This window comes from Paenibacillus sp. J22P165 (genome assembly GCF_059692015.1).
In genome coordinates this window covers 1-57,671 of record NZ_JCAUAP010000018.1, presented here as the reverse complement: position 1 = coordinate 57,671, position 57,671 = coordinate 1, and the positions used below count along the sequence as shown (strand labels likewise).

The 57,671-nt window shown below is 45.3% G+C and carries 46 protein-coding genes (1 of these 46 running past the window's edge); 35 read left to right on the top strand and 11 right to left on the bottom strand.

Annotated elements, in window-relative coordinates:
• From AC58QM_RS31685 to AC58QM_RS31645, 9 genes are all read left to right on the top strand, one after another.
• Nucleotides 1–1,198 carry the 3' portion of a ribulokinase gene (locus AC58QM_RS31685; RefSeq protein ID WP_497288780.1) on the top strand. The gene continues 491 nt to the left of window position 1, outside the view, so 1,198 of the gene's 1,689 nt are visible here — the last part of the coding sequence; its start codon lies off the left edge, out of view; it ends in the stop codon at nt 1,196–1,198.
• The gene (locus AC58QM_RS31680; protein WP_497288741.1) at nt 1,195–1,824 is read left to right on the top strand and encodes a D-sedoheptulose-7-phosphate isomerase; all 630 of its coding nucleotides are present in this window, start codon (nt 1,195–1,197) and stop codon (nt 1,822–1,824) included. The genes AC58QM_RS31685 and AC58QM_RS31680 overlap by 4 nt, the downstream gene beginning before the upstream one ends.
• Nucleotides 1,821–2,801 carry an ROK family protein gene (locus AC58QM_RS31675; RefSeq protein WP_497288740.1) on the top strand — a complete coding sequence of 327 codons (981 nt, stop codon included), beginning with the start codon at nt 1,821–1,823 and terminating at the stop codon, nt 2,799–2,801. The genes AC58QM_RS31680 and AC58QM_RS31675 overlap by 4 nt, the downstream gene beginning before the upstream one ends.
• 215 nt (nt 2,802–3,016) lie before the next feature.
• Complete coding sequence (locus tag AC58QM_RS31670; RefSeq protein WP_497288739.1) at nt 3,017–4,633, top strand: response regulator; 1,617 nt, start codon at nt 3,017–3,019, stop codon at nt 4,631–4,633.
• A gap of 37 nt (nt 4,634–4,670) precedes the next feature.
• A complete protein-coding gene (locus AC58QM_RS31665) occupies nt 4,671–6,473 on the top strand; it encodes a sensor histidine kinase (protein WP_497288738.1) in 1,803 nt (600 codons plus the stop codon).
• A gap of 91 nt (nt 6,474–6,564) precedes the next feature.
• Nucleotides 6,565–7,530 carry an ABC transporter permease gene (locus AC58QM_RS31660; RefSeq protein WP_497288737.1) on the top strand — a complete coding sequence of 322 codons (966 nt, stop codon included), beginning with the start codon at nt 6,565–6,567 and terminating at the stop codon, nt 7,528–7,530.
• 11 nt (nt 7,531–7,541) lie between these two features.
• A complete protein-coding gene (locus tag AC58QM_RS31655) occupies nt 7,542–8,423 on the top strand; it encodes a carbohydrate ABC transporter permease (protein ID WP_497288736.1) in 882 nt (293 codons plus the stop codon).
• Between the two features lie 73 nt (nt 8,424–8,496).
• On the top strand, nt 8,497–10,035 hold the full coding sequence (locus tag AC58QM_RS31650; RefSeq protein ID WP_497288735.1) for an extracellular solute-binding protein: 1,539 nt from the start codon (nt 8,497–8,499) through the stop codon (nt 10,033–10,035).
• An 82-nt stretch (nt 10,036–10,117) separates the two neighbouring features.
• On the top strand, nt 10,118–10,735 hold the full coding sequence (locus tag AC58QM_RS31645; RefSeq protein ID WP_497288734.1) for a polysaccharide deacetylase family protein: 618 nt from the start codon (nt 10,118–10,120) through the stop codon (nt 10,733–10,735).
• A 48-nt stretch (nt 10,736–10,783) separates the two neighbouring features.
• Here AC58QM_RS31645 and AC58QM_RS31640 read toward each other — a convergent pair whose 3' ends face one another.
• Complete coding sequence (locus AC58QM_RS31640) at nt 10,784–12,340, bottom strand: diguanylate cyclase domain-containing protein (protein WP_497288733.1); 1,557 nt, start codon at nt 12,338–12,340, stop codon at nt 10,784–10,786.
• Nucleotides 12,341–12,557: 217 nt separating this feature from the next.
• Between AC58QM_RS31640 and AC58QM_RS31635 the strand changes: the two genes are divergently transcribed.
• The 3 genes from AC58QM_RS31635 to AC58QM_RS31625 all read left to right on the top strand — a co-directional run bounded on the left by AC58QM_RS31635 (nt 12,558) and on the right by AC58QM_RS31625 (nt 15,208).
• Nucleotides 12,558–13,304 carry a phytanoyl-CoA dioxygenase family protein gene (locus AC58QM_RS31635; protein WP_497288732.1) on the top strand — a complete coding sequence of 249 codons (747 nt, stop codon included), beginning with the start codon at nt 12,558–12,560 and terminating at the stop codon, nt 13,302–13,304.
• Between the two features lie 4 nt (nt 13,305–13,308).
• Nucleotides 13,309–14,286 (top strand): aldo/keto reductase, encoded by a 978-nt coding sequence (locus tag AC58QM_RS31630; RefSeq protein ID WP_497288731.1) that lies wholly within the window; start codon nt 13,309–13,311, stop codon nt 14,284–14,286.
• A 73-nt stretch (nt 14,287–14,359) separates the two neighbouring features.
• Nucleotides 14,360–15,208, top strand: a complete 849-nt coding sequence (locus tag AC58QM_RS31625; protein ID WP_497288730.1) for a helix-turn-helix domain-containing protein — start codon at nt 14,360–14,362, stop codon at nt 15,206–15,208.
• A 31-nt stretch (nt 15,209–15,239) separates the two neighbouring features.
• On the opposite strand, the gene AC58QM_RS31620 is transcribed toward AC58QM_RS31625, so the two are convergent.
• The 7 genes from AC58QM_RS31620 to AC58QM_RS31590 all read right to left on the bottom strand — a co-directional run bounded on the left by AC58QM_RS31620 (nt 15,240) and on the right by AC58QM_RS31590 (nt 22,044).
• Nucleotides 15,240–16,097, bottom strand: coding sequence for an SDR family oxidoreductase (locus tag AC58QM_RS31620; RefSeq protein ID WP_497288729.1), 858 nt, complete (start codon nt 16,095–16,097; stop codon nt 15,240–15,242).
• A 472-nt stretch (nt 16,098–16,569) separates the two neighbouring features.
• On the bottom strand, nt 16,570–17,421 hold the full coding sequence (locus tag AC58QM_RS31615; RefSeq protein WP_497288728.1) for a creatininase family protein: 852 nt from the start codon (nt 17,419–17,421) through the stop codon (nt 16,570–16,572).
• Between the two features lie 4 nt (nt 17,422–17,425).
• Nucleotides 17,426–18,406, bottom strand: a complete 981-nt coding sequence (locus tag AC58QM_RS31610) for an aldo/keto reductase (protein WP_497288727.1) — start codon at nt 18,404–18,406, stop codon at nt 17,426–17,428.
• A 7-nt stretch (nt 18,407–18,413) separates the two neighbouring features.
• A complete protein-coding gene (locus tag AC58QM_RS31605; protein ID WP_497288726.1) occupies nt 18,414–19,358 on the bottom strand; it encodes an aldose epimerase family protein in 945 nt (314 codons plus the stop codon).
• Between the two features lies 1 nt (nt 19,359).
• A complete protein-coding gene (locus AC58QM_RS31600) occupies nt 19,360–20,583 on the bottom strand; it encodes an NAD(P)/FAD-dependent oxidoreductase (RefSeq protein WP_497288779.1) in 1,224 nt (407 codons plus the stop codon).
• Nucleotides 20,584–20,611: 28 nt separating this feature from the next.
• The gene (locus AC58QM_RS31595) at nt 20,612–20,935 is read right to left on the bottom strand and encodes a MocE family 2Fe-2S type ferredoxin (RefSeq protein ID WP_497288725.1); all 324 of its coding nucleotides are present in this window, start codon (nt 20,933–20,935) and stop codon (nt 20,612–20,614) included.
• Entirely contained in the window at nt 20,935–22,044 is a 1,110-nt protein-coding gene (locus AC58QM_RS31590; RefSeq protein ID WP_497288724.1) for a fatty acid desaturase family protein, read from the bottom strand. The genes AC58QM_RS31595 and AC58QM_RS31590 overlap by 1 nt, the downstream gene beginning before the upstream one ends.
• Nucleotides 22,045–22,209: 165 nt before the next feature.
• On the opposite strand from AC58QM_RS31590, the gene AC58QM_RS31585 reads away from it, so the two are divergent.
• The 17 genes from AC58QM_RS31585 to AC58QM_RS31505 all read left to right on the top strand — a co-directional run bounded on the left by AC58QM_RS31585 (nt 22,210) and on the right by AC58QM_RS31505 (nt 45,138).
• A complete protein-coding gene (locus tag AC58QM_RS31585; RefSeq protein WP_497288723.1) occupies nt 22,210–23,091 on the top strand; it encodes an AraC family transcriptional regulator in 882 nt (293 codons plus the stop codon).
• Nucleotides 23,092–23,285: 194 nt separating this feature from the next.
• Entirely contained in the window at nt 23,286–24,119 is an 834-nt protein-coding gene (locus AC58QM_RS31580; RefSeq protein WP_497288722.1) for a class I fructose-bisphosphate aldolase, read from the top strand.
• Between the two features lie 30 nt (nt 24,120–24,149).
• Nucleotides 24,150–25,307: a Gfo/Idh/MocA family protein gene (locus AC58QM_RS31575; protein ID WP_497288721.1), complete on the top strand. Its 1,158-nt coding sequence runs from the start codon at nt 24,150–24,152 to the stop codon at nt 25,305–25,307.
• 2 nt (nt 25,308–25,309) lie between these two features.
• Nucleotides 25,310–26,536 (top strand): carbohydrate kinase family protein, encoded by a 1,227-nt coding sequence (locus tag AC58QM_RS31570; RefSeq protein WP_497288720.1) that lies wholly within the window; start codon nt 25,310–25,312, stop codon nt 26,534–26,536.
• Complete coding sequence (locus tag AC58QM_RS31565) at nt 26,533–27,081, top strand: D-lyxose/D-mannose family sugar isomerase (protein ID WP_497288719.1); 549 nt, start codon at nt 26,533–26,535, stop codon at nt 27,079–27,081. The genes AC58QM_RS31570 and AC58QM_RS31565 overlap by 4 nt, the downstream gene beginning before the upstream one ends.
• 10 nt (nt 27,082–27,091) lie before the next feature.
• Nucleotides 27,092–28,114 carry an aldose 1-epimerase family protein gene (locus tag AC58QM_RS31560; RefSeq protein WP_497288718.1) on the top strand — a complete coding sequence of 341 codons (1,023 nt, stop codon included), beginning with the start codon at nt 27,092–27,094 and terminating at the stop codon, nt 28,112–28,114.
• Nucleotides 28,115–28,160: 46 nt separating this feature from the next.
• On the top strand, nt 28,161–28,922 hold the full coding sequence (locus AC58QM_RS31555; protein WP_497288717.1) for a DeoR/GlpR family DNA-binding transcription regulator: 762 nt from the start codon (nt 28,161–28,163) through the stop codon (nt 28,920–28,922).
• A 301-nt stretch (nt 28,923–29,223) separates the two neighbouring features.
• Nucleotides 29,224–30,387 (top strand): DUF4317 domain-containing protein, encoded by a 1,164-nt coding sequence (locus tag AC58QM_RS31550; RefSeq protein ID WP_497288716.1) that lies wholly within the window; start codon nt 29,224–29,226, stop codon nt 30,385–30,387.
• A 122-nt stretch (nt 30,388–30,509) separates the two neighbouring features.
• Complete coding sequence (locus AC58QM_RS31545) at nt 30,510–31,343, top strand: helix-turn-helix domain-containing protein (protein ID WP_497288715.1); 834 nt, start codon at nt 30,510–30,512, stop codon at nt 31,341–31,343.
• Nucleotides 31,344–31,471: 128 nt separating this feature from the next.
• Nucleotides 31,472–32,344: a phytanoyl-CoA dioxygenase family protein gene (locus AC58QM_RS31540; RefSeq protein WP_497288714.1), complete on the top strand. Its 873-nt coding sequence runs from the start codon at nt 31,472–31,474 to the stop codon at nt 32,342–32,344.
• Nucleotides 32,345–32,585: 241 nt separating this feature from the next.
• A complete protein-coding gene (locus AC58QM_RS31535) occupies nt 32,586–34,508 on the top strand; it encodes a sensor histidine kinase (protein ID WP_497288713.1) in 1,923 nt (640 codons plus the stop codon).
• A 41-nt stretch (nt 34,509–34,549) separates the two neighbouring features.
• Nucleotides 34,550–36,097, top strand: a complete 1,548-nt coding sequence (locus AC58QM_RS31530; RefSeq protein ID WP_497288712.1) for a response regulator transcription factor — start codon at nt 34,550–34,552, stop codon at nt 36,095–36,097.
• Between the two features lie 115 nt (nt 36,098–36,212).
• Nucleotides 36,213–37,556, top strand: coding sequence for an ABC transporter substrate-binding protein (locus AC58QM_RS31525; RefSeq protein ID WP_497288711.1), 1,344 nt, complete (start codon nt 36,213–36,215; stop codon nt 37,554–37,556).
• A 78-nt stretch (nt 37,557–37,634) separates the two neighbouring features.
• A complete protein-coding gene (locus tag AC58QM_RS31520) occupies nt 37,635–38,519 on the top strand; it encodes a carbohydrate ABC transporter permease (protein WP_497288710.1) in 885 nt (294 codons plus the stop codon).
• Nucleotides 38,519–39,349, top strand: a complete 831-nt coding sequence (locus tag AC58QM_RS31515; RefSeq protein WP_497288709.1) for a carbohydrate ABC transporter permease — start codon at nt 38,519–38,521, stop codon at nt 39,347–39,349. The genes AC58QM_RS31520 and AC58QM_RS31515 overlap by 1 nt, the downstream gene beginning before the upstream one ends.
• Nucleotides 39,350–39,490: 141 nt before the next feature.
• Entirely contained in the window at nt 39,491–41,944 is a 2,454-nt protein-coding gene (locus AC58QM_RS31510; RefSeq protein WP_497288708.1) for a family 43 glycosylhydrolase, read from the top strand.
• Between the two features lie 74 nt (nt 41,945–42,018).
• Complete coding sequence (locus tag AC58QM_RS31505) at nt 42,019–45,138, top strand: glycosyl hydrolase (RefSeq protein ID WP_497288707.1); 3,120 nt, start codon at nt 42,019–42,021, stop codon at nt 45,136–45,138.
• A gap of 89 nt (nt 45,139–45,227) precedes the next feature.
• On the opposite strand, the gene AC58QM_RS31500 is transcribed toward AC58QM_RS31505, so the two are convergent.
• Together AC58QM_RS31500 and AC58QM_RS31495 are read right to left on the bottom strand one after the other, a co-directional pair.
• On the bottom strand, nt 45,228–47,078 hold the full coding sequence (locus tag AC58QM_RS31500) for a heparinase II/III domain-containing protein (RefSeq protein ID WP_497288706.1): 1,851 nt from the start codon (nt 47,076–47,078) through the stop codon (nt 45,228–45,230).
• Between the two features lie 31 nt (nt 47,079–47,109).
• Nucleotides 47,110–48,483, bottom strand: a complete 1,374-nt coding sequence (locus AC58QM_RS31495) for a DUF455 family protein (RefSeq protein ID WP_497288705.1) — start codon at nt 48,481–48,483, stop codon at nt 47,110–47,112.
• Nucleotides 48,484–48,604: 121 nt separating this feature from the next.
• On the opposite strand from AC58QM_RS31495, the gene AC58QM_RS31490 reads away from it, so the two are divergent.
• From AC58QM_RS31490 to AC58QM_RS31480, 3 genes are all read left to right on the top strand, one after another.
• The gene (locus AC58QM_RS31490; protein ID WP_497288704.1) at nt 48,605–49,459 is read left to right on the top strand and encodes a helix-turn-helix transcriptional regulator; all 855 of its coding nucleotides are present in this window, start codon (nt 48,605–48,607) and stop codon (nt 49,457–49,459) included.
• A 126-nt stretch (nt 49,460–49,585) separates the two neighbouring features.
• Complete coding sequence (locus AC58QM_RS31485; RefSeq protein WP_497288703.1) at nt 49,586–50,314, top strand: phytanoyl-CoA dioxygenase family protein; 729 nt, start codon at nt 49,586–49,588, stop codon at nt 50,312–50,314.
• Between the two features lie 67 nt (nt 50,315–50,381).
• Nucleotides 50,382–51,212 carry a helix-turn-helix transcriptional regulator gene (locus tag AC58QM_RS31480; protein ID WP_497288702.1) on the top strand — a complete coding sequence of 277 codons (831 nt, stop codon included), beginning with the start codon at nt 50,382–50,384 and terminating at the stop codon, nt 51,210–51,212.
• 155 nt (nt 51,213–51,367) lie between these two features.
• On the opposite strand, the gene AC58QM_RS31475 is transcribed toward AC58QM_RS31480, so the two are convergent.
• Nucleotides 51,368–54,061, bottom strand: a complete 2,694-nt coding sequence (locus tag AC58QM_RS31475) for an MGH1-like glycoside hydrolase domain-containing protein (protein WP_497288701.1) — start codon at nt 54,059–54,061, stop codon at nt 51,368–51,370.
• Between the two features lie 151 nt (nt 54,062–54,212).
• Between AC58QM_RS31475 and AC58QM_RS31470 the strand changes: the two genes are divergently transcribed.
• The 3 genes from AC58QM_RS31470 (at nt 54,213) to AC58QM_RS31460 (ending at nt 57,192) form a co-directional block, all read left to right on the top strand.
• Nucleotides 54,213–55,109, top strand: coding sequence for a helix-turn-helix domain-containing protein (locus AC58QM_RS31470; protein WP_497288700.1), 897 nt, complete (start codon nt 54,213–54,215; stop codon nt 55,107–55,109).
• Between the two features lie 188 nt (nt 55,110–55,297).
• The gene (locus AC58QM_RS31465; protein ID WP_497288699.1) at nt 55,298–56,182 is read left to right on the top strand and encodes a type I phosphomannose isomerase catalytic subunit; all 885 of its coding nucleotides are present in this window, start codon (nt 55,298–55,300) and stop codon (nt 56,180–56,182) included.
• 71 nt (nt 56,183–56,253) lie between these two features.
• The gene (locus tag AC58QM_RS31460) at nt 56,254–57,192 is read left to right on the top strand and encodes a 6-bladed beta-propeller (RefSeq protein WP_497288778.1); all 939 of its coding nucleotides are present in this window, start codon (nt 56,254–56,256) and stop codon (nt 57,190–57,192) included.
• The last annotated feature ends 479 nt before the right edge of the window (nt 57,193–57,671 follow it).

The following is a 57,671-nucleotide window of genomic DNA, read 5'->3' as shown; positions in this document are numbered from 1 at the left end:
GATGGTGGCTAAGGCGTGGCAGATGCTGAATGAAGCGCCTTCGATTTATGAACAGACACATCGTTTCATAGAAGCAGCGGATTGGGTTGTTCTACAGATGACATCGAATGCCATTCGAAGCAGCTGTTGTGCGGGTTATAAGGCATTTTGGCATAAAACAGAGGGATATCCGTCAAAGGATTTCTTCCGCTCACTAGATCCAAGGCTTGAAACATTCGTGGAAACCAAACTTCAGGGAGACGTTACATTACTTGGTTCAAAAGCGGGTGAACTGACGGCTGAAGCCGCTTCGATGATGGGTCTTCAGCCTGGAACAGCGGTAGCTGTTGGTATTATTGACGCACATGCAGGTGTTGCTGGCGCCGGGGCTGTGCATGCTGGGCAAATGGTCATGGCCATGGGAACATCCTTGTGTCACATGCTGCTGAGTGATAAAGAAATACATGCAGAGGGCATTTGCGGTGTCGTAGAGGATGGAATTATTCCTGGGTTGTATGGCTACGAAGCGGGACAACCGGCCGTCGGCGATCTATTTGGTTGGTTTGTTGAGCAGGGTGTACCAGGCTATGTGAGGGATGAAGCTGCGAACGAAGGCATTAGCATACATGCTTATTTGGAGAGATTGGCAAGGGAGTTGCAACCTGGACAGACAGGTTTACTTGCATTAGATTGGTGGAACGGCAATCGATCAGTGCTGGTCGACGCGGATTTGAGTGGCCTCATCGTTGGGTTGACCTTGCAGACGAGGCCGGAAGACATCTACCGTTGTCTTCTGGAAGCCGCAGCATTTGGAACGCGGAAAATCATTGAAACGTTTGAGCAAGCTGGCGTTAAGGTAAGTGAATTGATTGCTTGCGGTGGTCTACCTCAGCGGAATCAGCTGCTTATGCAAATATTTGCTGACGTGACCCGCCGTGAGATCAAGGTAGCCGATTCTACACAAACTACTGCACTCGGTGCTGCTGTTTTTGGAGCAGTTGCAGCAGGTAAGGAAAGTGGCGGTTATGCGAGTATAGTGGAAGCAGCATCTCGAATGACCCGTGTACGTGAAGAAAGTTTTATGCCGATCGATGAAAATAGCCTTATATATGATGAGTTATTCCTCGAATATAACCGTCTGCATGAGCTATTCGGCCGTGGAGGCTACAATGTGATGAAGACCCTAAAGCGGATTCAGCTAGGAGGGACTGTAGAGTGAATGCGATATTGCAACAAATGATAACACGCTATCCAGAGCTAAGCGATTGTGTACCAGATATTGAAAGGGGATATGAGCTTCTTACTAAATCCTTTCATCAAGGTGGCAAGTTGCTTTTATGTGGAAATGGCGGAAGTGCCGCAGATTGCGACCATGTTGTTGGCGAACTGATGAAGGGATTCATGTCCAAACGACCGCTATCTGCTTTGCAAAACGAGCAATTTGAGCGTGAATTCCCGGGAGAAGGTATTGCGGAAAAGCTACAAGGCGCGTTACCCGCGATTTCACTCATGAGTCACACAGCTTTGATCAGCGCGTATGCCAATGATGTTGCTCCAGACATGATCTTTGCTCAGCAAGTCTACGGCTATGGACGTCTAGGTGATGTAGTAATGGCGTTTAGTACATCAGGTAACTCAATGAATGTACTCCGAGCCTTGCAAATAGCCAAGGTGCAAGGGTTGAAAACCATTGGTTTCACCGGTATTGGTGGAGGCAAAATGAAGTCGCTTTGCGATGTAACCATCTGTGTACCTTGGGAACATACACCGGATATTCAAGAAAGACATCTGCCTATCTATCATGCCTTATGCCGTATGCTGGAGGAGGCGTTCTTTCCCTCATGACCATATTAGCAGCGATCGATATTGGAGGAACCAAATGTGCAGTGAGTTTGGGGGCGGTGGAGCAAGATCGCATTGTTATTTTGGAGAAAATAAGCTTCCCAACGCCATCTAAGCCGAAAGTGGCAATAGATGAAATCACAGCAGCCCTGGAGACTGTATTATCTAGATATGCTGAGAAGAAACCTGCGGCTCTTGGAATCAGTTGTGGGGGTCCATTAAACAGCCAGGCTGGACTCATTCTCTCACCTCCTAATCTGCCAGGTTGGGATAAGATCGACGTGATTACTCCTTTTCGCACGCATTTCGGTATTCCGGTTGGCTTACAGAATGATGCGAATGCTTGTGCTTTAGCCGAGTGGCGTTTTGGCGCGGGGAAAGGCTGTCGAAACATGATCTTTCTTACCTTCGGTACGGGTATGGGGGCAGGCCTTATTCTTAACGGGCAGCTTTATAGTGGAACGAATGACATGGCCGGTGAAGTTGGACATGTTCGTTTAACAGCTGAAGGGCCAGTGGGATATGGAAAGGAAGGCTCGTTTGAAGGTTTCTGTAGCGGTGGAGGTATTGCGAAGCTCGCGCAAATTATGGCGATAAAAGCTATTCAAGAAGGTAAAGAACCTTCCTTCTGTAAAAATATGAACGATTTGGTCGGTTTGACTGCGGAAGCGGTTGGAAAGGCTGCGCAAGTAGGAAATCCCGTGGCACTGCAAGTATACAATCTGGTAGGTCGCCGATTAGGACAGGGACTTGCTATGTTAGTAGATGTGCTCAATCCGGAAAAAATCGTTATCGGTAGTATCTATGGGCGTCAGCAAGAGTTGCTTGAGCCAATTGTCATGACCACATTGAGGGAGGAAGCCTTGTTTTTATCCATGGAAGTATGTAAGATTGTGCCCGCTGGGTTAGGCGAACAAGTTGGTGATTACGCAGGTTTATCTGTAGCTATGGAAGTGATTGAAAAAGCTCAGGGCAAATAATACAAAACAAAAACGGAGCGCCGCGGGTTTGCGGGCTCCGTTTTATATTTATTTAAGAAACAACACAACAGTCACATCAGACCAGAAATAGTAGGATCCCCCCTGCAGCATTTTACCAAATACTCTTATAATAGAAGATATGGGCAACAATCGTAGGTAATTTGTGTATTTGTACTTATTATCATCCTTCAATTTCTAATAAGGAGACTGGCATTATGTATAAATTGGTCATTGTTGACGATGAGCCTGCAGTCCGGGGAGGGCTCAGCAAATTCGTTGAGTGGAGCAACTATGGGATTGTTCTTGCCGGAACAGCAGATGATGGAGATACGGGATTAGAGTTGATCGAGCGTGTGAAGCCAGATATCGTTCTGACGGATGTGATGATGCCAGTCATGGACGGGATTCGAATGTCGAGGGAGATTCGAGAGCGGCTCCCTGAGACGAAAATCGTATTTATCAGTGGCCACAATGAAGCGAAACTTTTGCGTTCGGCTTTGCAGGTTCATGCTGCCGATTATATTTTCAAACCAGTCAAACGAACTGAGCTGCAAAAGGTGATTGAAGGTGTCGTGCGAGACTTGCGTTCCGAAGAGATGGAGAGGCAACGCCTTAAAGATATGGAGGTCAAATTGACCCAGAGTATGCCACTGCTTAGGGAGAAATTTTTGATGGCATTGATTCAAGATGGGGATGCCAAGCCAGAGGTGCTGCGGGAAAGAGCTGCGTTTCTCAATCTGCAACTGCCGCTAGAAACGCCATATCTTGTACTCGTTATTACCATTGATGATGCGAGGGAGATTCTAAGTAGTCGCTCGGAGAGGGATAAGCAGTTGTTGTCGTACTCCCTCTTGAACGTCGTTCAAGAACTGATTGATCAGTACCTGCTAGGGTATGCATTCGAGAACAGAGCGGCTGAATTCGTTGGACTGTTAGTGCTTGATGATCCCATGAAAGACCCGGAAGCAACGCTGCTTTTGCTGGCAGAGGAGATTCGCGACAATCTGAAGCGATGGCTAAATATCAGCGTTACGATTGGTGTAGGCGAACGTGCCGATAATATCTGGATGCTTCCAGCATCTTTTCGGCATGCACGCGATGCGGCGGACCAAAAGTGGTACATGGGCAAGAATCAAGTGATTACCATGGACAGTTTAGAAGTTGGAGCTGCCAGTCCAATTCGGTTCGATAGCTCTCAGAGTGAGCGACTGGTATCCGTGCTTAAATCGGGGGAAAAGCAACAATTAGAGTCGGAAATGGAAAGCATTCTCGAGCCGCTGGCGCAAATTCGCAAGGACGGCTTTAAGTACGGTCGGCAGGTAGGACTGCAAATGATCGCTCTCGCCGGCAGGTTGCTGCTTGACCTTAATTTACTAACCCGTGAGAAAGAAGAAGAGGAAGCGTGGGCGCTCGATCGACTCCTAAAGCTGGAAACAATGGCCGAGTTAAAAACCTTTGTAAGCGATTACCTATTTAACATATGCTGCTGGATTCAAGAGAAGCGGAGCGGAAGATCGAGTAATGTGATTGAACAGATTCAGAAGTTTATTTCCGAGAATTACGCCAAGAACTTGGCCATCGCGGAGATCGCCGCTTACGTTTATCTCAGTCAAACTTACGTCAGCTTACTGTTCAAGCAGGAGACTGGCGAAACGATTTACGAATATTTGATGAAAGTCCGTATTGCAAAAGCGAAGGAACTGCTGGCAGATCCTCGCATTAAGTTCTACGAAGTGTGCGAGCTAGTCGGCTATACGGATCCAAGCTATTTCAGCAAGTTGTTCAAGAAAATGACGGGACTTACGCCAAGCGCTTATCGGGACCAACAATAGGAGAAGTAGGGTGTAGCATTCAAAAGGAGTTGATCCAGTGAGAGGGTTTTTGCAAAAAAGAAGGATTCGTCCCTCTAATTTGTGGGAAGGCGTTGTAGCGGCTAGGAGGTGGATGCTCGCTTACGGTCTCATGATTTTCCTGCCAGTATGTGTGATGTTGTTCGTGTATTATGAACAGTCCTCCCGGATTTTGCAGGAGGAGGTGACCCAGACCATGCAGCAGACGCTCAAACAGGCAGGTATTAATTTAAGCTCGCGGCTTAACTATGTGCAGAATTCATCCAATTCTCTATTTATGAATAATAAACTGTATGAAAATTTGGATCCTGCTTCTCCAATTATCGAGCGCATCGCTCAGTCAAAGGAGCTGCGCAATTTGCTCGAATCGGTTCAATCGGCACCAGACATTGTCAGGGCGCGTGTTTTTACCGATCCGGGGAATTTATACGGATTCGATTTATTGAATCTTTTTCCGCTAGATAGCTTGAACGATCGCCCATGGAATAATGAGGTCAAGAACGCTGGAGGCAGTATCGTGTGGACGGGCATCTACGAAGAAAACTATCTGGACTCGGGACCTGCACGTATTCTTTCCTGTGCTCGATTGCTGAGACATCCGCGAAATTTTGCTCAGAGTCTTGGTGTGCTTATGCTTGACGTTCCCGAGAAGATGCTAGCAGAAATTATTTCTGAACTTAATTTTCCAGCTCAAAGTCGTGTATATATCGTGGATCGCAGTGGGACTATCATTTACAGCGCGGAGCAATCGGTGATCGGCACAAAGACTGCCCTCGCAAGTGCATCTGATGAAGGAATCATCAAACGGTCTGAAAACGGTGTAGACGTGTTTGAAGTGCTTGCACCTATCCGAGCTGCGGATTGGCGTCTCGTGTTGGAGGTGCCCAAGACGGGCTTGACGCATCGCACAACCACGTTAAGTCAGTGGTCCGGCATCGCGACGGTCGTTGGCATGACGATCATGTTTTTGATCCTCGTGTTCATGTTGTTGGCGTTCGTAATTAACGGGATGAATCGGCGAATCAAATCCGTCGTCAAGACGATCCGCACGGAAGGTGTCGAAGGGCTGGAGGAGCCGGGAGGCGACTTTCGGTTGCTTGAGCGAGTTGTCGATCATTTGGTGCATCGCGTGAAGGATTTGATGGAGGAGGCCTACCGTTCAAAAATGCTGGAGCGAGAGGCAGAACTTCGTGCGCTGCAAGCTCAGATCAATCCTCATTTTCTTTATAATACGTTGGATACGATTAATTGGTTGGCGATCTCTCGCGAAGCCGATGATATCTCCCACATGATTGAGAGTTTATCTGATTATTTTCGGCTTAGCCTGAATAAAGGGAAGGATCATGTCTGCGTAGTGGATGAGCTCGAGCTCGCCAGAGTCTATTTGGAGATTCAACAAAACCGCTTCCCTTCCACATTTGAATTCGTCATTGAAGCAGATTCGGAAGCGAGTCGGTGTGTCATCCCGAAGCTGACGCTGCAACCCATCGTTGAGAATGCGCTGCTGCACGGTATACGCAAAAATAAGGGCAAAATCGGGATCATTAACATTCACGCGAAGCGGATTGGGGACGTGCTCGAGATTGCCATCACAGATAATGGGATCGGCATGGACGAGCAGCTAGCTTCCAGTCTGTTGTCAACTTCGCGCCCTTCGCTGCATGCAGAAGGAAACGGCAGCTCGTATGGTCTATACAATGTGAACGAGAGAATCAAGCTTATGGCTGGTTCCGATTATGGATTGACGGTCCATTCATTTCTAGGGAAAGGTACTGAGGTAATCGTTCGTCTCAAGGCAATGCAAGAGGAACAAACTAAGTAGGATACGACTAGAAAGTGTCGGATTACCCTCTACATGCCGCATTCTCCTGTAGGTACAATAAAGCCATAAGTGCAGGAGGTGCAATCACAATATGAGCGAAATCATCACACATTTGAATGGGAAGGCAGGGGAGACCAAGTTTTCTCGCAAGCATGAAGGCAGATGGCGAAGGGTATGGCGGAACCTCGATACGTATGTACTGCTGGTGCCTGGGCTGCTTCTACTGTTGCTGTTCAAATACACACCGATGTACGGAGTCTTAATCGCTTTTCAGGACTTCAACATTTTTGACGGGATCAGAGGAAGTCAATGGGTCGGGTTTGAGCAGTTCCAAAAGCTCATGCAATCGGAAGAATTTGTGCAAGTGTTCACGAATACATTGCTCATCAGTATGTACAAAATTGTGTTGCTGTTCCCGATACCCATCCTGATCGCCCTGATGCTGAACGAAATTCGGTTCGCAACGTTCAAACGGACCATCCAGACGATTATCTACATGCCTCACTTCTTGTCCTGGGTCATTATCTCTGGCTTGTTCATGACGATCTTGTCCCCCTCTGACGGACTTGTCAATACCGTCATCCGATGGTTCGGCGGCGAATCTATACGATTTTTTATGGACAACCACGTATTTAGAAGTGTCGTCGTGTTCACAGCAGGCTGGAAGGAGATCGGCTGGAACGCGATCATCTTCATCGCTGCCTTAGCGAGTGTCGAACAGGAGCAGTACGAGGCGGCTTCCATCGACGGAGCGAATCGCCTGCAGCAGATGTGGCATATTTCGCTTCCAGGCATTGTGCCGACGATTATTCTGATGCTCATTCTCCGCCTTGGTATGGTGCTGGATGCAGGTACAGAACAGATCCTGACGATGTATAACCCTACTGTTTACGCTTCTGGCGATGTAATCGGTACTTTTGTTTACCGAATAGGTCTCGGAAAGATGGATTACAGCTTCAGTACGGCAGTCGGCCTTTTCAATTCGGTCGTTGGCTTTATTCTCATCATCTCCGGCAACTGGCTCAGCAAAAAAACGCTGAACCGCGGAATATGGTAAGGAGGTCTGACATGCAAATCCGTAAAAGAACATTCAGCGACTGGGTATTAGATAGTTTCGTCTACGGCTTCATGATCGTGTTAGGCCTCCTTACTTTATTGCCGATGATCCACGTGTTCTCCAAATCCGTCAGCTCGGACTGGGCGCTTGTATCTGGACAGGTGAATCTGCTCCCGGTAGGCTTTCAGCTGGATACGCTCGTAAAAGTCGCCACTTCCTACGCATTTGGCCGGGCATTCATCATTTCAGTCATCGTAACCGTAGTTGGGACACTATTGAGCATATTGGTGACCGCAATAACAGCTTATCCGCTATCTAAGCGGCACTTGCCTGGTATCTCAGGAATCATGGTCTTGTTCGTCTTCACGATGCTATTTAACGGAGGACTTATTCCGAATTACTTGTTAATTCGTGAACTGCATCTGCTAAACAATCTATGGTCGCTCATTTTGCCTGCCATGATCAGTGTTTTCAATATGCTGGTCATCAAGAGCTATTATGAAGGTCTTCCCGAAGCACTTGAAGAATCAGCGCGAATGGATGGAGCAAAAACGTATATGATTTTGTTTCGCATCATTCTGCCGCTTAGTATGCCCGTGCTCGCTGCGATTGCCTTATTCTATGCCGTTGGCTTTTGGAACGACTACTTCAGTCCGATGCTGTACATTAGTGATCCATTATTGAAAACGCTTCAACTACATCTGCGTGATATCGTGATGGAGAACGATACGGCGAATGCGCTGAACAAGTCAGCAGACGATCTGATGAATATGTCACCAGAAAGCATCCGTGCCGCTACTGTGGTCGCTTCTACCGTGCCTATCCTTCTCGTATATCCGTTCCTTCAGAAATATTTTATTAAGGGTGTATTGATTGGTTCCGTCAAAGGTTAATGCTGCATTAACGCCGGCGGAATCCACCGCTGCTTAATGATAAATCTCACAACATATATAGGAGGGTTAAAAAATGAAGAAAACGATGAAATGGGCTGCGCTCCCTGTCGCAGTCAGCCTGATGCTTCTTACCGCTTGTGGTGCAAGCAGTGAAGGTGAGAAAAGCAGCTCTCCCACGCCGGCCTCGTCCACACAGCCAGCGACTGCGGGCCCCAAGCCTGAACTGAAAGCGCTTATGCGATTGGCTCCTAACTTCGCTAAAGATCCAATCGCCGCCATGCTGGAAGAGAAGACGGGGTATAAAGTCAATTACGAAGCCCTTCCGGTCGATAAGCCGGAGGACAAACTCAATCTTTTAATTGCTTCTTCGGAGCCTTATGATATCGTCTCGACAGCTGGGGACAGCAGCTCCAAAGCGATCTATGCCGATTATGCCAAAAAAGGCGCGTTGGTCGATCTTACTCCGCTGATTGAGAAGTACGGTAAAAACATCAAAGCATCGTTGTCCAAAGAGACACTGGAAATGGCTAAAGTTGACGGTAAAATCTATGCCATTCCGACGCGAACCCTCGAATCTGTCGGCACGAGTCTGCTGATCCGCAAGGATTGGTTGGATAAGCTGGGTCTGCAAGTCCCGACAACGCTTGACGAGCTGTTGGTTGTACTCAAAGCGTTCAAGGAGAAGGATCCAGGTGGTAACGGAGCTAAAAATATTCCGATGTCTATTAAGGGCGACAATCCATTGGTTGACAACCTTGTAGGTGCCTTCGGCATGGTTAACGATTGGAACGATGTGAGCGGTAAACTGATTCCCCGTGCTATGAATCCTGCGTTTAAGGAATATTTGACGTATATGACTGATCTTTATAAGCAAGGATTGCTGGATCAAGAGTTTGCGATTAACAAGGATGCAACGGTGAAGGAGAAGTTTACAAACGGAAAAGCGGGTGCGATCGTGTTGCATTGGGCTGACATCCCAACGATCGACGATGCACTGAAGAAAAACTTCCCGAATGCCACCTATGCCTACATTCCAGCATTAATTGGCAAGAACGGTCAGGCAGGTCTGGCACAATCATCGGGATTTGATAGGTTGACGTTTATTCCGAAAGCTTCTAAACATCCGGAAGATGCGATCAAATGGATGGACGCCAAGTTGGATCCGGCTACGTTCAAAAACATGGCCATCGGCGTAGAGGGCACGCACCATACACTGAAAGACGGAAATTATTACCCGATTTTGCCTATTTTCAATGACGAGCGAGGAACTGCCAGCAACTATTTGACTGGTATTGATGAAACCAAATATCCGATCTATTGGCAAGCTCGCGTCCGCAAGGATGATCGTCTCTACAAGGGCTGGGAGTTTCTGAACAAGTTGCAGAAGCCAGAAGTGTTCAAGCAGAACCCGCTTGGATTAGCTCCTTACTTCCCGAATTACTCCAAGGAAAATGCACAGCTTAACCAAATGGTCAACGATTATGCGGTCAAGATCATTGTTGGCGGCGAACAGTTGACAGGATTTGATGCCTTTACGGATAAATTCAAAAAAGCCGGTGGCCAAACGAGCTACGACGAAATTAATGCTTGGTACGTGACCACTCGTAAATAACACCACTAACAACTCGGCACAATTTGGGGTATTATGGGATGATACGTACTAAGCTATGATTACCCTAAGAGGAGCTCAATGGATGAATATTATTAAACAAGTGTCAACAACGCAAAAAGCTATAGCTTTTACATTTGATGATGGCCCTAATCCCGAGTATACACCTCAATTGTTAGATATTTTCGATGAGGTATCCGGCCGTGCTACATTTTTTATGATGGGAAAACAAATTGAACTGTATCCTGAGACCGCTCTTGATGTTCATGTCAGGAAACACGAGATAGGGAACCATACGTACTCTCATCCTTTTATGACCCAGATTAGTTCGGAGGCATGTGAGCAAGAACTTCTCGATACAGACAGATTAATTACACAGGTTACGGGATCCCGGCCCGTTGTCATGCGTCCTCCTTACTTGGATTACAACCTAGATGTTCACGCGATTACTGCCAAATTCGACTATCAAGTTATTGGAGCCCTGAACGGGGGAACAAGGGATTGGGAGATGCCCGGCGTCGAACATATTCTAGCGGTAACCCGAGAGCACATCGGATGCGGGAGCATCTTTATCTTCCATGATGGTTTTGAGGATCGCTCTCAAACGGTAGAGGCAGTTCGAATTTTGGCAAGGGAATTAACTGAACTCGGCTATCAACTTGTCACGGTGAGTGAGCTCCTGCAAATGGCAGAATCAGAATAAGGAACAACAAAAACGGAGCGCTGCATGTTGCAGGCTCCGTTTTCTATTTTAAAGCACGGAACCATTCTTCCTGCTGCGTTTCATTTTGTACATAGCTTCATCCGCGTTCTTCATTAATGTTGTAAGATCCGTCGCATCTCTAGGGTATAGATTGATTCCAGCACTAAAAGAAATCGGGATGGTAATCTCTTCATGTTGGAAGGGGGTCTCGTATAAAAGCGATAACCTCCTATTCACAGTCGTGTCTAATTCGCTGTTCTCATCTATGGATGAAATGACCCAAACGAACTCGTCTCCACCAATTCGTCCGATGAGATCACCGGGCCCAGAGCAGCTTTTTAAAATTTGTGCCATATGCTTCAGATAAAGATCACCCACGAAATGTCCGTGGAAATCGTTAATGGGTTTAAAACTATCCAAGTCGACTAATATGAGTGCAAAAAATTCATGACTTGCTATCTTGTGCAGTAATTGCTCCTGAAGGGCCGCGCGATTATATAAATTGGTCAGTGAATCATGGTGTGCAAAATATTTGTAGCGTTGCTCTGATTCCAATAATTTACGTTCTGTATCTTTCAACGAAGTAACGTCAGTAAGGTGCATCACATACAATTTCTCGTTGGTCTCCTCGATCAATTCAAGACCTATCATCATATCCAAATCACCTTTTTTCGGTGTAACTAACCTTGCCTCCCACTGAACTTCACTTTCCCGCTCAACCCACGCCAATCTGGCAGCTAGACTCAGTCCGTCACCGAACTGAAAATGGCTCAACATGTCAGAAGCAGGGATACCATCAAGCCATTGTTCCGCTTTTGGATTCATTTCTTTCATGGCTCCCTTTTGATCCAGAAGCAGAATAGCTGTAGGGGCTGATTTGAAAAGATTATGGAAGAGCTTGCGGTAATCCGGCATAATGTCATATTTACCAATCAAATGACGAAGTGCAACCCCCCAGAACAAATAACCGATAAAAAATAAGATCATGGCATTCCGCGAAGTGACGAACTTCGATTGCAAGAGAAGGGTGACTAAGACAAACCAGGCAAAAAGCATAAATAAACTGAGAAGCAAAGAACGAAGAATCTTCTTATGCTTTGAATCCCGGGCACGATACCAGGAGACTGTGAGAATCACAACGGAAATCAAGATATAGCCTGCAATAAAAGAGACGGTAATGAGTAGAAAAAGTGGGTCGAGGGGGCTTCGTCCATCCGTCACAGCAGCATTGTATAAGACCCTATGATCCTTAGTAATTAAAAATATAGCCCATAATGCGTACGGTGCTGCGTAAACGAGTGGTAACCATCGCTTCAAGGATGACACAGTGGCGCCGCCGATGAGTATGCTCAGGTGAACTAGGCAGCAGATGACCAATAGAATCATCGGGCTATTTCCGTAAAGGACGATCTGCATTTGATATTGCGGCAACAATGACGTTTTAATGTATTCCCCTAAGAAATATAACTGATAAGCAAACATGAGAACAGCAGCAATTCGGTTTAGCATGCTCTTCCTATTTCGATGTATTAAGGTAATGGCCATGTAGAAAAAGAAATAAGTAGGGAGCAGAATCGTTAAGAAATCCATAAATAGTTCATTCATCGTAGATATTCCTTGTCGTCATGGCATAGTGAAATCATTAATTTCCATTCTCACAGTAGCACGAATTTTACTGTTCGCGCAATAAAATCAAATAATTGTATCTTCTGAAAAAGAGTAGAAAACACAACGAATTAGCGTAGCGTTCGAATTGTGACTGAGCCTCTTTTGTAAGATGATTGCTATGTAAGAATACTAGCTACAAGGGAGCGATTAATTCATGCTAACACAAGAGCAGCTGCGACAATACGATGAAAAAGGCTTTATCATTTTAGAAAATTTATTCTCAGATGAAGAAATGGATGGCGTGCGCAGCATCATAGATCATTTTGATGAAGAGACGGAACGCCGTCTTAGTGAAGCTGGGCAAAGTTTTAATAACATTCCGAAACAGATCAATTTTACGTCTGGCTTAAATTTTAAGAGCCCAGAATTGCAGAAGTTTATAGCGGATGATCGTTTTGTAGATTTGACAACTTCTATTCTAGGGCCGGACAATCGTCTGTACTGGGACCAATCCGTATATAAACGCCCAGAGGCGAATCGTGATTTCCCATGGCATCAGGACAATGGTTATGCGCCGATAGAGCCTATGCATTATTTGACCTGTTGGCTTGCGCTTGAGGATGCTACACTAGAAAATGGTTGTATTTGGATTCAAGAGGGGTCTCATCATAAAGGCTTAGTTGAGCATGTGAAAACAGACATCGGTTGGTTGTGTTACTATGGGGATGTTCAGGGGACACCAGTACCCTTGAAAAAAGGAAGCATGGTCGCGTTCCATTCGTTATTGTTCCACCGCAGCACACCTAACCGAAGCCAAGGTACGCGCAAAGCTTACGTAATTCAATATTCGGCAGAAGGCTCGATAGATCCTAGGAATGGCGCTGAATACAAGAATGGACCGATTATCTCAAAAGACGGAAAAGCAGTCTATGAGCGCTTTCAATCCAAAGAGGAGTTGTAATCCTATGAAATATAGTATTTTTCCTTCTACTGGGGATTCAATCTCCAGACTTGGATTTGGAGCCATGGGTCTTGGCGGTGCTTTCGGTTCACATGATGAGAATGAGTTAATTCGTTCTGTGCTGCACAGTTTGGATAAAGGTGTGAACTTCATTGATACGGCACGTGCCTATGGGGCATCCGAAACGATTGTTGGCAAGGCACTAAAGCAATGGAAGGGGGACCGTCCCTTCATTGCTTCCAAGGTCCGTCCACATGGAGCGGGATCAACTTGGGGCATGCCTGCGCCGGTTGAGGTTTGCTTTCCGAAAGGATGTGTTACCCTCGATATTGATGAATCACTCCGATTGCTCGGTGTAGATACAATAGATTTGATGCAAATGCACCAATATTGGCCTGGCTGGGAGAAGACCGACTACTGGATGGAAGAACTGCTTCGGGCGAAAGAAGCGGGCAAGATTCGTGCAATTGGGATATCGATTAACGACCATCGCCATGATACAGCATTAACGCTAGTTCAGAGCGGGGCAATTGACTCCGTTCAAACGATTCTAAATGTTTTTGATCCGCTGGCGCTTGATTGCTTATTGCCATTGTGTGAACAGAACAGTGTTGCTTTTATCGCAAGATGTGTGCTGGATGAAGGTGGATTGACTGGTTTCTTAACAGAATCAACCCAATTTGCAGAGAATGACTTCCGGAAAACCTTCTTTGAAAATGTTCCGCGTTCACAATATATAGAAAAAGTGGATCGCCTAAGAGTATATTTAGATGAAGAAACACGCACCTTGGCTCAGCTGGCGATCAAGTTTGTTTTACACTCGCCTGCGGTAACTTCCGCTTTGGTATCTATGCATATTGCCGCTCATGCTGATGATAATATTCAGGTGCTTCAGACGAGCCTTCTATCGGAAGATGTATTTCATGCGCTGCGAACTAAGCATCGGTGGGTACGTAATTTTTACGATACAAAGTATTGGTAGGACAGGACTGAAGCTGTGATGACAATCGTTCATCGTGGATAGGATTTGATAAAACTAAGTAGGAGTGAGCTTGGTGAAGGAGCAAAAGGAACTGATGGACGAATACTGGCAAATTCGCTTATATCAGGTGGAGGAAGCCTCCTATCAAGCCATCGATTTAGAAAATCTAATGTATCCTTATTGGGTTGTCAGCTTTATCCTTGAAGGACAGGTCGAAGTGAAGGATGGGAGTAAGGCGCAAACAGCGAAGTCTGGACAGGTCATGCTACATGCGCCAGGGGTACCTTTTGCCGAGAAAGCTACGACACCAGGTACTCACCTTTGGTTGTTAATTGATGTGCAGAACAGTTATCAAGTTGATTTGTTCCGTTTATATCCCATAGCTGAAGTGATGACCATGATAGATTCTGACGCATACTCCGATATTTTTTATAAGCTGTTAACCTCTTGGCAAAAAAATAATACGCCTTTTCGTGAACTTGAGTTATCAGGTCTTGGCATGCAATTAGTTCATTTATTATTGAAGAGCTGGGATCAGAATGGCCGGGCTAATCGCAATATTCAGAGGGGCAGAAAGGACGAGCGTTTAGAAAAGGTCATCTCTTATATCAATACGTCTTTTCATGAGAAAATAACGAGAACAACATTAGCTCATCTTGTGCATTTAAATACGAGCTATTTAGATAAGATCTTCATTGAGCAATATCACATTAATCCGATGCAGATGCTACGTGATCTGCGATTAAAGAAAGCCAAGAGTTTGCTGGAATCCAGCAATGATAGTCTTGTTGAAATTGCTACGGCTTGTGGATTGGGGGATGCATCTTACCTTAGTCACCAATTCGCCAAGAGGTTTGGAGTTAATCCTGGTAAGTACAGGGAGCAAATTCGCCTGATGACCCAGTCTTATTATAATGGATAGACCTAGTCATCAGGCTTCTTGGAATTGTCCTTCACAATTTCACCCAGTAATCCTTGTAATCAAGTATATATTGCTCGATTTGCGTAGGTTGCTGGTTCGTGATTTGTGTATACGTATCGGTAATTCCTTTGGCAAGCCCTAGTTTGGTGGGAATGTGAATGCCAGTTACAACATTAATGTAAGCTGCATCCAGACCTTTTTCGATCATGTAGGAGCGGAAATGTTTTACGGAGGGGTTGGCATAGGTAATTTGACGACCCAAAATACGTGACATGATGTCTGCAACTTGGTAAAAATCCAAAGCACGGTTACCTGTTAAGACTGGCTTGTGGCCTTGAAAAGTATCTCTTTCAAGAAGTGATCGTGCTGCAATTTCAGCAATATCTCGGACATCAATGAAGCTGGTTTTCCCCTTTCCACATGGGACGAATAGGCGATCATTCCGCACTACTTCATCCAGCATAAAGAGGTTTAAATTTTGCATAAAATAGCCGGCTCTTAGAAAAGTAAAGGGTATCCCACTTTGTTTGATGTTTTTTTCGTTTTTATAGTGTGGAATGAAGGGTAAAAACTGCACATCTTTTACAGAAAGGTAGACAATGTGCTTGATGGCCATTTCTTTCGCAGTTTGGATGAAAAGATGAAAATCTTGAAGCGGAGTCTCTGGCGGGTACATGAGAAACACACTTTGTACGCCTTGTAATGCTTTTTCAAATGTTTCATGCTTCTGATAGTTTAATTCCACGTAGGCAATCTTCTCGCCATAGGTTATTCTAGCTTTCTCCGTATCTCGGACAGCGCATATCATATTCCCCTGCTTCTCCATTAATTTCTTTGCCACTTCTTGTCCTACATTACCGGTAAACCCAGTAACTAATATGTTATCCATGGAGAAAACCTCATTTACTTAAGTGATGGTTATTCAATGTCTATTATATACGTGCATTCCCATAACGGCATACATCTAAACATCAATCTCATACGCAGGAATACCTCCCTGAAGCAATAAAGAGGCTGTCCCGTAAGTAACCTTTGGAACACAGGAAGCAGAAAACTTTAAACTCTTGGGCATTCTTTATAGCTGCCACTACGTGTTTAGATGTATAAACTACAGCTAATTTGCTTGAAATTTGAAGACATGAGCAAATTGAAGGGAATTAACTACAGAAAATACAGTTAACCTTTCGAATTCTAGAAATCCTCTTCAAATAGATGGAGAATATCCAGTTAGATTGCGGGAAGCAAAGGAAGCAGGTTCATGACTCAAAGGTCATGAACGAAAAGAGGCTGTTCTCAAAAAGTCTAGATCGACTTTTGAGACAGCAACTTTCATTAACATTGCCAGAATCATAGGAATGAAGCTATAGCTTCCACTGCGAACTCTCGCTTACAGGCTCCTGCCCTTGTCGAGGGCGCAGCGTCACCCAGCGTGCCTGCTGAGATAGCAAGCGCTGCCACACCAGTTCCACCTCATGGAGCTGAATGCGAGGGAGTGTAGGCAAGCCCGTTACTTCGCCCTTCAGTGCTGCAGCTTTGCGTAGCAAGGTCTCAAGACAGGCGAGCATGATGCGTTCGCCTTCAGCGGGTGAAGCTTCGCCCGCGTCCTCCCCTGCAGCGAGCCTGCCGCCGGAACCGGGTATCTGCTCCAACTGGAGCAGGGACATGTCAACCAGCTCAGGTCGCAGGTACATGAGCTGGGAGATCTCATATTTACCGGCATGATCGCCGGTAAATTGACCCTGAACGAGCTCCGGGTCGGATACGACCCACACACGAACTGGCGAGATCGCCATAAAGAACTCAGCAGCGAGCCGCAAGTCTTCCTGGTTGCCGCCACTGTGCCCAGAGACAACAACAATGGCCTTGAAGCCTGCATTGACGAAAGAACGCAGCTGGTACAGGAAGAAATGCAGCACCACATGGGGCGGCATGCTGGTCATACGGGGATTCTCCTCCCCGACAACATCTTCCAGCCAGCGGGCATGGTAGCCGGTTTCATGGATGTGATAGGCTTGCGTAGGCGCGACAATTCCGCCAAATTCGCTTGCAGCCTTTTCACACAGCCACTCCGCTTTCATCGTATCAAGCCCGAACGCGCTGAATTGTCCATGCGGCTCGCAGATGCCGAGCGGCAAATAGACGATGGGACACGCATCAAGCCGCTGGTTGAATGCATAAGGAAAAAGTTCGGACCACCGCACATTGTCAGTCATCGGCTTACCAGAACTTCGTGTCATAGAAATTACGAACCCATCTGTGATACTTCTGAATTTCCTCGAAAATATGATCTGGCAGCGGTGCCTTGTCTAAAGCAGCGATATTTTGATTCGCATACTGTGGAATATGCATGGAGACAAGTGCGGAGGTAACCGCAGGGTGGTGGAGTACGAACTTGAGCGCCAGCTCAGCAAGATTGTCAGCATATTCAGGGATGAATTTGCGCAGGCGGTCCACCCGCTCGATATACATGGCACGAGGCACGTAGTCGAAGTACGTTTTACGGTAATCGCTGTCAGCGAAAGTCGTTTCTTCGGTAAGGAAGCCAGTCAAACCGCCTTCGTCCATGACACAGCGGGCCAAAAAGGCAACGTTATGCTCTTCGCAGAAAGGCAGCAAGCAGTCGAGTGGAAGCGGGTCGAAGATATTAAATACCGTCTGCACGGCATCAATAGCACCACTGCGTACGATCGAAAGTGCGATATCATGCCGCTGATCGGGTATGGAAATGCCTATATAACGGATTTTGCCTTCTTCTTTGAGGCGAAGTAATTCTTCCATCCAATAGTCGGCCCGATCCCATTGCGGCCAGTATTGATGCAGTTGGATAAGATCAATGACGTCAACTCCGAGCTCTTTGAGGGAAAGCTCTGTGCTTTCGCGCAGCCGCCCTTGCGGGTAAGCAGACTCGATAGGAATGTGCGTTCCCCAACCGACGGATCCAGGGCCTAGCGATTGCACTTTAGAAGCGAGGAAGGGTTTGCGGCCTTTCCACTCTTTCAGTGCCCTGCTGAGAATACGCTCCGAATCCCCGTAAGCACGCGCGGTGTCAATAAAGTTGACCCCTTGTTCGAGACAGTTCAGTACGCTCTTGATCAAATCATTTTCATCATGCGTGCCAAATGAACCGCCAAGCCCCATGGCACCAAAACCAAGCCGTGATACTTGATCCGTTTCGGATCGAAATGCGTTATACTTCATGCGATGTTCACTCCTTTGTAATTGAGATATCAAAAGTCCACTTTGTTTGCCCGAAAGCAGGAACAGACTTCACTTTGTTCATGACACTAGCGATATACACATCGTCCAAATACCCTGTGGCAGGCTCCAACGCAACCGTATAATCACCGTTAAAAGCGCCGTAGTTCGCCCAAACCGCCAAGTAAGGGATATCATCTGGGGAAAAGGAATAGCTTAGCGTTTCGCCCGACATCGGATCGAATATGCCTGTGCGTCCTTCGGTTAGATCGCCTTCAAACCAATATTTCTCGGCATGCTGGCCAAGGTTAGGTTCAATAATCGATAAATCCACAGAGGTGCCCTCGACGAATGGAAATGAAGAACGGCCGTAAGACTTCGGTGTTAACCGATTTTGATGTGAATATTGATATTGCACGGTGTCCAAATGAGGGGGAATGAGCAGTTGCATACCAGGACTTACTGCAAGCAAATTATGCGCACACCAAAGATAAGAGAAAGGATGCGGTGTGGGGTTATGTACTTCATAGGTCGTGTGTAGCTTGCCGCCGCTTATCGTGTATTTCTTAAAGAACTGGTACGGTACTTTCACTCCATGAACCCACATGCGAATGCTAAGCTCATCAAGCTCGTAAGACCAGGGGAGGGTCCATACTTCGCCATGATCGGGAAATAGGGTGCCGCGCCACGGCTCATCTGGACAGGGGCAGGAGAGAATGGTTGGAAACATTTCGTCCCACCCGCTGCGATCCCCTTCGTCCCACATCATGCCGTATGTCAATGGCTTCCACGGCACCTCGGTTTGAAAAGCCCACTCTTTGCCAGTGGATTTGCTCATGTAGGAAACAAGCTTGCCTCCACGACCAGGCACGATCTCTACACGGAGTTCAGAGGTTTCACCAACAACGCTGCGCATTCCTTTGTAAACGGATTCCCGCCAAGTGGCAAAGGCCATTTTAAGTCAACTCCTTCAGCAACGCTTTCAACTTTAGACCTGGCTCAGCGAGCCTGGCTGGATCTAGAACAGCATGCTTCAGAATGAGCATTTCGGCTAGCTTAATGTCTTTGGCAATTCCTGAACCGATGCCGCTTGCAGCCACCAAGTGATGCGAGCTATCCAAGTGGAAAAAGAACAAACGTCCATCCTCAGAATGGCTCTGTACGGTTATCGAACTGGCATCTGGCAGACCAACAACCTGCAGCGTCTGCTCATACTGATCCGACCAGAACCACGGAATCGCCTCGTACGGCTGATCCGCGCCGAGCATATTTCGCGCGGCATGGGCGCCGCCCTCTTGGGCATTGCGCCACGCTTCTAGCCGGATGCGTGTGCCGCCGTACACCCCATGCGGGAACGCGCAGCAGTCTCCCGCCGCAAAAATCGTTGGATCGCTCGTGGCGAGCCGATCATTTACATGGATACCGTTGCCCACGTCCAGTCCACATGCTGTGGCCAGACTTGTCTCCGGTATCGCCCCAATGCCTGCGATGATCGCGTCGCATCGCAGCACTGCGCCATCCGCGAGCGTAATCCGCTGCTCGCCCTCCACATCCTCGATGCGCGCGATGCCGACGCCGAGCTGGAAATTCACCCCCGCCTCTCGGTGCCGGGCTTCTACAGCTTGCGCGATGCCCAGAGGAACCCCGCGCATCAGAATGCGGTGACCGACCTCGAGGACGGTCACCTCACAGCCCCGTTCGCGAGCGCTAGCCGCGACCTCGAGGCCAATGAAACCGGCGCCGATGACGACGAGATGGCGTCCGGCCTCCAGCCTCTCGCGAAGCCGCTCAGCGTCCGCATATGTCCGAAGCACCATGACTCCGGTGGTGTCGGAGCCTTCGAGTGTGAGCTTGCGCGGACTTGCGCCTGTTGCAAGAAGCAGCTTCACATAGGCGATTTCCTGTCCATCTGCAAGCTGAACGGTTTGGCGATCGCGGTCTATCTGCACGGCTAACGCCTCTCGCACCCATGTAATCGCTAACTCATCCAGCATATGCTCATCTAACATATAAGTCGGTGCAGTATCGCTTCCTGAAGCCAATGCACCTTTGGATAGAGGCGGGCGCTCATAGGGGGCAAGTTTTTCCTGACCAATGAGGGTAATCGGGCCCTGCCAGCCTTCTTCGCGCAGCGTTCTAGCTGCGCTTGCGCCGGTTTCTCCAGCGCCGATAATCACCATGCCACCTGTACGCATAACGGCTTTCCCCCTAGTCAATTTTGATGTAAACCTTGCCGTCGTTCGTGACTTGGACAGGGTACGTAATTAAATGCTCGCACGCCGGCGTTTTCTTAGCCTGACCTGTTTTGTAGTTGAACCGACCGTTATGTTTGGGACACTCGATAATATCTCCCATGACAAGGCCATCGGCCAAATGCACCTTCTCATGCGTGCAAAAGCCAGCAGTTGCATAATAGTCGCTATCCTCCGAACGATAAATCGCAAAGGAGCGGCTGCCGGAATCAAAGCGAATCACATCCTCCTCGTCCACGGCGTCTGCCTCACATGCGTATGTCCATCCTTCTAGTTGCATTATTGTGCCCTCCCTAAGTTCTTTCCTTCTTCTCGTTCCTCACTTGTAGGCCCATATTTGTAAGGCTGTGCTGTTGCAGGAAGCACACGCTGAATCGTGTAACTTGGATCCTTGCCTTGTCGAATAAGGGCAACCGTTACTTCCTTTACTGCTTCCCACACAGTGCGGTTCGGTTGAGGGAAGTCCTGTTTTAGTTCCTCGTGCAGTTTCGGCAGCGAGTGATAGGGCACCATCGGAAACATATGATGCTCGATGTGATAGTTCATATTCCAGTAAAGGAATCGGAACACCGGATTCATATAGATCGTACGCGTGTTCAAGCGATGGTCTAGGACATCTTCGTGCAGACCAAGATGCTGAACCAATCCGAATGTGAGCATGAGAGAAGCTCCATAAAACGAAGGCAGAATGATGAACATCGCGGGTAAAATGCTGCCAGTATAGAGACAAAGCCCGATAACCGTCAAGAAAATGAGCACATACACACGCGACTCCCAGAATGTTTTGCGGAATTCCGATTCGGGTAAATAAGTACGCTGCTCCTTGTCTACAACACCAAAACAATGAAAGATCATGCGTTTGATATCTTTCGGCCCGCCGTATAAATGAAAGATCTCCATTAAAATAATGCGCCAAACGGGCGGACGCGGCTGAGCGATCTCAGGATCAAGACCGACAATGAACGTATCGGTGTGATGACGTGTGTGGCTCCAGCGCCAAGGCGTAGCGGGACGTAAAACCATGAACGAAGCGATCTGATAGATGACTTCATTCATCCACGACGTTTTGAACGCAGTACCATGTCCGCACTCGTGCCAGCGGGAATCACCGGGAGATGAGTACAAAATCCCGTAGACGAAAAAGGCAGGAAGGGCCCACCAGGTACCCCAGGTATGGAAAGCCAGCACACCGGTACCTATTAATAAAGCAAACCAAATGAGCGTATCGCGGATTGCCGGTCCGTTGCGACGCTGCATCAGCTCTTTGAGCCGTTTCCGTGAAATGGGGCTGGCATACCACTGAGCGGAGGCAAGTCCTTTTTCCAACGCTCGCAATCGTTCTGTACCTGTCAGACTATAATCCCTTTTATGGCTTGTAGCCTCGCTCATACTAATCTCCTCCAACATCGAAATGTCTACCGTAAAGGCTTACATTTCTCATTATAGAAGCTTTGTAAGGGACTGTATTTAGTTTAAATCCGCAAAGTGGTTGCCAAAATCGTGGTTATTCCGAAATAAATCGTGTACAATTCTTAGAAAAGGAGGGAGCTGCGGATGCCGAAGAAACCGCTCTATTATTTGAGTCCCAGTGATACGCTCAGCGAATTGAGTGATACGTATTTCCCACCCTATATTACATTAGCGCATACTTTCAACGCTCCAGCCGGATGGGGAATTTATAACCGCGTTCTCAAACAATTTCAGCTGCAATATGTATTAAACGGAAGCGCCAAATATACAATTGAAGGCAATCCTTATATGACGCGAAAAGGCGATCTAATTTTTCACAGGCCCGGTGAAAGGCACAGTGTGTCCACCATTCTCGGTGAACCGTATTTGTGTTTGTCGTTGGTTTTTCATTTCGGTCAAAGCGCATTCCCGTTAGATGACTTGGTGTCGACGACGAACTATTTGGGCAACTTTGCTAGTCATGAAATTGAGCGCAAGTTGACCTCCCTCGTAGTCCATTATCGACAGCCAGGACTCGTGCATCAATTGCATGCGCAGACGTTGCTGATGGAGATGTTGCTTACTTTCAACTCCTTAGCAGGAGAGCGAAGTGAACAAGAGGCAACCGTGGCGCAGCGGAACAATTTTACAAGGTTAGTGCTGGTCAAAAACTACATTATTGAACATTTTGCCGAAGAAGTGAAAATTAAAGATCTGGAAGCACTTTGCGGATTTAGCTGCGATTACTTAATCGTGCAGTTTAAGAAGACGTTTGGTATGACGCCTATTCAATACCAGATTCATCTCCGAGTGGAGAAAGCGAAGGAGCTGGCCGTTCATGAAGGGCTGACACCTAGCGAGGTTGCGCAACGTGTTGGCTATAGTGATATTCACACATTCGGGAAAATGTTTAAGAAAAAAACCGGTACAAGCTTGAGTCAATTTTGTGCTACCTTATTTACGGAGGATTTTGAGCCAGAAGCGTAATGCTGATTGTACACATTAGAGCATCCTCGTTCCCTCGAATATGTTTACCCACGCCATACGAGCCCTAGAGCTGAATCTAGGAGCTCGTTTTTTTACTATAAAATAGCTAGACGCATGTTATAAAATAACTTATTATAATGTTATAAACGAACTTTTAAGTGTTATTTTAAAACACGTGGAAAAGGGTGGTAGACATGTCCGTTCAACCAAGATTAAATCGCATGTTTAGTGAACAGGGGAAATGCTTTGATGTAGCTATCGATCATGGCTTCTTCAATGAGGTTCAGTTTCTAACCGGTATCGAAAATATGAAGGAAGCTGTTGAAACCATCGTTCATGCAGGTCCTGACTGTATTCAGCTTAGCATTGGGCAAGCCAACCATCTGCAAGCCATACCTGGCAGCCATAAACCAGGACTTGTCCTTCGTACAGATGTTGCCAATATTTATGGGCAGGTCCTTCCTACATTTCTTTTTAGCGAACTGATCGACAACGCGATTGAGCAAGCAGTCCGGATGGATGCGGTGGCTGTATGTGTGAATCTGTTGCAATTACCGAATCAACCCCAACTTCACTATCAATGTGTAAAAAATGTATCACAGCTCAAAACAGCATGTGAAAAGTATGGCATGCCGCTCATGGTGGAGCCTTTAGTTATGCTAGCTAATGAAGCGAAAGGCGGTTATATGGTCGATGGCGATATTAACAAGATTATGCCGCTCGTTAGGCAGGCAGTAGAACTTGGGGCAAATGTTATTAAAGCGGACCCTTGTGATCATGTGGAAGAGTATCATCGTGTTATTGGGATTGCTTCGGGTATTCCTGTTCTTGTCCGCGGTGGAGGGCGAGCAAGCGATGAAGAAATTATGAGCCGTACGGTAGAGCTCATGAAGCAAGGCGCATCGGGTATTGTGTATGGCCGCAATGTCATTCAACATCCGAACCCGGCTGGCATGACCAAAGCTTTAATGTCCATTGTTCATCATGGGGCGTCAGAAGAACAGGCACTTGCGTTATTGCGTCAATAACTTAACGTACCAGAAGGAGGTCATCTCATTTTGAATAGAGAAATTATTCGGTTTGGCGTTATTGGCTGCGGCTTAATGGGCAGGGAATTTGCAAGTGCGGCAGCAAGATGGTGCCATCTTACCGGGATCGACAGCGAACCGAGAATCGTAGCCGTCTGTGATGCTAACCCTGCAGCGACACAGTGGTTCCAAGACAACTTATCTAGTGTGGAAGCCACCTATACAGATTATAGGGAGATGCTTGCTAACCCTAATATAGACGCGATTTACTGTGCGGTTCCCCACAATCTGCATGCTCAAATCTATATCGATATTATTAAATCAGGGAAACATTTGCTAGGTGAAAAGCCATTCGGTATCGATCAGGCAGCCAATAAGTTGATTATGGAAGCCATTGAACGAAATCCGCATGTCATCGTCCGCTGCTCATCTGAATTTCCATTCTTCCCGGGTGTTCAACAAATGGTTCAGTGGGTTGGCGAGAATAAATTCGGAAAGATCATTGAAGTTGAGGCTGGATTCTGGCATTCAAGTGATTTGGATCCAACGAAACCAATTAATTGGAAAAGGCGTAACGCTACGAATGGCGAATATGGTTGTATGGGCGATCTAGGGATGCACGTTCTTCACTTGCCCCTACGTTTTGGCTGGAAACCGAATTCCGTAAGAGCGCTGCTTTCCCAAATAGTGTCGGAACGTCCTGATGGTAAGGGAGAGATGGTTCCCTGCGAAACGTGGGATAATGCCATTTTGGCCTGTGAGGTTGACACCGGTGATCAGCAATTTCCGATGGTCTTATCGACCAAGCGAATTGCCCCAGGACATGCCAATACATGGTTCATTCGAATCACGGGTACGAAATTCTCAGCGGAATTTACTACCAAGAATCCAAAGCAAGTCAATTCATTACCTTACAGCCCTGGCGGAGTACAGTCTTGGCATGTGACTGATGCTCCTTATAAATCGGCGTACGGCACCATTACTGGAGCTATCTTTGAGTTCGGCTTCTCGGATTCGATCTTGCAGATGTGGGCCGCGTTCTGTGATGAGTTAACAAACCGTAAGGAGATGGCGCAACCTTTTTATTGCGCTACGCCAGAAGAAGCGGCTTCCAGTCATCAGGTGTTTACAGCCGCGTTAGCATCCAATCGAACGGGTCAAACCATAGCGTTACATTGGGAGGAATAAATGTGAGCGGCAAAGCGGAAATCGTCGTGGCTGGGCATATTTGCTTGGATATTATTCCAACGATGGATGAGAAACAATCAAGCATAGCTGCGCTGCTATCACCTGGGAAGCTTGTGAATATCGGGCCTGCCGTAATTTCAACGGGAGGTGCAGTCTCAAATACCGGACTTGCGCTTCACCGTCTGGGAAGCAAGGTGAAACTAATGGGGAAGATAGGTGCGGACCCATTCGGTCATACCATTCTTACCCTGCTAAGGCAGCAAGAACCATCCTTAGTCGAGGGGATGATTGTTTCCCCTGAGGGAAATAGTTCCTATTCCATCGTCATCAGTCCACCGAATATGGATCGGATGTTTCTTCACTCGACGGGAGCTAATGATACGTATGCGGCTTCTGATTTGAAACTGGAACAATTGCAAGGAGCACAGCTGTTTCATTTTGGCTATCCACCTCTCATGAAGAGAATGTTCGAGAATGAGGGTACAGAACTTGTATCCTTATTAAAGAAAGTCAAAGAGAATGGATTGACGGTTTCGCTTGATTTGGCCAAACCTGATCCAGAATCAGATGCTGGCAGGGTTAATTGGCGAGCCATTCTGACGCAATCACTTCCGTTTGTCGATGTGTTTCTACCTAGTTTTGAGGAAATTGTGTATATGCTCGACCGAGATCGTTACGACTTTATGGAAAAAGCGAGTCCAGATGGCGACCTGTTGTCTTACCTAGATGGCGAATTATTAGCGCAATTATCCGCTGAACTCATCCAGATGGGTGTAGCGATTGTGGTCATTAAGCTAGGTGAGCACGGTGTATACGTACGAACAACTTCAGAAGAGAAGAGATTGGCACAGATGGGATTAAGTTCTCCCAAGCAAGCACGGCTCGATGATTGGTTAAACTGCGAAATGATATCCTCCTGTTATGAAGTCGATGTTGTAGGTACAACAGGAGCTGGCGATTGTACCATTGCAGGTTTCCTTTTCGGTCTGACAAGGGGATTAACCCTGATCGCGTCAATGCAGAGCGCTGTTGGCGTGGGTGCTTTTAATGTGGAACAGGCAGATGCGACCAGTGGCATACCGGAAATGGCAGTCGTAAAGGACCGAATGCACAAAGGATGGCAAAAGCGCGCGACGAAATTGAAGCTGGAGAATTGGTATTTGCATGAAGATCAGATATGGATAGGACCTCATCATAAGTCTCCGAAAGAGAGTGTGAGAAGCGAATGAAGCGAAGTGAGATTATTCAAGCTCAGCAGCGGGCTGAACATATATTGACATCATCCCATATTCAACTAACTCAGGAAGAGATTGCGCGCATTGAAGTTGCAGACTTTGGACTTGGACAGCTTGAGGTACAAGGGCTGGAGCTCATTACCTATATCAATACGAACCGTTATTGTGCCAAAGACTTAGTTCTTTTTCCACGACAAACTTGTCCCGAGCATCTTCATCCTCAGATCGCGAATGAACCGGGTAAAATGGAAACCTTTCGCTGCCGTGCAGGGGTCGTCTATTTATATGTAGAGGGAGAGCCTACGTCAGAGATATCGGCCATTGTACCTTCAGGCAGTGAGGATTCCTATACCGTCATGAACGAAATCGTCCTCCATCCTGGCGAGCAATATACAATTGAACCTGGGATTAAACATTGGTTTCAAGCTGGTGATGATGGGGCTATCATTTCCGAATTTTCAAGCACGAGTCGGGATGAGTTCGATATCTTTACAGATCTGCGCATACAACGGATGCCCAATATTCGTGAAGATGAGTAGGTGAATTCCTATGAACTTATATGGAAAAGCATGGTCGCGTCGAGACATAGAGGCGCGAGTGGGCAAGATGGATCAAATAGCGGGAATCAAACGCTTCGTTGCCGTTGAAGGTAAAGAAGCAGGTGTGGAACACATTCAGGTACGTACAGGTGCAGGCTTAAGTTATAACGTGATGCCATCCAAGGGTTTAGATATCTCTTTGGCCGAGTATCATGGTGTGCCGATTAGTTGGCAATCGCCGAATGGAAATGCTCATCCATCTTACTATGAGGCGGACGGGAATCAATGGCTTCGAACGGCATCTGGCGGGTTACTCATGACATGCGGACTCATGCAAGTGGGGGCTAGCTGCGAAGATCAGGGTGAGCATCTTGGACTTCATGGACGGTATCATCATACACCTGCAGAAGAAGTATGTGCGCGCAGCACTTGGCAGGAAGATGAGATGGAGCTGTGTATTTCAGGCACGATTAACGAAACCTCTATTTTCGGGGGAAATCTTCAATTAACAAGAGAAATTACCAGTCGCGTTGGTGAAAACACAATTGTGATTAAGGACGAAGTTCGTAACATGGGTTTTGAATCCTGCCCGCATATGATTTTGTACCATGTCAACTTTGGTTTTCCGTTACTTATGGAAGAGACACGCATTCAATTTTATAGTGATCAGGTGAGTCCGCGCGATCAAGTTACTTCGATCCATGCCTTCAGTGAGTGGCAGGCACCTGACCCAGCTTATCAAGAACGTGTGTATTATCATGACTCTCGCAATAAACCATGGGTTCAAATTAGTAATCCTTGTTTTCCTCTTCATGGTGGGTCAACCCAGGTTCAAGCGAGCCTTCACTGGTCTTCGCAAACACTGCCACACCTCGTCCAATGGAAAATGCCTGGTGCAGGGACGCATGTGCTTGGTATCGAGCCTGCCAATTGTCATGTAGGAGGTCGCAAAGAAGAACGTGAGCGGGGAACTTTGGTTGTTCTGGAGCCAGGCGAAACGGTTAAATATGAAATCAGGTTGAACCTCAGTTAAATGATTGGGATAATAAGGTGAAAAGAAACATCAACGGGGGTTCTCCATGATAACAAATCAAATAAATGGTCGGCAGCAACAAATCCTGGATCGGATGGCACTCGATGGAGAGATTCGAATTGCGGAATTGAAAGAGATGTTTGATGTTACGGAAATGACGATACGTCGTGATATAGAGAAGCTTGAGACGATGGGATTGCTAAGACGAACATTTGGCGGTGCTATCCTCATGGGCAAAGATATTGCCTTGCAGGATCGTACAGGTGTCATGATGGAAGAAAAAATGAAAATGGGCCTCCGCGCTGCACAGCTCATTCAAGAAGGTGAATCCATCTTTCTGGATGGGGGTTCAACTACACTTCAAGTTGCCAGATATTTAATACCGAATATGCCAATTACTGTGGTTACCAATGCACTTAATATTGCTGCGGAGCTGCAAGGCAAGCAGATTCCTACTATTGTCGTGGGAGGCATGCTGCTGGATAAAACATCGACACTCGTAGGTCCTGTCGCTTCCGTCGCTATTGCCAAAATGGCTTTTGACCGCGTATTTATTGGTACTACCGGGTTCACTATCAAACATGGATTCAGCAATTCGAATATGCATGAAGCCGAAATCAAAAGGCTTGTTATTGAACAAGCGTCTGAAGTGAATATGATGATGGATCATACGAAGTATGGCGTTCGGGATCTATTTTCATTTGCTGAGATCGGTGCCGTTCATCGCATTATTTCGGACAAATATCCGGAAGGTGAACTTCATGAGGCCTTGATGGAAAGCGGAGTTCAAATGCTTGTTTGTTCTTAGCATGTAGCAAGATTTAATGGCTATTACTCAAAAGACGTTGGGTTACCGAAGGGTAGCCTTACGTCTTTTGTACTTTCCAATTATTATTTTTAGATAAATGCTTAAAATTGTTGAGAAATCTATCATTATGAATTAACATACAGGAAGTGTTCGGAAAAAAGGGGAGTAACGGTGAAGCCCTTCTCATGAAGGGCTTTTGTTGTGATGTAAATGCGCAAGAAGACAACTCGTTGTTTCATTTTTTGGTACCATAGTTTTTCTGGTAAAACTATTTCACTTCTTAGGAGTTGTCTAACGAATTATGATAAAAAAAGAAATCGCACATATTCGCAAGCATTTTAAATTGGATAACGAAATGCTTAAAATTCACGAAATTTTAAACGTGTATATTATGAAGGAAACTAACGAGATCTACCATTATGAGCGCCAATCTTTCGCCTTTGTGGACAGGGAGAAGCAGGAGCTGTATATGCTCAATTTTAAAAAACTGCTGACCGGCGAATTAGATCAGAAAATGTATGAGTTAAGGTTTCAAGAGGAAGCGGAGCAGCCAACACAGGTGCTTCTCCATCAAGGTTTGGTGACCGGTAATCCGGAAGAATGGCAAGATCTAATGCTTCTGTTAGTAGAAAAAATGTTGGTGGATACCCAATACGAGCAGGATACCGTGATCACTTTCGTTCGTGGACAATATTCACGGCCGACCAAGAGTAGGAATGAAGATGCCATGGAAAGCGAAAAGAACGAAATGTTCGCGAATCTATTCATTCTGTGCAGCGTGAATTCGACGGAACAACAAAAGAAAACGCTCATGTTCGACTATGTGGAGCGGGAATATAAGTATAATGTCTTCGTAGATCCGATTATCAAATTGAACACGCCGGAGCAAGGTTTTTTCTACCCTAGCGTGACGGACAACTATTCCGACGTGAATCGCATTCTGTATTGCTCCGGGAGAGCGCATGAACCGAATTGGCAATTCATCGAACAAGTTTTAAATGCTGAGAAAACCGTGACGGCCTTAGAAGAAAGAGCCATTTTTGAAGACATCGTGAATGAATTGGCAGGGGATCAGCTTGATGCCGCTACGATTGCTCATGTGTACGAGGAAATTCATCGGGTCATCGAATCCAACGAGGAGGAAGAGCCTCCAAAGCTGGATTATAAAGATGTGGAACGCATGCTGTCGGCGAGTGGCGTGGAGAATGTGACGACAGAAAAGGTGGAACGAGCATTCCAAAACGTTGTCGACGACAAAAACTATGAAATCAAAGCGAGCAGCGTCCTTCCTAAGTTTACATCGAAATCAATTAAGATTGATACGAAGGTAGCCACGATTACGGTTAGTCCGCAAGATTTAAAGTACGTGAAACAGGTGAATTATCAGGGGAAACGATGTATCTTAATTGAAATTGATGAAGATGTCGTGATTGAAGGATTTACGCTGAATACGGAGACGTTGTAGAGTAGGGAACTAGCATAGTTAGCATACACCAGAGCGCCGCGGCTGTTACGAACACCATTTTCATGAGATTAAAAATTAGCTTAGCGTTAACACCAACTTGCCCCAAAAAGGAGGCGACCTGAGTGAAATTTAGTATCATTGACGGTAATAATAGTGGAAAAGCATTATGTGAGATTGGCTGGAATTGGCGTACTGCGCCGCTGGAAGATTATGACCTGTGGTGTGCTTTAGCAGGCAAGGGTACAATGCGTATCAATGGGATTGCATACCCTATTCAAAAAGGTGCCTGTTTTCTTGTGCATCCCGGCGACCTACCCGAAGCTGATCAAGACCCCGAGAATAGACTGACGGTCGTTTTTATCCATTTTACAGTAGAGCAGGAACCTACCCCATACACAGATGAATTGCTTCCTGAGCGAGTCGTTTATCTAGAGGAAGTTTACGAGCTTGAGCAACTGTTAGATCAGGTACTGGAAACGAAGTTCAAAAAGGATGAATGGACTGCTCAGGAGTTTGACTGTTTAATAAAACAAATTTTAATGAAATTATACCGGACTCGAAAGCAGTCTCAAGAGATACAGGCTTCCTCGGTTTCCAAGAAACAACGTCAAGTTGTATCACAGGTTATGCGGCGCATTCAAGAGGACAATGGGCGGAGTAGGCCATATGAAGAGCTTGCACAACTAGTAGGATTAACACCCGGGTATTTATCTAAAATATTCAAACAGTATTCGGGGATATCGGTGAAAGAATATATCACGCATATTCGACTGCAACGGGCCAAATATCTACTCTCGCAAACGTCAATGAATGTGTCTCAAGTGTCTGAAACCCTAGGCTATTCCTCGATCTTTTTGTTTAGCAAACAGTTTAAGCAGCATTATGGTCTTCCGCCTTCGAACTTCAAGTTTGATGGTGTTCAACCTAGATCACATGGAGACAAGAAGAAATTGTAATTGTTAAGAAAAGACGTTTAAGTACAAAGAATCACAGACTTGTGCCATGTTCATTCGATTCCCTTATAAGCTACAATAAAGCTAGATAGAATGACATTTTATCCAAGCTTGAAGAGGGGGCAGCACGCATGTCAACGAATGAACAGAAGACACTTTATGCTTATGATAATGAGGAAGAACGTCAGTTGGCTCAGACGATTGCAAATACGATGTATCGTTATGATCAAGTCGAAGACAATCGTATTTCAACCTTGCGTGATTTGACTGAGGAGCATGTGAGGCAATTTTGGGCACGCGGATATCTTGTCGTGGAACAAGCCTTATCCATGGAGGAAGTAAACACCTCTCTGGCCGCAGTCATGGATATTCTCTCAGGTGTCTCGACCGGCACGAAGATCCAGTTCGTCAAGCCGCGCAATGAGTTGAAAACACTAGAAGAGATCGAGCTAGCCGCTCGTAAGCTCAGTGATTATATTGATCATGAACCGCGATTACGCGACATCGCCTATCACCCAGCGATCATGGAAGCGTTGAGTAAGCTGTTTGGCGAAAATGCCAAGGTTGCTCAGGATCAAGCCATTCTCAAGCCGCCAACAGGTGGTGCGGAGAAGCCGTGGCATCAAGACATGGCTTATGGCCCGCTTGCCTATGACAAAGCTGTGATTGGCTTATGGACTGCGCTTGATCCCGCTGAATTAGACAATGGTTGCATGCATATCATTCCTTACTCACATCGGGAGGGCGGTGCACCACACTATGCTGTCCGTGATTGGCAGCTTTGTGATAGTTCGGTGCAAGTTGAACATGATATGGCTGTTCCGCTGCAACCAGGAGGAGTCTTGATCTTTCACGGACTGCTTCACCACGGAACGCCGCCGAATTTCTCTGCGAAGCGCCGCCGCGCCTTGCAAGTTCACTATGCGCCTGAATCCGCAAGCAAGCTTACCCCGAAGGAATATAAACGTATGTTCACCAATGAAATGACAGGCGCGGAGTGTTAGGATTCAAACAACAAATAACCCATCGAACTCTTGCAAGAGTTCGATGGGTTATTTGTTGTTATTTTCGTCATCTTCACGGATTACAGCTATATAACTGTAATTTGTGGAGTTGAAGCATGGCCAATTTAAGCAATTAAGCCGTTTTCTAATTCGATTTATTCAGTTTCATTAACCCAAAATTTGCTATATAATTACCCTCAGAATAAAAGAAACGTGATTAGGTGTAAGGGGAGGTAAACAAATGTTTAAGTTTCGGAGCCTGCAAAAAAGACTTTTCTTTAGCCATATCGCGACGATTATCATCTTTTCTTTGATCACCGGGGTTTCCTTCTTCCTATACACCACCTCCGTCATACAAAACAATGTACTAGGGACGTATCATAATCTAGTTAAGTCCACGTCGAACCAATTGGATATATTCATCCAAGATATGGACAATCTGTCCCGCAATATTTTGTTCTCGCGCGTCTACTATGACAGCGATATGTTCTATTATTTACAAAATAATTTTGACTTGTTTGAGATCCCTAAGACAGGGTCAAATTTTATGACGGATTACTTTTTTTTCAACCCTATTCAAAATCCAGCTGATAATAAATATCAAATGTATACCATTTTGCAGGAACGCAATATTGTCAATGTGATCAATTCATTAAATGGCCCGGAAATGAAAACAAATGAAATTGTACTATTCGATAATGAAGGTACATTCTTTAGTGCTCCAGTAAGCAATACGTTTAGCAAACAGGAGATACAACAACGAATTACCAATACGGCATGGATTGATAAAGTCGTTCAGATGAATGGAAGCAAAGCCGTTTTACCCCCTCATAATAGTGATTGGAACCGTGACAACCAATTGGTAATTTCGTTAGCCAGGTCGTTCAGTGATACGGTAAGCCGTACTAAAACAGGCATCATCGAGGTGCAGCAGAATTATTCGAAGCTAGAAAATATGATGAAACTCGTTACAACAGATAAATTCAATGATTTTTATGTGTTTGATGAAAACAACCAACTAATGTTCCCAGCTATGAATCCGGCACAAGGAGAAAATCAGGGTAATCCATCTTATACCTATCTAATGGAGGCAGCATCCAATAAAACTTCCGATCAGAAACATGTATGGAATCCGAATTCACGTAAATATGAGACCTTAGTTTATAACTATTCCAACTTGACAGGATGGACGACGATTTATGCTATAAAAGATCATTTGTTGTATGCAGAAGCCAATAAATTCAGGCTATGGTTCCTAACGGTTCTTGTTATGGTACTCGCTGCAACCCTACTGTTTGCCTACTTTTCCTCAAGAAGTATCACATATCCAATGAAACTGCTCCACCGATATATTAAAAAATCAGATATGTCCAACCTCATGAAAGAATCGGATAACCCCAAGCTGGAATCCGGTATCGAAGAGGTGACCGAAATTTATTCAGCCTTTAATGATGTTCGACTGCGTCTCCATACCGCCATGAATGACAATATAGAGGCGCGATCCAAGGAAGCAAAAGCGCACTGGATGGCTTTACAGGCGCAAATGAACCCCCATTTTCTTTATAACACCCTCTCTGTAATTGCCGTTACAAGTGAGGAAGGCGGCTTGAACCATGTTTCTGATATGTGCAGGAAATTATCCTCGATGCTTAAATATGTGACCAAACTGACAGATTTACAAACAAATTTACAGCATGAAGCTGATTATATGAATCATTATCTGGCGTTGATGAAGTTCCGTTACGAAGAGCATTTGGTATATCATATTGAACTTCCCCAAGAAATGATGGCCATTCTTGTACCTAAGCTGGTTCTGCAGCCCTTAATTGAAAATTGCATCAATCATGGCTTCAGTGAAAGCAGGCCACCGTGGAAAATTTCGATTGCCGGCAAGATGGCTCAAGACAGTTGGGCGATAACCGTTGCTGATAACGGGTGTGGTATGGCAGTACACAAGCTTGAAGAAATAAGTAAAGAAGTAGCTCAGTATGATAATTTGAATGGAATGCAAAGTGATACCACCGCCGAGTCAGGTCTGGGATTAACGAACACCCTCAAGCGATTAAAACTGATGTATAGGGATTCTTTTTATTTTAAATTGGAAAACAATGAAAACGGCGGATTTTCGGTCACTTTCGGAGGAACATTTGAGAGTACGAATTAGGTACATACGAAGCCATAAAGGATTAAAAGGGGGATATTTGGATGAAATTTCATGTGTTTGTGGCGGAAGATGAGCCGCCTCTTTTAAGAAGTATCGTGAAGAAGGTTAACGAATTGGATGGCGAGTTTATAGTGGTTGGACAAGCTTTCAACGGCGAGGATGCGTACAACGAAATTATTCGCCTACAGCCCGATATGCTGATTACGGATATAAGGATGCCCATTGTAGATGGCCTGAACCTGATTAAGAAGTTAAGAAGCAGCGGTTTAAATCTGGCATGCGTTATCATAAGCGGATACGAGGAATTCGAATATGCCAAACAAGCCTTGCAACTGGGCATCGAGGACTATCTTCTGAAACCGTTGTCATCTGATGATCTGACTCATGTGCTTACCAAAATGAAAACGAAACTAAGAGACAAGAGGCATCAACAGGGTGCCCATATTTTAAACAAAGTCATCCATGCCAATGCTGACAGCTCCATGCTGGACAGTCGTAATGAAGAGACATATGGCTTGATGTGTATAGGGATTAATAATCCTTTAAGCCAGTTTCCCGGTACAAGAGCGTATAGCGATAACATGCAAAAGATCATCCAGGAACTGGATTTGGACAGTATATTACAAGTGAGTAGCCCCAAGGTAGAATCTAATTATTGGATACTTGACGGTAAATTTCCCAATGAAATTCTAGTCGTCATGAATTGGCACGTTCAAAGTGAACGGAACCTGGCCATACTCGCCAAACAGATTTTGCATAAGATTAGCCATACTTCCCACTATGTCACCATTGCTGTTGACCAAGCTGAAATAAAGAGTGATCAAGTCACTGATACGTTGCAGAGATTAAGGCAAATCGTTCATACGAGAGCTGTAGTAGGTAGCAATCAAGTGTTTTTTGAGCTGCAACAAGACGATTTGGGCATGGACTGGATAGCTCATAACTCGGAGCTGGAGAAAAAGTTAATCTTTTTCTGCAAGAATGGCCAAAGCAAATTAGTAAAAAGCGAATTAGCCAAAACCATGGATGCTTGGACCCATAGTTTCATTCCAAAGAGAAATTTGGAAATCAATTTAAAGAATGTTCTTCGAATCATTTGTCAAAATAGCGGCGTTCTTTTGAAAAGTACTTCGCTTTATTTTGAAGAGGAGATTGAAAAGCTATTTTTAGATAACAATCGGATGGAGAGCCTTAGCGTTGAATTTCTAACGTTCATCGATCTCCTCTTTGGCTCTGATGGAAAGGCTGATCTTACGGATTATCAGCAATTGACGGATCGCATAGCGGAATATTTCGTTCATAATCTGGATCGGAAAATATCCCTGCCGGAAACCGCAGAGTTATTTGGCATTACGGAATCACATTTAAGCAAAATTTTCAAAAAGGTTTCAGGAGATTCCCCCATAGACTATCTGATTAAATTAAGAATTGAGAAAGCGAAGCGCTATATGAAGGAGTATCCTGACATGATGTTGAAGGAAATTGCCGAAATTACCGGGTTTAGTGATCAATATTACTTTAGTCGGGTGTTTAAATCCATAACTGGCATGGCGCCAACCGAGTTTAGGGCAGATAACACGCAAATGTAAGCGCTGCAGAATAATACAAACGGCAAGTTGATATCCTCCATTTAGAAATACAGGTATTCTTCATATACTAAAGCCAAGGGTCTCGACCTTAAACATAAAAATGGAGGGTTTAAAGATGCAGAGCAAACAAAAGAAATTCATTATTGCCAGTCTTGCTTCACTCATGGCGATTGTCTTCACGGCTTGCGGCAGCAGTACACCAACAAGTTCAAACTCCTCTTCACCCGCTCCAGCTTCCGCAACACCAAAGGCCACCACTGAAACGAAGAAAAATGAAAGCGTTACATTAAGTGTGATTATCAGTAAAGACTGGTACGATGAGCCGATAAAGTGGGTGTTTGACGAATATCAGAAAAAATCAGGCAATAAATTAGATGTTCAAGTCACACCAGGCGGGCAGGCATTTAATGATGCGGTCACGACAAAAGCAGCCGTAAACGAACTGCCAAACATCGTATTTAGTTATACGAATCCAACTTGGTTACGGAATATGAATGCTGAAAAATTGCTGGTGGATTTAACGAATGAGCCATTCATGAAGAAATTATCAGATCCCATCACGAAAGACGGCGTTTGGCTGAAGTCAGATAAAAAATTCTATCAAATACCTGTCGGTGGATTTAATGGTGCTGGTGTTATCTACAATAAAGATATTTTTGCGAAAAATGGCATTGAGATTCCTAAAACCTATGATGAATTCTTGGCTGTATGTGAGAAATTAAAACAAGCAGGTATTACCCCAATCTTTGAAGGTATTAAGGATAGCTGGCCGCCATTATTGTATAATTTCATCGGTTTTGCTAATGAGTTTACCAAAAAAGGTTTTATTGATCAGATCAATGCGGGCACATTCGATTTCACCAAATCAGATGCAGCTAAAAAACTGCTAAGCAGACATCAAGAACTTTTTGCTAAAGGTTATATGAATAAGGATGCTGCTTCTGCTACGTACGATATGGAAGTTGCTGCTTTTGGGCAAGGTAAAGCGGCAATGGTGGTGCAGGTTGATAATTTAATCCCAGCGGCACTACAGAAGTTTCCTGATTCAGCGAAGTTTATTGGCATGTTTCCACTTCCTTGGGATGAAAACTCTGTAGTTCCTATTGATTTAAGCATCGGGATGTCCATTACGAAGGGGAAAAATGAAGCAGCAGAGAAGGACTTCTTTAATTTCTTTACTTCAGATGAGATACTCAATGGCTATTACGGTAAATTAAAAGCGCTGCCTCCGTATAAAGGCGTTAAAGCTGATCTAAATCCAGGAACAAGCGATTTGTTGAAATCTTTTGAAGCAGGTAAAACAGTACCGTTCTATTCCAATTTGATAACACCAGGTCTCAATGTAGGTTTTGATTTAGCAGGTGTCATCCTTGGGGCTAAACCTGTAGATAAGGCGCTGCAGGAAACGCAAGCCGGATATATCAAATCAGGAAAAGATAATAAAATTACTGGATTCTAAATCATACTAAATGTCAGAGAAGAGTGTGCCAGTGCAAATGTGGTTGCTCTTCTCTTTATAAGAGGGGGTTTCGGCATAATGACTAAGCGATATTACTCCTATATCTTTATGTTGCCGTTATTAATCATATATTCGGTGTTATCTTTGTTTCCGGCCATCATGGGCTTATGCATGTCATTTACGGATTGGACGGCAACAAGTGAAAGTATATTCAAAGTCAACTTTGTGGGATTGTACCAGTTTAGAAATATTTTAGATCAAATTAAACTGATGGGCTTATCTGGCGATGAAGGAAGCGCATTTGCCAATACATTTAAATATGCCATTACCGTCATGGTTTTCATCAATATTCTTAGTTTGTCGCTTGCCCTTATTTTTAATCTGCCGTTTAAATTTAAAGGATTTATCCGAAGCGCTTTTTTCCTTCCTTGTATATTTAGTCCATTGATCATCGCTTTTACGTTTTCTGCCATTTTATATCCGGATGGTCCTTTTGATCAGATTCTTATCAACTTAGGCATGGGCGATTATATTAGGGGATGGTTAACCGATCGAAATATTAACATTTATGCCATCAGCGCCATTAATATATGGATGTTTTTGGGCTTTAATGCCACGATTTATCTGTCAGGCTTAAAGACGATACCGGGTGATTTAAAGGAAGCTGCGCGAGTGGATGGAGCAAATCCTTGGCAATCTTTTCGCAATATTACCCTTCCATTGATTGCTCCTGCGATAACGATCAACATGGTTATGTCGCTAGTAGGAAGTTTGAAAGTGTTTGATCTTCCCTATTTGCTTACAGGAAAACAGGCACATGTCATTAATACCTTGGTATATGCTCAGTTTGGTAATAAATTATATGCGTATGGAACAGCGATGAGCCTTGTATTATTCATGATCGTTTGTCTGCTGACATTTCCTATGCTGAAGCTGCTAAGAAAAAATGAGGTACATTTATAATGAACATCAAAAAAAGTCGCAACATCGTATTAGGCCTCAGTGAAATAGTCATGATCCTATTAAGTGTTGGCATTATGCTTCCTTTTTACTTTGCTTTGCTCAATTCCCTGAAGTCACCTGGAGAAGCAGCTTTGCTGAATTTCTCATTGCCTACAAGCTTGCATTTTGACAACTATGTGAAGGTATTCAAAGAAGCCAATATCCTAGTGGGTTTTAAAAACAGTGCGTTAATTTCATTATCAAGCGTACTTATTCTCCTACTGATGGCGTCTATTACTGCGTTTATCATAGATCGCCGACAGTCAACTGTGACGAAATTTACTTATAATTATTTTGTGTTCGGCATCATTCCTTCCGGATTTTTAATTCCTACGATATATACATTGAAAACGATTGGACTGTATGGAACTTTCGCAGGCTTAGAACTCATCTACATTGCTGGAGGAGCGCCAATTGCTGTATTCTTGATGACCGGATTTATTAAAACCGTTCCTAGGGAACTGGATGAGTCCGCTATTATGGAAGGCGCGAAGGTTTTACGGTTGTTTTTTGTCCTCATACTCCCACAGCTTACACCTATTGTAGCAACGACTTTCATTCTTAGTTTTTTGGGGATATGGAACGATTTTGTCGGTCCACTTATTTATCTGAAAAGCTCAAGTCAATATACACTCCCGATGATGGTTTATGTATTTAATTCGATGTACAACACCGCGTGGGAAAAAGTTTTTAGCGTATTATTGATGTCGACCTTACCTGCAATCACAGCGTACGCTATTGCACAAAAGTACATTGTGGAAGGCATGACGGCGGGTGCTGTAAAAGGATAGTTAAGCTTGGAAGGCGCTAGGCTGCTCACATTCGAGAGGAGGTGAATTTGATGCAGCACTAGCGGTATCATTAAAAATAATTTGATCATGACGGATTCGAATGAAAGCGTTTTATTTTTGAAAATGTCAGGAGGTAAATTAATGTTGAGACTAGCTACAAAAATGGTAGCCATTGTTTGTATTGTATTCGCGCTTTTCCTACCAGCTTCGGCGGCTTATGCTTATACAAACGCGATGGTACTTCCGAGTGAAGATGGTATCGGAGACCCTTTTGTTATGAAATACAACGGCACGTACTATTTATATACCAGCACAGGACCCAACAATGTTGGATTTAAATGTTGGAGTTCAACTGACACCGTCAATTGGACCTATGCGGGACTATGTTCTACTGAGTCTATCACGACGGATGGTTATGCCCCTGAAGTGGTGTATTGGAATGGCACCTTCTATATGTATACATCTCCCCATGGCGGCGGTCATTATGTGTTAACCAGCACGAGCCCAACAGGGCCATTTACTCTGGCGACTGGTAACTTAGGTCACAGTATCGACGGACATGTCTTTATCGATGACAACGGAAGTTGGAGATTTCTAAGTGCAGGCGGTGACGGCATTCACTCGGCTCCGATGAGCAGTCCCACGTCGATCGGCAGTGATGTCGTACTTGGAGGCACACAGATGAGTGGGCAGTGGACGGAAGCTCCGACCATGGTTAAGAGAAACGGGGTTTATCATCTCAACGCAACTGGCAATCATGTCGTAAGCCCTGGTTATAGGGTGAATGCTTTCTCGAATACTACGGGACCCGCACAACCATTTACTGCGAGCAATGCGAACCCCATTCTATTGAACACGGAAGGATCCAATGTGGCCATAGGACACAACGGTCTTTTTATCGGGCCAGACCTGGATACGTATTACACGGTTTATCACAATTTAGTTGGTCACACACGTCATCTTAATCTAGATGCAGTGGGATGGAATGGTGACAAGATGGTTGTCTATGGACCTACAACGTGGTCGATGCAAAATCCAGCAGCCCCTCATTTCGAAGATAGATTCCAAAGAACAACGGTAGGTAGCGGATACGCTAATCTAAATGGCGGAAGTTGGGCAATTTCGAATAATTTCCTTACTCAAAATACGACGGGCAGCACGCAATTTGCTATCCAGTATGAGAATCAATTCACAACAGCGAGTGACTATACCGCAGAATTTAATGTTCAGGAAACGTCCAGAGGAACTTCCGCCCCCAAATCTGGAGCTGTATACGGTTACGTGGATGCCAACAACTACGGTGTTGCGATAATTAGGGGAGATACGAAACAACTGGAGACTGAGCTTTTAGTTAATGGGGTATGGAGTCCTCAAGTGTTGACTTCATTGCCGGCAGACTTTGACTCAACCAAATTGCATACCATTCGTGTCGAAAAGTCAGGAACCACCTACAAGTATTTTGTAGACAATATGTTGAAGGAAACGAAGACCAATGCGGGTTTGGGAGCTGGCAAAGTTGGCTATCTATCCTGTGATAATACAGCTAAGTTTGGCTATATAGCCGTCAGTAACAAAGTAAATGGAAGCGGCATCTTTGATTATTACAAACCAATCCCAGGCACAATTCAAGCCGTGCATTACAATTCTGGCGGAGAAGGAGTAGGGTATCACGATACCACTTCCGGAAACGCAGGCGGCAAATATATTCGCAATGACAACGTTGATATCAGAGACAATCCTGAAGGTGGCGAGAATATTGGTTGGAACAGTACAGGAGAATGGTATAAGTACAACGTCAATGTTAAAGCAAATGGTACATATAATTTAGGCTTGCGTTACGCTACAACATTTACCGGAACACAAGTGAGAGTATGGTTAGATTCAACCGATGTTACCGGCCTAGTCACATTGCCGAATACGGCAGGCTGGGATAACTGGCAAACCTATACGATCAAAGGACTGAATCTAACAGCAGGGAATCATACAATTAAATTTGAAACGGTGACAGGTGAATTCGACTTCTATACCTTACAATTTAAAGAAGCGGATAACTCCTCTTTTACCAAAACAGACAACTTCGCAACGGCTTTTAGCGGCGATTGGAATTGGAGCGGTGGCAACTGGGCCATCGAAAGTGGAGAAGCAAGCATTGATAATATTGGCAAAAGAACATTTGGAAACTCAGGTTGGTCGGATTACACCGTTGAGGCTGATATTAAAGGCATTGATAATTTAAACAGCGGAATTATGGTCAGGGTGCAAAATCCTGCCCAGGGTGGTGCAGGCGATGACGCTGCCCTCGGGACAGACTTCTATCAGGGATATTATGCTTTTATTTCACCTGGTGGCGTTGGACTTGGCAAACAGAATTATAACTGGACGACATTGGCATCCATCTCTGCCACGTATAACCTTAACACTTGGTATCATATGAAAGTGGTTGTAAGTGGAAACAACATCAAAGTCTATGTTGGTGATATGACCAATGCCAAAATCAATTATACAGACAACAACACGCCATTTATTAATGGCAAAGTGGGGCTCAGAGCCCATTATGCCCATACTCATTATGATAATTTTACCGTGACTCATTAAGTGTGATTAAACCGGAATTGACGGGAGTCATTCCGGTTTTTTTACCATATAACATCAGTGGAGGTTCGTAATTCATGAAACAGATCTATGATACATTTTTGGAGCCAGGTGCTGCATATAGAGGGAAACCTTTCTGGTCGTGGAATGGCAATCTAGAACGTGAAGAGATGTTAAGGCAAATTCATGTGTTTAAGGAAATGGGATTTGGCGGTTTCTTTATGCATTCACGGACGGGGCTTGCAACCGAGTATTTGGGTGATGAATGGTTTGAGTTGATTAATACTTGTGCGGAGGAAGCGGAAGCGCTTGGGATGGAAGCTTGGCTATATGATGAAGATCGTTGGCCGAGTGGAACGGCTGGGGGCATGGTGACCCAAGAACCCAAGTATCGGATGAAGTTCATCAGGCTGGATATTATCGATGCGAAGGATTATGTCTGGAGTGACGATTGGATTGCTGCGTTTACATGCAGGCTGGAAGGTTTGGCCTTTTATGATTGCAAACGGTTGGAGCCAAAGACTTCATCAGAAGGTTTGAAAGATAAGAGCATCCTCATTTTTACGGTTGTTGAAATGGAGAAGGAAAGCTTCTACAACGGGTTTACTTACGTCGATACGTTAAATCGCGAAGCAACCGAGTATTTTTTGCACCTAACTCATGATAAATATAAGCTAGCCTGTGGGGATAAGTTTGGGAAATCGATTAAAGGCATTTTTACGGACGAACCACATCGTGGACAGATCATGGACGGGTTTGGGATCAATAATGAGAACAAGGATTGGCTAGCGCCATGGACCTATCTTTTATTCGAGACGTTCAACGAATGTTTTGGCTATGATTTGACTGAGCGATTGCCGGAACTGTTTCTCCAGAAGGAAGGACACGCTGTATCTCAAGTGAAATGGCACTATGTGGAGTTGCTTCAGGTGATGTTCCTTGATAACTTTGCTAAACCGATGGATGAATGGTGCAGGAAGAATAATTTAATATTGACCGGGCATATCTTGCATGAGGATAATCTCACAGCACAAACGGCGATGTCTGGCTCTGTAATGCGCTATTACGAGTATATGGAATATCCCGGAATCGATGTGCTGACGGAAGGTAACCGCAACTATTGGATAGCCAAACAGCTGCAATCGGCAGCCCGTCAATTAGGTCGAAAATGGCTGCTGTCTGAGCTTTATGGTTGTACGGGGTGGCAGATGCCGCTGGAAGCACACAAGTCGGTTGGAGATTGGCAAGCGCTTTTTGGCATTAACTTACGTTGCCACCATTTATCTTGGTACACGATGGAGGGGGAATCGAAAAGAGATTACCCAGCAAGCATTTCGCATCAATCTGCCTGGTGGCAAGAATATAGCCATGTGGAAACGTATTTCGCAAGAATTGGTTGGATGCTCAATCAAGGGAAGCCGTCCTGCGACATTCTGGTGTTGAATCCGGTTGAAAGTGTATGGTGCCAAGTGTACCCTGGATGGTCAAATACGTTAAGTCCCAACTCCTCGGCTGTAAAGGAACTAGAAAAGCACTATGCAGCATTATTTCATATGCTTGCCGGGGCGCAGTTGGATTTTGATTATGGCGACGAAGATATGTTGAAGCGTTTATATCGAATAGATATTGATCGGAATGGAACGCCAGTTCTCTATGTGGGAGAAGCGATATATAAAACAGTACTTGTCAGCGGAATGACAACCATGCGTTCGACAACTTTACAGATCTTGCAGCAGTTTCATCGGGCGGGAGGCAACGTTATTTTTGCAGGCAAAGCTCCCGCTTATCTGGATGCAGTTCCCTCAGAGGAAGTCGTAAATTTTGCTGACGTGACACTTCAGGTTGCTTTTGATAGGGAAGAAGTAGTTAAAGCTTGTGAACCTATGGTTGGTATTCGGTTACAAGCATTAGACGAGATCACTGGAGAGCGTATTGGCGATTTGTTCTGCCACATCCGTGTGGACGGAGAGAACCAGTATGTGTTCATCATTAATGTGAATCGTGAGAAAGCCTATCCCAATGTGAAGATTCAAATAACAAGTAACGGATATGTCCAGGAATGGTGCTGTGTCACGGGGGCAAAGACAAGGATTACCACAGAGAACCGGTATGGATTGCTCTCATTTAGAGCGGATTTCCCAGCATCGGGTGAACATATGTTTGTGATTAAGGCTGAAAAAGATGAAGAAATAACGGAAAAATACCAATATGACGAAAGAATACTCGGAAGCATAGACGGTCCATTTGACTACACATTGAGTGAGCCAAACGTCTGTGTGTTGGATTTAGCGCGATACTGCCTGAATGATGGCATTTGGCAAAATGAGCTGGAAATCCTGCAGGTCGATCGCAATGTTAGGAAGGAAGTTGAGCTCGATTATCGGGCTGGTAACATGGTTCAGCCGTGGTTTGCGCAGAAAAGTGCCTATGAATTGAAAGGGCGGCTTGCTTTAGGTTTTGATTTTGAAATAAATGATCTGCCTAAGCAACACGTAGATTTGGTGCTGGAGCATCCAGAGAATTTTACAATTCTCATTAATGGACACAGCTTGGAGAGCAAGGGAGACGAGGGATGGTGGGTCGATACATGTTTCAAACGAATTCACATACCTGCGGAATATTTCCTGATCGGATGTAATACGGTTGAACTCCAAACAGACTTTCATCAGGGAATAGACCTGGAGGCACTGTATCTCATTGGCCAATTCGGCGTTCAACTGACGGGAACTAGAAAAATTCTGTGCGATCTTCCAGAGCAAATTAAGATTGGCGACTTAACAGAACAGGGATTGCCCTTTTATTCGGGGATCGTTACTTATAACCTTAGTCTTGGGGAAGTTATAACGAACGCCACTTCAGCCAATCCCAACATACAACTCTCACTACTTGGATTTGATGGTGCTTGCGCAAAAGTAAGACTTAGCAATGGCGAATCGAAAACGATTGCGTGGCAGCCTTATACAGCTGACATATCGGTAGGTTTAGCTGAAGGAGCGGGTAACATAGAGTTGGATGTTATTCTGACCCGCAGAAACACCTTTGGTCCCTTGCATTTAGTCCCTGTGTATTCGGAAGCTTATGGACCTGAGCATTGGATTACGGGAGGGGAAGCATTTTCAATGGCTTATAAGCTGATTCCATCTGGTTTAATGAAGTCCCCTCTTATTGTCGAATTGCTGGAAATACAAGATACATAATTTCAAAAGTATGTTTAAAAATGTACCGTGTATCTTCATCCGAGAGCTAAGCAGTTTTAAACTGCTTAGCTGCTTTGGATTCCGAACTTTTATTCAAAATGAAACGCAAAATGCAACCTTTGGTCTAAGTCGTCCGTTACGCGTACCCTCATATCCAATGCATAGAACACTTTTTCATGGCCAAAATGGTTCAAGGATGGCAGCGGCTCCACAACCGGCTCCATCAGCGCTTCGTCATAGCTCAATACAAGCTTGAAGGCAGCGCCATCAAGCTCGACCCGACCAGCTCCCGCAACCACAGGCTTCACCTGGCAAACGAAACGCTCGGTTAACTCAGCACCAGCTCGTGCTGAGAAGACATAGTGATCCTCCAGCTCCAACCTAGGCAGACCGTCGTTTTTATGCCAAGTCCAGCTTCGCTGAAGCTTCAGCAGCTCCGGAATATTATAGGCATCCTGCAGCTCTACGACGAACCGATCAAAGTCGGGTGTAATATCGGCCTGTCGTACGGTTGCTTTATAAGCTGCACCAGTCTGTTGGCTAACTCCATCAATAATAGGGACAGAGTGCCCCAACGCACTGTTGCAAATGAAGGAGTATCTCGTAGCGGGTGCAAAGTAAGGCTTCGTATATTGCCCAGCTCCGATATCAGCCAGGAACGTCTCTTGCCCAGCTAGGACGATGAAATGTCCGATATCGTTATGATTATGGGGCTCATCGTTATAACCGCCTTTGGCGGCAAAACTGAACTTCCCTTCCAACTTCTCGACCCGCGACACCATCCACTGCGCATCCGCTAGATAGATCGATGCTTCCTTCCATTCTTCCCCCTGCGACCTCGGTTCGTACCAAATCAAATTGCGGAACGCAGGCGCCCAGCGGCCACAATGATCGCAAACCTCCTTATCCTGAAACGTATAGGCAGGAAGCTGTACTTCCGGAAACCGTCGCGCCATTTCATGCGTCAGCCCGATGTACACATCCCATTCCTCTGGCGAATCGGAAAAATTAACAACCTTACGGCCGTTTAGGAAGCAGTTCTGCTGAAATAAGGCTACCTGCTTCACCTTAGGATCGGCGAGTAAATCTACCGCTCCGTCCGTTCTTCGGGAGAGAAGTTCTGCAAAATACGTGTAGAAACCGAAGCCATACCCCCAATACATATATCCTTCCAAGCAGGCGCCGTCTTCTCCAAAGCCTTCCAGGAATAAATGAACCGTCGGCAACGCTTTATCCAACACGAGAGCCAATTCCTGCTTATCCTCAATGAAGTAGATGGCAGCCGCACCGATCGAACCGGCACACACCGCCGCCCAGTTATTACGAACATGCTCCCAGAAGAAATTGTTCACGAGAAAAGGTGCAAAAACGCGGCGGTACACTTCTCGATATACACGATCGCGTATGGTCTCCGGCCAACTATGCCCCGTCAGCATCATCACTTCAGACAGTGCAAAAGCAGTCTCTGCAGCGAACAGATCAATCCAGATTCCCGGGTCAGGCGTATTTTGCTCATGGACGGAGTATCCTTCCGTTCGGAGGCCAGGCGGGCTCTCAAACGTGACCGGCACGCACCAGGAAAATTCTCCGCAAATGGCCCACACTGTATCCAAAAGTCCGTCCCGGTAATCAGCGCGTTCAGGGAATAACCAGCTCAACAAACCAAATGTCGTTAGTCGTTGTCTCCTGGAGAAAAAGACGGGCTCATATGTTTTGCGGAAGCCATCCTCCCAAACTCGACGGAATAGCGTCCACGGCAATTCAGTAAGGGGCTGCCCGAGAAATCCTTCTCCATCCGCAGCCAATCGTGCAAGAATCGGCTGGAATTCGGGTTCCGACATAATTCGTCTGCGTACGGCTTCCCGATCTTCCCGAAAGAGCCAATTGCCGATGCCGGGGCTGCCGTCGGCCAGCTGCTCGTAAATGGAACTGTGAATCATTGTCTCCCATGCCTCCCTGATTAGTAACCAATTAGTAAGATGTGTAATTCAACTCAACCGTAGATAGTCCACAGAAACCTGGGAAATTCTTCGCAAGTTTCTTCGCTTCTTCTGGGGTAGCAGCTGCACCAAGTTGTTCAATACGACGCAAACGTGAGCGTTCGGACATTTCTGCAGCTGTGATTAAATCGTTGATTTGTTTATATAGCTCAGGTCCCCATATCTTACCAAAATCCACATGCATGCGCTCATCCGCCATATCGAATTCACACTGAATGGCGGATAGGGCATCCCCGAATTTCCAGAATTGTTCAGCGCTCTTGCGTTTCTTGATGAAGGAGCAGGGCTCAGCAACCATTGTCAGACCGGCATACATATCAGGGAACCATTCCGCTGCTAGGTCCGTAAGACCCTTCCCAGGCGAACCTTTAAAATATTTGAACTGTGAGGTTTGATAGCCCATTTGCTCTAAGCGACGAATCCCCATGTGGCAATGGCGAATTTCATCCCACAGATGTCTAGCTAGGTCAAAAAAGAATTGTTTTGGCAGTTGCTGTACCCCGTAATACAAGTAACAGAGTGACTCTGCCGCGCCCATCTCTGTGGCGTTGATGTAGTGCATTTGTTTAATACTGTCATGAAGCGGCGACATGCCAGGATCTTCATAGGTCGTTTTATATTTGCTGTCGGGAACATGAATCGGGAATCGTTCCACATTCCAGGCAGAATCTGAAGGTACAGGTCCTACGGCTTTATAGGCAGGAGGGATCGGCCAATCCTGAGAAGCAACCTGCTCGCTCAGAGGCACTCTTGCATAAGTCTGCCATACGCCTTGAACATAATTACGCCATTCCGTTATTTGCTGGAGTAGCTCTTGCTGATCACTTCCAGCAAAGTAGATCTGTTCATTGGTCCATTTGATACTATCTTGACGGTCTAGCATAATAACCCGCAAAATATCTAAAGTCGGTACATCAAGGATCGGATCTAGGCGATATTGCAATTTCTCATACTCAGCATACACATGTTGAAGAACATAGAGATACCCAGCGAAGAAGGAATGCTCAGAAGGAGCGAGCGAAATTCTCTCAAACGTCTCACGTACGACGGCTGGCGTGTTCTGTTTGTCTAAGGATGATCCCGGTAATTCAGAAACGCGCCCATAAAGGTATTTGGCATGTTGGTTATGCAAATAAGCAAATCGACCTAATTGAGCTTTGGTTTCAAACTCTTTAACAGCTGGAACCCAGCCAAAGACTGCGCGAGACAGCTCGAATTCTAGCCAGAACAGTGCAACTAGTGCATTGGCTGTATCCTTGGGACGGTTGAATCTTCCGTCCTGGTGGGAATTGACGCGAGGTGTGACTTCGTTATCCATCACATTGACTTCACGATGTTCATTCATAATCGTTGCCCTCCCTTGTATGTAAAGCTATACGTTTAGTTTAATCCAAGGGAAGCAAGAAAAGTTTCTTGTATCTATGATAAAATATCGTTATATTGCTATTTTCACGGGATGGTGCTGAATGAAGCTTATAGACAATGTACTTGGTAAGCATCCTTATTTGTCTTCGGTTCGAAAGTTTACGACCGATGAGAAGGGCTATGCGATATTTCATGCTCATCAGGGATTGGAATTCCTTTACGTGGAGCAGGGAGATGGACATATCATTATCGATAACAAGCTTATTCCAATGCATCCGAACACCTTATATTGCTTTCAACCTTATCAATTGCATAAAGTCAACGCGAAAGCGAGCAGCGATCAACCTTATATTCGTAGTCTTATCGTCATTGAGCCATTAACTGTCTTACCGTATTTAACTGTATTTCCAGAGCTATCTGCTTTTTTTCAAAGAGTTTGGAAAGATATATTACCGACACAATCTTTCGAGATGAGTGAGGCTGGTCCGATATTTGCCCTATTACAGCACGAACTGGAAAACCAAGATCAAGGAAATCAGTTAGAAGTTGTTGCGCTCACAGTTATTGCTCTATTGCGTAAACTTCGCGAGGTGATGGATGAGAAGGAAGACGCACATGTGAAAAGAGCTTCTCGCAAAATTGCGATAGTTGAACAAGCGATGGCTTGGTTGGATACCAACTATCGGGAGAGTTTTCGTTTGAATGAACTAGCGTCAGAGTTGCACATTTCACCGTATTATTTATCACATTTGTTTAAAAAAGATACAGGTAGTACTCTGACTGAGTACGTGACGGTCAAACGGTTAAGAGAAGCCTGTCTCGTCCTACAAAGTACGGAGCGATCTGTAGAGATGATCGCCTCGCAGGTAGGGTTCGCAACGGCTTCCCATTTTATCTACACGTTTAAAAAGCACATGGGTATTACACCTTACCAATATCGCACACAAGACAAATAGGGAGGAGGAAGCCATCATCGTAAGATAATCACTATTCAGAGTTTCATAAGTGGAGTATGGAATGGCTCTTTATTTTATGATAAGTGAGAAATGAATCACTCAATTATAGGGATGAAGGAGCGACATATGATGCTGAAACTTACACAAACAGATCGTTCGTTTTACCGTGAAAATGGCTATGTCCTTTACAACAAACCGGTTTTTTCCGAAGAAAAGTTGAACCGATTGGAAGCTATTTTCAATGATCATCTCCTAGAAAAAGGAGACAAAATTTCGGATGAGCTGGATCGTCCTCATATACGTGATCCCAGACTGCTGGAATTTCTGCTTAGTGACGAGGTGCTTGATTTGGTGGAGCCGCTCATAGGACCTAATATTGCGCTTTGGTCCAGTCATTTTATTTGCAAGGATCCTTATAAGGGTAGAGCTACACCATGGCATGAAGATTCTGCTTATTGGAAAGGGAAAGCTTCTTCCTATGAAAATATTGTAACATTATGGCTAGCTATCGATCGCAGCAATCGTGAAAATGGTTGTATGCGCGTCATTCCTGGTACGCATCATAATGGTTTCTCCGAGTATGTGGCTGTTGATAAGCAGTCTAATACCTTCGATACGCAGATTAAGACGGTCGATGAGTCTCAAGCTGTTTACTTTGAATTGGAGAAAGGTGGCTGCTCACTGCACGATTCACGGATTATTCATGGCGCAGAAGCGAATCAAAGCCCGTATCGCCGATGCGGATATACCATGCGATACTTTTCTACGGATACAAAAGTAATGGATCAACGTGAAATCTGGCTTTGCCGAGGTAAGGATTTGGCGGGAAATACGTACCGCAATGTCCTTGTATAAATAGCTGTAGAGGGGTTATTCTGGAAAGGAGCCAGAAGGCCCTTTTTTTCGGAGGAGATGACCCTTGTTGAACCGTGAACCAACTCGGCTGATGATGAATGATTTTACGAATACCACGGCTTCCTTTCATATCGCCCTGCATGAATTGGATCAGCCTGTTCCCATGCATTGGCATGATTTTTATGAACTTAGTTATGTCATTGAAGGTGAAGGTGTGCATATTTGGAATGGCGTACAGCAGCGTTTGGTGCCTGGGATGCTAATCCTGTTGACCCCGGCGGATTTTCATGAACTGATACCAGCACCTGGAAGTACGTTGCGAAAATACAATGTTCTATTCTCTCAGGAGCTGTTGGATGAAAAGGTGAATCAGCATTTATTCTGTGACCTTCGAGATCATTATGTTCAATTAAGTACGCCCAAAGCGGACTGGGTTGAACAGGATTTTGCCCGACTCATCTATGAATATAATCATCATCAGGATGGTCAGCTCTCGGCTATTACCTATACATTAAATCGGATCTTGCTAGAGCTGTACCGAAAATCACCTTCAGACGTGCACCGTGAACCTGATAGTCATTTGCATGCGATTATTCAGAAGTCGCTAGCGTACATACAGCATCATTTCCGAGAAGAGTTGACACTGGACATGATCTCTTCACTGGCCGCATTATCTCCTAATTATTTCAGCGAGTCTTTTCGAAAAGTAACAGGGATTACGTTCCAAAAGTATGTGCTGGAGGTCAGATTGTCCTTCGCAAAGTCTTTGTTGGCCTCTTCCGATTTATCGGTTACAGAGGTTTGTTTATCATCAGGTTTCAATACGCTGAATCACTTTGAACGTGCTTTTAAACGAAAATATAACCGAACGCCTAAAAGTATACGAATGATCGAATAGAAAGCGCAATTGAAGAATCCATTAATATTGAGCAAGCAGCCTATGACCGTTACCCAAACGTTACGATCTGAAAAGAAAACGCTCTTCCATGAATGGAAGGGCGTTTTTCTTTCTACTACATAAGGTAGGGGAATCTAGATAGGGACAACGCAAGGCTAAATGGCTTTAATCCAAATCGATGCCTGTGGAGTACAATCTTCAATTCGCAGTTCCAGTCCTCCGCTTTCACGAACGACAGCTTGAACCGCACAGCCAATGCCTTCGACTGCGTAATGCTGGTCTAAGGACATATTAACCAGCATGTTGAATGCTTGCTGTGAGCTCGCACCGTAATGGAATTCCGCTTGGAACTCTGTGCAGTCCTCATTGAATTGCTGCGAAATCATCCATACGTTAAACCCGGTGGATACTTTGCCTATTTCATAATACGCAGCAAACCAATTCAATACCGGTGAAGACAAGCCGCCAAAATGGTGCCATCCGGCTCCGCGACCTGTTTGAACGATGAAATGCTCATAGCAGTTATAGGTAATCTCGGTTTCACGTTGCCAAAGATCAAGTGCTGTTTTGGCGATCAGATTGGCAAGATCGGCATGTCCCAGATCAAGCATCGTTTTCCAGAAAAACCATTGATGCGGCATCCACACAGCGCCATTCCAATAGCCGTCTGCTCGATAGTAAGGCGCACTCTGGTCCACTGTAGACAGACCAATGGATGTCCAGCATCGTTGTTCATCAAATAGAGCGGCTACCAATCTTTCGGCCCGTTCTCTCGAGCATACGCCTGCCACCAGTGGATATAATCCATCCATGCCCATGTTGTAATTGGCTCCGGATTCGTGTCGAAGAATGTGCAGAGGCACGCCTTGTTCGTCATGCACGACATAGCCATAATAGCCAGCATCTTCGTCCCAAGCGTAACGCTCAAGCGCTTCGCTCCATTTATGAATGTCGGCATCATATTCCGTCATATCTGGCTGCCATTCACTTCGCATTGTGGCAGCCATTTTTAAAATTTTGGCCGTACGGATAGCCTGACTCGTAGTAATGATGGGGGAAACCGTTGCTTTCAGCCCTTCGAAATATACGTGTTTCTGTGGTGGATAATCGTCCCAACCACCGGAATTGTAGAAGTAATCCCATGTTTTTAGCAAATCTGAACGCATAGAGCTCGTTGTGGAGCCTTGAATTTTACCAGAGAGGAATCGATAATATTGCCGCAAGCGCGTGTAAAAATGATCCAAAAGTTCTGGAGAACGTGTACGGTTCCATAGCTCGAGAAACAGATAATGCTGCACGGGAACAGGGCTTCCGTGGTGGATGAACGCTGCCTGCGTATCGCCTGGCTCTGTCATATATGCGTTTAGACAGTCGACTGCGCGCTGAACATCCAATTCGGAGAAGCCGAGCCCAATAAAGCCGGAATCCCATGTATACAACGAATCCCACCAGCGGCCGGGTGTACTGTGGCGAATATAGCTTCGTTTGGTATACACAGGGAAGACTGTATTCGTCAACAAGGTGGCTCGCATTAACTGTTGACCAAAGGCATATGGATCACCGCTCTCATAGGAGGCAGGGCGTTCAAGGCCTAGTCTAGCTGCTTGATAAATAGATTCGCAATGTACAGAGGTAAGCTGAAAGTTCAGCAGCTTTTGCGTAACAGCTTCATAGGAGCCAGAGCAAACCATGCCATGTAGGACCGTTGATGATTGAGGCAATACATGAATCGGTCTCATAAAAATATTTGTAAAATGTCCTTTATCATTGCCACGCAGAACTTCGTCTACGTGATTATGAACCGTATGGCGCGCGAAGCGGTCCAACTCATCATTTTTATACGTCCGTATTTCTACGTCGGCGTAATCCCACATCAACCCGTAGTGATACGGACTATCTGGATAGCGTAAAATCAAGCTCCCAGGGACAGGACCTTCGAGCCTTTCAGGCTCTGTACGCCACGGAATATCGGGAAATGCAACATCATTTCGTTCTTGTTCTTCAATGAGGGTAAATCCATCGAATTCTATGGCTCCTGTACCCGTGGAACATAGTTCAATGACATATTCACCAGCAGGCAATTGCCCTATGTGTATTTGTGCAGTAATGGCCCCATTTGTTTTCTCCAACGACAAGTAATATTGACGATTCTGGATTGTCATGCGTAGTTCGCCATCGTGATCCGCTTTGTATCTCGCTAGGAATAGACCATCACGCAAGTCACGAGAGGTCGTCCATTCGTAGACAAGTGTGTCACCCTTGTCTGCACCGAAGCCTTGGCCTATTGCAGAGCCGCCAGTCCAATGTTGTCCGCGAACTTCACCGCGCAAAAATCCGTCATATCCTAGTCCGTCTGCAGGGCGAGGTCGTGCGAAAGTCAATTCTTTATAATTAAGGGCATCCATCCAAACCGCCCCCTCGGGAAGTTGAGCCTCGGCAAAAATATGCGTCTGGCCATGCCCCGGAAGACGCGGTGGATGTAACGAAGCCATCCAGTGCAACACGAGATTCTGTGGATGTTCCGTTTGATTGACAAGTGAAGCGCGGACTAGGCGGCTGTCGTCATCCACTTTGCTGAAAGAAATATCGGTATAAACTTGATCTTTCCACTCCAATTCATGTCGATGGGAGTAGTAGCTATAATCAGGCGCAGCTTCCCATGGATGATAGCCAGACTCCCACAGGACACTGGGAATATCCATTTTCCTTCGGTAGAAGCCAGGCATTAGGCTAAGATCAAAACGCAAACCGCGTGCTTGGTCACTAATGTGGGAGATTCCGATATATTGCTTGGTGTAAGGCCCCCAATCAGGTAACCGCAAATCATGGGTGTTCTGTAGTTCCTTCATCGATGCTTGCTCCTTATAATGAGATCGTATTTTATCTTCATTTTAGATCAATGAGTAGTAAAATACGTCTTGTAATCAGTCATTTTTATCTTGATATCGGATATCCGTGGTACACTGGAAGGAATTGAGAACAAAGTGAGGTTGGTGCGGATTGCACATCGATTTGGAAGCGTACGATAAAGAGAGAGTGGATTATTCAAATCCGAATTTGCGTTTGAAAATATGGGAGATTCACCATCCAGCCATTCGTTCAGACTTATATGGACCCTGGCATTACCATGAGGAAGTGGAATGGATCGTGATCCTTCAGGGATCGATGACAATGGAAACGACACAACGAGCGTACAAGCTTGAAGCGGGAGATGTTGTCTTATTTGGCTCCAATGAAATTCATCGCTCACACAAACATTTGGAACAGGAATTAACCTACCTCGTTTGTCATGTGGACATGGCGGCGTTCATGGATCAGACATTGATGCCTTATTTTGCAGCTTGGACGGGACGATCTGCCAACCTGACGCGACTAAACAGTCTCTTCAGCAAATACCCGCCATGCAGGACTGACATAAGTCAGTTATTAAACGATTTGTTGGAGGATATGACAACGAAACAACGGGGATATGAGCTATCTGTCAATGCTACTTTGAAACGGCTTCTCTATGTCCTAGTCAAATATGACGATGAGCGCGTAATCCTTCCTATGGATCCGCAATTTGCCTTGAAACTTAGTCCAGCGCTCGACTATATTGAGCAATTGCTAGAGGATAAATGCCAGCTTGAGGATGTTAGCTCCAAACTGAATTACAACAGTAGTTATTTTGCCAAAATGTTCAAGAAGGCGATGGGAATTACTTTCACGGAGTATGTTCAACTTCGTAGAATGAAACGAGCGGAGCAGCTTCTGCTAACGGAGTCATCTTCTATTACCGAAATCAGCGCTAAGGTTGGCTTCGTCAGTCCGGCTCAATTTTATCAATTATTTAGAAGGCACTATGGCTGTTCTCCGAAAAAATATATGTCGAGGCGTAATTTTTTTGCAGGGGATTAAGTACAAAGAAACGGAACATAGTGCAAGCAAATGGAGAAGTAGTGCTGGACTGAATAGAAACACAATTTTACTTAAAATAGTGCAAGTATTCATGTCTATTATTTGTTAATATAAATGGTGGAACTCCCAAAATGCGAAAGAGGCTGTTGAAATGGAGGGTCATTCCTTAATGTCGGACTGATGATGATATGGTCCAGACGCTGAAAGACTGTGTGGAACATGACCCAGAGGCATTCCTCGGCAAGTCCCATGTAGAGAAGTATGGAAAGCAGACTGCTGTGCTTGTGAAGGCTCTCGACTCTAGTGAGCGTTTAACCATCCAGGTACACCCTAGCAGAGCTTTTGCCAAGCAGCACTTCGAATCAGACTATGGCAAGACGGAAGCTTGGTATGTATTAGGCGGAAGAACCATAGACGGTGAAGAGCCGTATTTGCTAATGGGCTTCAAAGAGGGTGTTACCGAGCAAGTATGGCGCATGCTGTTCGAGGAGCAGGATTTGGCAGAGATGGTTAATTCACTTCATCGCGTACCTTTACAGGAAGGGGAAGTGTTCCTCGTCGAAGGAGGCGTACCGCATGCTATCGGGAGCGGGTGTTTCCTGATTGAGATTCAGGAGCCAACTGACTTGACACTGCGTACGGAGCGAACGACACCACGCGGACTTACCGTTCCAGATCAGGCGTGCCATCAAGACATTGGTTTTGATCACATGCTGAAGTGTTTCCAGTATGATGAGCTAAGTTATGAAGAGGCAATGGCAAGATGGAAGAAGCAGCCTCGCGAAGTGAAGCGTACAACCGGCGGTTCCGAATGGCAGTTGATCGGCGATGCGGATACGGATTGTTTTCGTATGCATAAGCTGGAGGTTAGTAAGCGCTATCAGCTGAGAGGCACCGGGACATTTTACAATGCTATAGTCGTCAAAGGAGAGGGCAAACTCCATTGGACAGGCGGAGAAATTGGCATTAAAGCAGGAGACTCGTTCTTTATACCTGCGGGTTGTACATATGTGGACTACGAATCGGAAAGCGTGAATACACTTCAAGTTGTACTCTGTTTTCCACCTAGTTAACAGACAGGCGAAGTAATCGACACTAACGATATGAGCAAATCAATCATAAATAGAAGGGCTGTGTGGAAAAAATGGAAGCACAAAAGACGAAGCGTTTGTATGCGGGTAATACTTCTCATTTATATGAGGTGCAATCTGATTGGCTTCAAGTTCCATCTAACGTTGAGCTTGGCTATACCCACGGTATCGTGACGGACAAAAATGACCGTGTCTATATATTCCATACTGGCAAGCCCAGTGTTTTAGTTTTTGAATCAGATGGCAGCTTTGTTACGGCTTGGGGAGAGGATTTTGCGGGCGGAGCTCACGGTTTCTATTTGCATCAGGAGTCAGATGGCGAATATCTCTATGTGACGGATACGAAGCAGGGTGTGGTTGTGAAGACTACACTGGCAGGGGAGAAGTTACTTACGATTGGCGCTCCAGATCGACCTGATATTTATGATGCTGAACGAAAATATGTACCAACTGACGTGGCAGTCGCACCTAACGGTGATATCTATGTCTCCGATGGCTATGGACAAAGTTGGGTAAATCAATTTACAGCGGACGGCGAATATTTGCGTTCATGGGGAGGCAAAGGTTCAGAGCTCGGTCAATTCAAATGTCCGCACGGCATTTCGATCGATCTGCGCAGAAGTGAGCCTGAAATCTATGTCGCGGATCGAGGGAACCATCGCATTCAGGTTTTCAGCCTAGATGGTTCATTTATACGCAGTTTGGATAATGATTTGGATATGCCTTGCTCCTTTTTCTTTCATGGTGAGGAAATGTACATTCCTGATTTGCATTCACGCGTTAGCATATTTGATGGCCATGACAGACTTGTTGCACATCTTGGGGAGGATCGGCAAGCGAAGCAGCAAGAGGGTTGGCCTAACATTAGCAAATCCTATTATCGTGACAATAAAGTGAGTTCACCTCATGGCGTTTGTGTCGATTCTCAAAGCAATGTGTACATAGCGGAGTGGGTCATCGATGGTCGGGTTACGAAATTGGTACGCGTATAAACAAGTGAATGTCTTATGTACATGTATGAAAACCGTGCGGTTGCGCGGTTTTTTTTTTTGCCCAAACCCAAAACCCAAAACCCGAAACCCGAAACCCGAAACCCGAAACCCGAAACCCGAAACCCCCAACCCCCAACCGATCGATGCAGGATAGGGGGTGTGGTTTCTCTGGGAATTGCAAAAAGGCAACCTTTTCATCCTTTTTATCCTCCAAATTAGCAAATGCGTGCAAAAAGGCAACCTTTCTTTCAAATTCACCGAAATATCGTCTAATCACACGAAATTAATGCATTTTTGCATCAATTTCAAAAAAAACAAGTGAAATCCTCTGTCAAAACTGCTCTTTTGCATTTTTGACTGTTACCAACCCAACCCAACCCAACCCAACCCAACCCAACCCAACCCAACCCAACCCAACCCAACCCAACCCAACCCAACCCAACCCAACCCAACCCAACCCAACCCAACCCAACCCAACC

Bases quoted from the DNA above. Each gene is read 5' to 3' on its own strand.
- AC58QM_RS31675 (WP_497288740.1), top strand. From the start codon at position 1,821: ATGACCATATTAGCAGCGATCGATATTGGAGGAACCAAATGTGCAGTG.
- AC58QM_RS31670 (WP_497288739.1), top strand. From the start codon at position 3,017: ATGTATAAATTGGTCATTGTTGACGATGAGCCTGCAGTCCGGGGAGGG.
- AC58QM_RS31660 (WP_497288737.1), top strand. From the start codon at position 6,565: ATGAGCGAAATCATCACACATTTGAATGGGAAGGCAGGGGAGACCAAG.
- AC58QM_RS31655 (WP_497288736.1), top strand. From the start codon at position 7,542: ATGCAAATCCGTAAAAGAACATTCAGCGACTGGGTATTAGATAGTTTC.
- AC58QM_RS31650 (WP_497288735.1), top strand. From the start codon at position 8,497: ATGAAGAAAACGATGAAATGGGCTGCGCTCCCTGTCGCAGTCAGCCTG.
- AC58QM_RS31645 (WP_497288734.1), top strand. From the start codon at position 10,118: ATGAATATTATTAAACAAGTGTCAACAACGCAAAAAGCTATAGCTTTT.
- AC58QM_RS31640 (WP_497288733.1), bottom strand. From the start codon at position 12,340: ATGAATGAACTATTTATGGATTTCTTAACGATTCTGCTCCCTACTTAT.
- AC58QM_RS31635 (WP_497288732.1), top strand. From the start codon at position 12,558: ATGCTAACACAAGAGCAGCTGCGACAATACGATGAAAAAGGCTTTATC.
- AC58QM_RS31630 (WP_497288731.1), top strand. From the start codon at position 13,309: ATGAAATATAGTATTTTTCCTTCTACTGGGGATTCAATCTCCAGACTT.
- AC58QM_RS31620 (WP_497288729.1), bottom strand. From the start codon at position 16,097: ATGGATAACATATTAGTTACTGGGTTTACCGGTAATGTAGGACAAGAA.
- AC58QM_RS31615 (WP_497288728.1), bottom strand. From the start codon at position 17,421: ATGACTGACAATGTGCGGTGGTCCGAACTTTTTCCTTATGCATTCAAC.
- AC58QM_RS31610 (WP_497288727.1), bottom strand. From the start codon at position 18,406: ATGAAGTATAACGCATTTCGATCCGAAACGGATCAAGTATCACGGCTT.
- AC58QM_RS31605 (WP_497288726.1), bottom strand. From the start codon at position 19,358: ATGGCCTTTGCCACTTGGCGGGAATCCGTTTACAAAGGAATGCGCAGC.
- AC58QM_RS31600 (WP_497288779.1), bottom strand. From the start codon at position 20,583: ATGGTGATTATCGGCGCTGGAGAAACCGGCGCAAGCGCAGCTAGAACG.
- AC58QM_RS31595 (WP_497288725.1), bottom strand. From the start codon at position 20,935: ATGCAACTAGAAGGATGGACATACGCATGTGAGGCAGACGCCGTGGAC.
- AC58QM_RS31590 (WP_497288724.1), bottom strand. From the start codon at position 22,044: ATGAGCGAGGCTACAAGCCATAAAAGGGATTATAGTCTGACAGGTACA.
- AC58QM_RS31585 (WP_497288723.1), top strand. From the start codon at position 22,210: ATGCCGAAGAAACCGCTCTATTATTTGAGTCCCAGTGATACGCTCAGC.
- AC58QM_RS31580 (WP_497288722.1), top strand. From the start codon at position 23,286: ATGTCCGTTCAACCAAGATTAAATCGCATGTTTAGTGAACAGGGGAAA.
- AC58QM_RS31565 (WP_497288719.1), top strand. From the start codon at position 26,533: ATGAAGCGAAGTGAGATTATTCAAGCTCAGCAGCGGGCTGAACATATA.
- AC58QM_RS31560 (WP_497288718.1), top strand. From the start codon at position 27,092: ATGAACTTATATGGAAAAGCATGGTCGCGTCGAGACATAGAGGCGCGA.
- AC58QM_RS31555 (WP_497288717.1), top strand. From the start codon at position 28,161: ATGATAACAAATCAAATAAATGGTCGGCAGCAACAAATCCTGGATCGG.
- AC58QM_RS31550 (WP_497288716.1), top strand. From the start codon at position 29,224: ATGATAAAAAAAGAAATCGCACATATTCGCAAGCATTTTAAATTGGAT.
- AC58QM_RS31540 (WP_497288714.1), top strand. From the start codon at position 31,472: ATGTCAACGAATGAACAGAAGACACTTTATGCTTATGATAATGAGGAA.
- AC58QM_RS31535 (WP_497288713.1), top strand. From the start codon at position 32,586: ATGTTTAAGTTTCGGAGCCTGCAAAAAAGACTTTTCTTTAGCCATATC.
- AC58QM_RS31530 (WP_497288712.1), top strand. From the start codon at position 34,550: ATGAAATTTCATGTGTTTGTGGCGGAAGATGAGCCGCCTCTTTTAAGA.
- AC58QM_RS31525 (WP_497288711.1), top strand. From the start codon at position 36,213: ATGCAGAGCAAACAAAAGAAATTCATTATTGCCAGTCTTGCTTCACTC.
- AC58QM_RS31520 (WP_497288710.1), top strand. From the start codon at position 37,635: ATGACTAAGCGATATTACTCCTATATCTTTATGTTGCCGTTATTAATC.
- AC58QM_RS31515 (WP_497288709.1), top strand. From the start codon at position 38,519: ATGAACATCAAAAAAAGTCGCAACATCGTATTAGGCCTCAGTGAAATA.
- AC58QM_RS31510 (WP_497288708.1), top strand. From the start codon at position 39,491: ATGTTGAGACTAGCTACAAAAATGGTAGCCATTGTTTGTATTGTATTC.
- AC58QM_RS31505 (WP_497288707.1), top strand. From the start codon at position 42,019: ATGAAACAGATCTATGATACATTTTTGGAGCCAGGTGCTGCATATAGA.
- AC58QM_RS31500 (WP_497288706.1), bottom strand. From the start codon at position 47,078: ATGATTCACAGTTCCATTTACGAGCAGCTGGCCGACGGCAGCCCCGGC.
- AC58QM_RS31495 (WP_497288705.1), bottom strand. From the start codon at position 48,483: ATGAATGAACATCGTGAAGTCAATGTGATGGATAACGAAGTCACACCT.
- AC58QM_RS31490 (WP_497288704.1), top strand. From the start codon at position 48,605: ATGAAGCTTATAGACAATGTACTTGGTAAGCATCCTTATTTGTCTTCG.
- AC58QM_RS31485 (WP_497288703.1), top strand. From the start codon at position 49,586: ATGATGCTGAAACTTACACAAACAGATCGTTCGTTTTACCGTGAAAAT.
- AC58QM_RS31475 (WP_497288701.1), bottom strand. From the start codon at position 54,061: ATGAAGGAACTACAGAACACCCATGATTTGCGGTTACCTGATTGGGGG.
- AC58QM_RS31465 (WP_497288699.1), top strand. From the start codon at position 55,298: ATGGTCCAGACGCTGAAAGACTGTGTGGAACATGACCCAGAGGCATTC.
- AC58QM_RS31460 (WP_497288778.1), top strand. From the start codon at position 56,254: ATGGAAGCACAAAAGACGAAGCGTTTGTATGCGGGTAATACTTCTCAT.